The organism is Saccharopolyspora rectivirgula DSM 43747 (assembly GCF_000497205.1).
GTDB classification, from domain to species: domain Bacteria; phylum Actinomycetota; class Actinomycetes; order Mycobacteriales; family Pseudonocardiaceae; genus Saccharopolyspora; species Saccharopolyspora rectivirgula.
Window position 1 is genome coordinate 1 of record NZ_AYJW01000032.1, and the last position, 47,713, is coordinate 47,713.

42 protein-coding genes and 1 pseudogene are annotated in these 47,713 nt (G+C 68.0%); 26 read left to right on the forward strand and 17 right to left on the reverse strand.

Going from position 1 to position 47,713, the window contains the following annotated elements:
- Positions 1-343: 343 nt before the first annotated feature.
- The 3 genes from SREC43747_RS0110680 to SREC43747_RS0110690 form a co-directional block, all read right to left on the reverse strand.
- On the reverse strand, positions 344-1,222 hold the full coding sequence (locus tag SREC43747_RS0110680; RefSeq protein WP_029721236.1) for a spermidine synthase: 879 nt from the start codon (positions 1,220-1,222) through the stop codon (positions 344-346).
- A 232-nt stretch (positions 1,223-1,454) separates the two neighbouring features.
- The gene (locus SREC43747_RS0110685; protein ID WP_029721237.1) at positions 1,455-2,789 is read right to left on the reverse strand and encodes an MFS transporter; all 1,335 of its coding nucleotides are present in this window, start codon (positions 2,787-2,789) and stop codon (positions 1,455-1,457) included.
- Between the two features lie 112 nt (positions 2,790-2,901).
- Complete coding sequence (locus SREC43747_RS0110690) at positions 2,902-3,549, reverse strand: TetR/AcrR family transcriptional regulator (protein WP_029721238.1); 648 nt, start codon at positions 3,547-3,549, stop codon at positions 2,902-2,904.
- Between the two features lie 111 nt (positions 3,550-3,660).
- On the opposite strand from SREC43747_RS0110690, the gene SREC43747_RS0110695 reads away from it, so the two are divergent.
- Together SREC43747_RS0110695 and SREC43747_RS0110700 are read left to right on the forward strand one after the other, a co-directional pair.
- Complete coding sequence (locus SREC43747_RS0110695; RefSeq protein ID WP_029721279.1) at positions 3,661-4,548, forward strand: shikimate dehydrogenase; 888 nt, start codon at positions 3,661-3,663, stop codon at positions 4,546-4,548.
- Complete coding sequence (locus SREC43747_RS0110700; RefSeq protein ID WP_029721239.1) at positions 4,532-6,376, forward strand: bifunctional sugar phosphate isomerase/epimerase/4-hydroxyphenylpyruvate dioxygenase family protein; 1,845 nt, start codon at positions 4,532-4,534, stop codon at positions 6,374-6,376. Before SREC43747_RS0110695 ends, SREC43747_RS0110700 begins: the two co-directional genes overlap by 17 nt.
- Before the next feature lie 16 nt (positions 6,377-6,392).
- Here the strand turns inward: SREC43747_RS0110700 and SREC43747_RS0110705 are convergent, their stop codons facing one another.
- Positions 6,393-7,301: an NAD(P)-dependent oxidoreductase gene (locus SREC43747_RS0110705; RefSeq protein ID WP_269077832.1), complete on the reverse strand. Its 909-nt coding sequence runs from the start codon at positions 7,299-7,301 to the stop codon at positions 6,393-6,395.
- Between the two features lie 100 nt (positions 7,302-7,401).
- Between SREC43747_RS0110705 and SREC43747_RS0110710 the strand changes: the two genes are divergently transcribed.
- On the forward strand, positions 7,402-8,376 hold the full coding sequence (locus SREC43747_RS0110710) for an aldo/keto reductase (RefSeq protein ID WP_029721241.1): 975 nt from the start codon (positions 7,402-7,404) through the stop codon (positions 8,374-8,376).
- 30 nt (positions 8,377-8,406) lie between these two features.
- On the opposite strand, the gene SREC43747_RS0110715 is transcribed toward SREC43747_RS0110710, so the two are convergent.
- Positions 8,407-8,673: a DUF3040 domain-containing protein gene (locus SREC43747_RS0110715; protein ID WP_029721242.1), complete on the reverse strand. Its 267-nt coding sequence runs from the start codon at positions 8,671-8,673 to the stop codon at positions 8,407-8,409.
- A 179-nt stretch (positions 8,674-8,852) separates the two neighbouring features.
- Between SREC43747_RS0110715 and SREC43747_RS0110720 the strand changes: the two genes are divergently transcribed.
- Positions 8,853-9,209, forward strand: a complete 357-nt coding sequence (locus tag SREC43747_RS0110720; RefSeq protein WP_029721243.1) for an arsenate reductase family protein — start codon at positions 8,853-8,855, stop codon at positions 9,207-9,209.
- A 121-nt stretch (positions 9,210-9,330) separates the two neighbouring features.
- Here SREC43747_RS0110720 and SREC43747_RS0110725 read toward each other — a convergent pair whose 3' ends face one another.
- The gene (locus SREC43747_RS0110725; RefSeq protein WP_029721244.1) at positions 9,331-11,838 is read right to left on the reverse strand and encodes an ATP-dependent Clp protease ATP-binding subunit; all 2,508 of its coding nucleotides are present in this window, start codon (positions 11,836-11,838) and stop codon (positions 9,331-9,333) included.
- A gap of 217 nt (positions 11,839-12,055) precedes the next feature.
- On the opposite strand from SREC43747_RS0110725, the gene SREC43747_RS0110730 reads away from it, so the two are divergent.
- The 9 genes from SREC43747_RS0110730 (at position 12,056) to SREC43747_RS0110770 (ending at position 21,829) form a co-directional block, all read left to right on the forward strand.
- Entirely contained in the window at positions 12,056-12,676 is a 621-nt protein-coding gene (locus tag SREC43747_RS0110730; RefSeq protein ID WP_029721245.1) for a class I SAM-dependent methyltransferase, read from the forward strand.
- A 29-nt stretch (positions 12,677-12,705) separates the two neighbouring features.
- On the forward strand, positions 12,706-13,224 hold the full coding sequence (locus SREC43747_RS0110735; RefSeq protein ID WP_029721247.1) for an XdhC family protein: 519 nt from the start codon (positions 12,706-12,708) through the stop codon (positions 13,222-13,224).
- A gap of 97 nt (positions 13,225-13,321) precedes the next feature.
- Positions 13,322-14,866, forward strand: coding sequence for an acyl--CoA ligase family protein (locus SREC43747_RS0110740; RefSeq protein WP_029721248.1), 1,545 nt, complete (start codon positions 13,322-13,324; stop codon positions 14,864-14,866).
- A gap of 102 nt (positions 14,867-14,968) precedes the next feature.
- Complete coding sequence (locus tag SREC43747_RS0110745; RefSeq protein WP_029721249.1) at positions 14,969-16,183, forward strand: TetR/AcrR family transcriptional regulator; 1,215 nt, start codon at positions 14,969-14,971, stop codon at positions 16,181-16,183.
- A gap of 228 nt (positions 16,184-16,411) precedes the next feature.
- Positions 16,412-18,052, forward strand: a complete 1,641-nt coding sequence (locus tag SREC43747_RS0110750; protein WP_029721250.1) for an acyl-CoA carboxylase subunit beta — start codon at positions 16,412-16,414, stop codon at positions 18,050-18,052.
- A gap of 49 nt (positions 18,053-18,101) precedes the next feature.
- Complete coding sequence (locus SREC43747_RS0110755; RefSeq protein ID WP_029721251.1) at positions 18,102-18,362, forward strand: acyl-CoA carboxylase subunit epsilon; 261 nt, start codon at positions 18,102-18,104, stop codon at positions 18,360-18,362.
- Between the two features lie 62 nt (positions 18,363-18,424).
- Positions 18,425-20,188 carry an acetyl/propionyl/methylcrotonyl-CoA carboxylase subunit alpha gene (locus tag SREC43747_RS0110760; protein ID WP_029721252.1) on the forward strand — a complete coding sequence of 588 codons (1,764 nt, stop codon included), beginning with the start codon at positions 18,425-18,427 and terminating at the stop codon, positions 20,186-20,188.
- Positions 20,189-20,361: 173 nt separating this feature from the next.
- A complete protein-coding gene (locus tag SREC43747_RS0110765) occupies positions 20,362-21,384 on the forward strand; it encodes an MBL fold metallo-hydrolase (RefSeq protein WP_029721253.1) in 1,023 nt (340 codons plus the stop codon).
- Positions 21,385-21,550: 166 nt separating this feature from the next.
- Positions 21,551-21,829, forward strand: a complete 279-nt coding sequence (locus SREC43747_RS0110770; RefSeq protein WP_081722527.1) for a DUF3040 domain-containing protein — start codon at positions 21,551-21,553, stop codon at positions 21,827-21,829.
- A 16-nt stretch (positions 21,830-21,845) separates the two neighbouring features.
- Here the strand turns inward: SREC43747_RS0110770 and SREC43747_RS0110775 are convergent, their stop codons facing one another.
- The 3 genes from SREC43747_RS0110775 to SREC43747_RS0110785 form a co-directional block, all read right to left on the reverse strand.
- The gene (locus SREC43747_RS0110775) at positions 21,846-22,043 is read right to left on the reverse strand and encodes a DUF2795 domain-containing protein (protein ID WP_029721255.1); all 198 of its coding nucleotides are present in this window, start codon (positions 22,041-22,043) and stop codon (positions 21,846-21,848) included.
- 100 nt (positions 22,044-22,143) lie between these two features.
- Positions 22,144-23,970 (reverse strand): transketolase, encoded by a 1,827-nt coding sequence (locus tag SREC43747_RS0110780; RefSeq protein ID WP_029721256.1) that lies wholly within the window; start codon positions 23,968-23,970, stop codon positions 22,144-22,146.
- Positions 23,971-24,055: 85 nt separating this feature from the next.
- Positions 24,056-24,568: a hypothetical protein gene (locus SREC43747_RS0110785; RefSeq protein ID WP_029721257.1), complete on the reverse strand. Its 513-nt coding sequence runs from the start codon at positions 24,566-24,568 to the stop codon at positions 24,056-24,058.
- A gap of 751 nt (positions 24,569-25,319) precedes the next feature.
- On the opposite strand from SREC43747_RS0110785, the gene SREC43747_RS0110790 reads away from it, so the two are divergent.
- Positions 25,320-26,327 (forward strand): Acg family FMN-binding oxidoreductase, encoded by a 1,008-nt coding sequence (locus tag SREC43747_RS0110790; RefSeq protein ID WP_160173011.1) that lies wholly within the window; start codon positions 25,320-25,322, stop codon positions 26,325-26,327.
- A 37-nt stretch (positions 26,328-26,364) separates the two neighbouring features.
- Here the strand turns inward: SREC43747_RS0110790 and SREC43747_RS0110795 are convergent, their stop codons facing one another.
- The 3 genes from SREC43747_RS0110795 to pdhA are packed head-to-tail and all read right to left on the reverse strand — an operon-like array spanning position 26,365 to position 29,656.
- Entirely contained in the window at positions 26,365-27,585 is a 1,221-nt protein-coding gene (locus SREC43747_RS0110795; protein ID WP_029721259.1) for a dihydrolipoamide acetyltransferase family protein, read from the reverse strand.
- Positions 27,582-28,595, reverse strand: coding sequence for an alpha-ketoacid dehydrogenase subunit beta (locus SREC43747_RS0110800; RefSeq protein ID WP_029721260.1), 1,014 nt, complete (start codon positions 28,593-28,595; stop codon positions 27,582-27,584). Before SREC43747_RS0110800 ends, SREC43747_RS0110795 begins: the two co-directional genes overlap by 4 nt.
- Entirely contained in the window at positions 28,595-29,656 is a 1,062-nt protein-coding gene (pdhA, locus tag SREC43747_RS0110805; protein WP_201768678.1) for a pyruvate dehydrogenase (acetyl-transferring) E1 component subunit alpha, read from the reverse strand. The genes SREC43747_RS0110800 and pdhA overlap by 1 nt, the downstream gene beginning before the upstream one ends.
- Before the next feature lie 180 nt (positions 29,657-29,836).
- Between pdhA and SREC43747_RS0110810 the strand changes: the two genes are divergently transcribed.
- Positions 29,837-30,256 (forward strand): Lrp/AsnC family transcriptional regulator, encoded by a 420-nt coding sequence (locus SREC43747_RS0110810; protein WP_269077833.1) that lies wholly within the window; start codon positions 29,837-29,839, stop codon positions 30,254-30,256.
- Here the strand turns inward: SREC43747_RS0110810 and SREC43747_RS0110815 are convergent.
- Both SREC43747_RS0110815 and SREC43747_RS0110820 read right to left on the reverse strand, forming a co-directional pair.
- A complete protein-coding gene (locus SREC43747_RS0110815) occupies positions 30,217-31,056 on the reverse strand; it encodes an exodeoxyribonuclease III (protein WP_051387938.1) in 840 nt (279 codons plus the stop codon). The two genes, SREC43747_RS0110810 and SREC43747_RS0110815, sit on opposite strands and share 40 nt — an antisense overlap.
- A 131-nt stretch (positions 31,057-31,187) precedes the next feature.
- Positions 31,188-31,403 (reverse strand): DUF8847 domain-containing protein, encoded by a 216-nt coding sequence (locus SREC43747_RS0110820; RefSeq protein WP_029721264.1) that lies wholly within the window; start codon positions 31,401-31,403, stop codon positions 31,188-31,190.
- Between the two features lie 340 nt (positions 31,404-31,743).
- Here SREC43747_RS0110820 and SREC43747_RS0110825 point away from each other — a divergent pair, with 340 nt between their 5' ends.
- Genes SREC43747_RS0110825 through SREC43747_RS0110840 form a run of 4 tightly spaced genes read left to right on the forward strand, consistent with a single transcriptional unit; the run spans position 31,744 to position 35,731 of the window.
- Positions 31,744-32,118: a hypothetical protein gene (locus SREC43747_RS0110825; RefSeq protein WP_051387940.1), complete on the forward strand. Its 375-nt coding sequence runs from the start codon at positions 31,744-31,746 to the stop codon at positions 32,116-32,118.
- A 51-nt stretch (positions 32,119-32,169) separates the two neighbouring features.
- Complete coding sequence (locus SREC43747_RS0110830) at positions 32,170-32,658, forward strand: (2Fe-2S)-binding protein (RefSeq protein ID WP_029721266.1); 489 nt, start codon at positions 32,170-32,172, stop codon at positions 32,656-32,658.
- The gene (locus tag SREC43747_RS0110835; protein WP_029721267.1) at positions 32,655-33,644 is read left to right on the forward strand and encodes an FAD binding domain-containing protein; all 990 of its coding nucleotides are present in this window, start codon (positions 32,655-32,657) and stop codon (positions 33,642-33,644) included. Before SREC43747_RS0110830 ends, SREC43747_RS0110835 begins: the two co-directional genes overlap by 4 nt.
- Complete coding sequence (locus SREC43747_RS0110840) at positions 33,641-35,731, forward strand: xanthine dehydrogenase family protein molybdopterin-binding subunit (RefSeq protein WP_029721268.1); 2,091 nt, start codon at positions 33,641-33,643, stop codon at positions 35,729-35,731. Before SREC43747_RS0110835 ends, SREC43747_RS0110840 begins: the two co-directional genes overlap by 4 nt.
- Before the next feature lie 53 nt (positions 35,732-35,784).
- Here SREC43747_RS0110840 and SREC43747_RS0110845 read toward each other — a convergent pair whose 3' ends face one another.
- Positions 35,785-36,993, reverse strand: a complete 1,209-nt coding sequence (locus SREC43747_RS0110845) for an acetyl-CoA C-acetyltransferase (protein ID WP_029721269.1) — start codon at positions 36,991-36,993, stop codon at positions 35,785-35,787.
- A gap of 186 nt (positions 36,994-37,179) precedes the next feature.
- Between SREC43747_RS0110845 and SREC43747_RS0110850 the strand changes: the two genes are divergently transcribed.
- From SREC43747_RS0110850 to SREC43747_RS0110860, 3 genes are all read left to right on the forward strand, one after another.
- Positions 37,180-38,703: a 3-hydroxyacyl-CoA dehydrogenase gene (locus SREC43747_RS0110850; RefSeq protein ID WP_029721270.1), complete on the forward strand. Its 1,524-nt coding sequence runs from the start codon at positions 37,180-37,182 to the stop codon at positions 38,701-38,703.
- An 8-nt stretch (positions 38,704-38,711) separates the two neighbouring features.
- Positions 38,712-39,872 (forward strand): acyl-CoA dehydrogenase family protein, encoded by a 1,161-nt coding sequence (locus tag SREC43747_RS0110855; RefSeq protein ID WP_029721271.1) that lies wholly within the window; start codon positions 38,712-38,714, stop codon positions 39,870-39,872.
- 437 nt (positions 39,873-40,309) lie between these two features.
- Positions 40,310-41,086, forward strand: a complete 777-nt coding sequence (locus SREC43747_RS0110860) for a crotonase/enoyl-CoA hydratase family protein (protein WP_029721272.1) — start codon at positions 40,310-40,312, stop codon at positions 41,084-41,086.
- Positions 41,087-41,181: 95 nt separating this feature from the next.
- Here SREC43747_RS0110860 and SREC43747_RS0110865 read toward each other — a convergent pair whose 3' ends face one another.
- Positions 41,182-41,679, reverse strand: coding sequence for a MarR family winged helix-turn-helix transcriptional regulator (locus tag SREC43747_RS0110865; RefSeq protein WP_051387939.1), 498 nt, complete (start codon positions 41,677-41,679; stop codon positions 41,182-41,184).
- Positions 41,680-41,831: 152 nt separating this feature from the next.
- Between SREC43747_RS0110865 and wrbA the strand changes: the two genes are divergently transcribed.
- The gene (gene wrbA, locus SREC43747_RS0110870; RefSeq protein WP_029721274.1) at positions 41,832-42,452 is read left to right on the forward strand and encodes an NAD(P)H:quinone oxidoreductase; all 621 of its coding nucleotides are present in this window, start codon (positions 41,832-41,834) and stop codon (positions 42,450-42,452) included.
- Positions 42,453-42,512: 60 nt separating this feature from the next.
- A complete protein-coding gene (locus tag SREC43747_RS0110875) occupies positions 42,513-43,472 on the forward strand; it encodes a ring-cleaving dioxygenase (RefSeq protein WP_029721275.1) in 960 nt (319 codons plus the stop codon).
- 105 nt (positions 43,473-43,577) lie between these two features.
- Here SREC43747_RS0110875 and SREC43747_RS0110880 read toward each other — a convergent pair whose 3' ends face one another.
- Positions 43,578-44,228: a 4'-phosphopantetheinyl transferase family protein gene (locus tag SREC43747_RS0110880; RefSeq protein ID WP_236623136.1), complete on the reverse strand. Its 651-nt coding sequence runs from the start codon at positions 44,226-44,228 to the stop codon at positions 43,578-43,580.
- Positions 44,229-44,643: 415 nt separating this feature from the next.
- On the opposite strand from SREC43747_RS0110880, the gene SREC43747_RS0110885 reads away from it, so the two are divergent.
- Positions 44,644-45,876 (forward strand): glycosyltransferase family 87 protein, encoded by a 1,233-nt coding sequence (locus SREC43747_RS0110885; RefSeq protein WP_236623137.1) that lies wholly within the window; start codon positions 44,644-44,646, stop codon positions 45,874-45,876.
- Positions 45,877-46,373: 497 nt separating this feature from the next.
- A pseudogene (locus tag SREC43747_RS0110890) lies at positions 46,374-47,713 on the forward strand (glutamate synthase subunit alpha); the annotation flags it as partial.

Genomic DNA, 47,713 nt, shown 5'->3' on the forward strand with positions numbered 1-47,713 from the left:
CTCGCGGTCCTGTTCGGAGTCTCAGCGCTGGCACTGCTGGCCTTCGATTCCTGGGTGAACCGGCCGCGGAAGGACGACGCTCCCGTCTCGAGCGCTGGACGCAAGCGGGCGGCCGCGGACGCCCCGCGGCGGCGTCCTGCGCGGCAGCCCGCCGAACCGCGAGGGGAAGCGCGTGATCAGCGCGCTCCGCAGAGGCGGGGGAGGCCGACGAGCTCTGCCAACTCCCGCAGCCGCACGGCCGGTGCGCCGCGGCGTCCGGTCCAGTCCGCCCGCAGGCCGGGAGGGCAGCGGGGAGCCCGCCGCTGAGCGCTCGCCCCGCTCTCGTCGGTCGCGTCGCAGGAGTTCAGCTCTCCCGCAAGATCTTCGGCGGAATCGTGTTGCGCACCAGGGCGGGCTCGTCGATGGTGCGGGGAGCGTAGGGCAGCCCGGACAGCTTCTTGACCATCCGCTCCACCGGGTCCGGCACGGGATCGCGGCGGCCCAGCATGATCGTCCCCCACGGTTGTTCGTCGGAGCGGAAGTAGACCCGCGTGCCGAAGACCTCGCCGAACCGTCGCCACGGCCGCACGAAGCTCTCCACCGAATCCGGGGTCGGCAAGCTCAGGTACGGGCGGCTCACGTGGGTGCTCACCACCCCGCCGGGGTTGAGCAGCTCCTTGCAGTCGCGCAGGAACTGCTCCTCGTACAGCGCGTTCACCGGAACTTGCGGATCTTCCTGTTCTTCCGGAAGGTCCAGCACCACGACGTCGTAGCGGTCTTCGGTGCCGCGTGCCTCGCGGACGAAATCGAGACCGTCCATGTAGTGCAGTCGGATCCGGGAGTTGCCGCTCTCGGCGTCGCGAACTTCTTCCGGGGTGAAACCGTACGGGAGGTGCTCGGCGCAGATCCGCACGCAATCCGGATCGATGTCGACGTGGTCCACGTGCTGGACCCCCGCCTGCACGGCTATCTGCGAGACGGTTCCTTCGCTGCAGCCGATGACCAGCACCCGCTCGACTCGCTCGGCGAGCAGCATCGCGGGGATGAGCTCCGCTTCGTGGAAGGCCAGCTGGCCGATCTCAGCGCTTTGCGGGTTCTCGTCGCAGAACAGGGTCGTGCCCAGTCGGGTGCGGGCCACCAGCACCCGCTGGAACGGTGTCTCGCCTTCGTAGTGCACCTCGTGGAGGTGCCAGAGGTCGGCCACGTCGTCCCGGATGTGCTCACGGAGCCAGCGAGCGCTCATCTGTACCCCCGATCGGTCAGGCTTGCTTTCCTGCTGCAGCAGGAAAGATACCGGCCGAGTGGCCGGCAGCCGGTCGGGTGGGGAGTTGGGGTGGGTCGCCCGGTGCAGCGGGGTTCTCGGCACATGCGAGTCGTCCGCTGCGCCGGTTCCGAGAAGCGGAAGTCCTGGTCGGTGGAAGGGCTGTCGCCGGTCGTGGCGTCGGGCCGGGGCGCCGGCCCGACGCTCCAGCTCATCAGGCCGCCGCAGCGGTCGGGCCCGCGTCCGGGGCGGTCTTCCGGCCGAGCTGCCGCGTCGGCACCCGGTAGGTCTCCTTCCCAGTGGCCACCGCGATGACGTTCAGCAGGCACAGGGCCGCGGTGAACAGGGAAACGGCGATCCAGCCGGCTTCGGAGCTGCCGATGGCGGTGGCGATGGAGGGGGCGAAACCGGCGAGGGTGAAACCGATCTGCGTGCCGATCGCCATTCCCGACAGCCGCACCTTGGTGCTGAACATCTCCCCGTAGAAAGAGGGCCAGATCCCGTTGGGGGCGCTGTAGACCACGCCGAACAGCAGGATCCCGGTGAGGAAGATGAGCGGGTAGTTCCCCGTGGACAGCGACCACAGGTAGCCGAACATCAGCACCGCGCAGCCCAGGGAGCCGCTGATGAACACCGGCTTGCGGCCGATCCGGTCGGACAGGGCGGCGAACAGCGGGATGGCCAGCAGGGCCACGATGTTCGCCAGCACGCCGACCCACAGGATCGGAGTCCGCTCCAGACCGATGGTGTTCACCGCGTAGCTGAGCGCGTACACCGTGAAGATGGTGCTCACCGATGCGATCAGCGAGGCCGCGACCACGCGGAGCACGTCGCTCCAGTGGTCGCGGAACAGGTCCACGAGGGGAGTCTGCCTGCGCTCGTCCCCGGTGACGTCCTGCTTGAAGACCGGGGTTTCTTCCAGTCGGCTGCGGATGACGACGGCGACCACGACGACCACCGCGCTGAACCAGAAGGGCACTCGCCAACCCCAGGACATCAACTGCTCTTCGGGCAGCGCGGCCACCGGGAGGAAAGCGGCGGTGGCCAGGATCTGGCCGGCTTGGGTGCCGCTGAGGGTGAAGCTGGTGTAGTAGGCCCGCCGGTTCTCCGGGGCGTGCTCCAAGGACATCGAATTCGCTCCGGCCTGTTCACCTGCTGCGGAAAAGCCCTGCAGCAGGCGCAGGGCGACCAGCAGAGCAGGTGCGGCAACGCCGATCTGGTCGTAGGTCGGCAGGCAGCCGACCAGTGTGGTCACCGTGCCCATCAGCAGCACGGTCATCACCAGGACGCGTTTGCGGCCGAAGCGGTCTCCGATGTGGCCGAGGACGAACGCACCGACCGGCCTGGCCAGGTATCCGACCCCGAACGTCGCCAGGGCCAGCAGAGTTCCGGCTGCGGGCGAGGTGGCGGGGAAGAACAGCTCGTTGAAGACCAGGGCCGCTGCGGTGCCGTAGATGAAGAAGTCGTAGTACTCCAGCGCGCTCCCGATCCAGGCCGCGACGGCGGCTTTCTTCGGCTGCGCCGGTGTGGCGGGCGGGGTGTCCGTCACTGCAAACTCCAGGGTGTTCGTCACTGAACCCGTGGCACCAATGAACCACCTAGTTAGTCCCTAGAGGCTGTGTTGCCGTGGTCGCATCTGTCAAGGGCGAATTTCCGCCGGGTCATCGCTTCGTCAGATACGCCAGCAGCATGTCGCCGAGCATCTTCCGGTAGTGCTCCCGGTTCTCCGCGGCGAGCATGTCCCGGCCGAAGATGGCTTGGAACGTGTGCCGGTTGGCGGTGCGGAACACGCAGAACGAGCTGATCAGCATGTGCACGTCCAGCGCGTCCACGTCGTCGCGGAAGACTCCGGTCTGACGGCCGCGCTCGAGGATCCGGGTGAGCACGTCGAGCGCGGGACCGGCCAGTTCCGGCAGCATCGGCGACTTCCGCAGGTGCTCGGCGTGGTGGATGTTCTCGATGCTCACCAGGCGGAGGAAGTCGGGGTGCGACTCGTGGTGGTCGAAGGTCAGCTCGGCGAGCTTGCGCACGGCTTCGGTCGGTTCCAGCCGGTCGACGTCCAGGTCGCTCTCCATGCCGCGGATGACCGAGTAGGCCCGCTCCAGAACCGCCAGGTAGAGCTGCTCTTTGCCGCCGAAGTAGTAGTAGATCATCCGCTTGGTGGTGCTGGTGCGCGCGGCGATCTCGTCCACTCGGGCACCGGCGTACCCCTTGGCGGCGAATTCCTCGGTGGCGGCGTCGAGGATCTCGGCCCGGGTCCGGTCGGCGTCCCGCTGCTTTCCGGCGTTCTCGGATGCTGGTGCTGCCACTGGACTCCTTCGAGGTCGGTTCGCGGCCAACTGTAATCGGCGGGCTTTTGCGGAGGCCATCGGTTGCCTACTATTAACTCGCCAGTTCGTTCATTAATCGGAGCTGTCCACGTGCACACCCAGCGAAGCTTCCTCATCGGTCTGATCGGATCGGGCATCGGCCCTTCCCTGAGCCCGGCCCTGCACGAACGAGAAGCCGACGAACTCGGCTTGCGCTACCTCTACCGGCGGTGGGACCTGGACGAACTCGACCGTCCGGCCGAGGAGATCGGGGAACTGCTGCGCATCGCGCGCACCGCTGGCTACGACGGGCTCAACATCACCCACCCCTGCAAGCAATTGGTGATCGAGCATCTGGACGAGCTGTCCACCGACGCGGCGGCGCTCGGCGCGGTCAACACCGTGGTCTTCCGCGACGGCAAGGCCGTCGGGCACAACACCGACTGGTCCGGTTTCGCCCGCAGCTTCAGCAGAGGACTGCCCGGCGCCCCGCTGGACCGGGTGGTGCTGCTCGGTGCCGGTGGAGCTGGGGCAGCGGTCGGCTACGCGCTGCTCAACCTCGGGGTCGGAGTCCTGCAGATCTTGGACATCGATCGGCAACGGGCCGAGAACTTGGCCGGGAGCCTGCGCGAGCTCTTCGGCGCCGAGCGGGTCACCGCCGGGGGGATGGACGAATGCGGCGGAGCGCTGGACTGGGCGGACGGGCTGGTGCACGCAACACCCGTCGGAATGGCCGCCCACCCCGGCTGCCCCGTGCCGGCCGAGCTGCTGCGCCCGCAGCTGTGGGTGGCCGACGTGGTGTACCGGCCGCTGCGCACCGAACTGGTCAACGCGGCCGCCGAACGCGGCTGCCGCGTGCTGCACGGTGGCGGAATGGCCGTGTTCCAAGCCGTGGAGGCTTTCCAGCTGTTCACCGGCGTCGAACCCGACGCCGAACGGATGCTCGAGCATTTCGAGGTGCTCGTCGAGCAGGGAGGACCGCATGTCGCTGACGGGTGAACCCCGGCGCGTCATCGCCACGGTGTGCCTGTCCGGCACGTTGGAGGACAAGCTCGAGGCAGCCGCCGCGGCCGGTTTCGACGGGGTGGAGCTGTTCGAGAACGATCTGATCAACTCGGCCTTGTCGCCCGAGGAAATCCGGCAGTACTGCGCCGACTTGGGGCTGACCATCGACCTCTACCAACCGTTCCGAGACTTCGAAGCGGTGCCGCCGGACGTGCTGGCCGCGAACCTGCGACGGGCGGAGCGCAAGTTCGAGGTCATGGAGCGGCTCGGGGTGAGCACCATGCTCGTCTGCTCATCGGTGTCCGCGGACGCCGTCGACGACGACGAACTGGCCGCCGAGCAACTCCACCTGCTGGCGTCCCGCGCCGCCGACCGCGGCATGCGGATCGCCTACGAAGCGCTCGCCTGGGGGAAGTTCGTCAACACCTACCAGCACTCCTGGCGCATCGTCCGCAGCGCGGACCACCCCGCGCTGGGGCTCTGCCTGGACAGCTTCCACGTCATGTCCAGGCGGAGCGATCTGGCCCTGATCCGCACCATCCCCGGCGAAAAGCTGTTCTTCCTCCAGCTCGCCGACGCCCCGAAACTGGACATGGACGTGCTGCAGTGGAGCCGGCACCACCGGCTCTTCCCCGGACAGGGGGAGTTCGACCTGTCCACCTTCGTCGGGAACGTGCTCTCCACCGGTTACCAGGGGCCGCTGTCGCTGGAAGTCTTCAACGACGTGTTCCGGCAAGCCGACCCCCGACCGGCCGCCGTGGACGCCATGCGGTCCCTTCGGTTGCTGGAAGAACAGCTCGGGCTGCCGCCAGCCGGGCTGGCACCGGCCCCGGAACTGGGCGGTTACGCCTTCGCCGAGCTCGACGTCGACCGGGAAACCCGGCAGCGGATCGCTTCCGTGCTGTCCGGGATGGGATTCCGGCGCACCGCCGACCACCGCACCAAACCGGTGCAGCTGTGGCAGCAGGGCGAGGCCCGAATCCTGCTCAACGAGTCCACATCGGAGTCAACGGGGACCACCTCGTCCATCAGCGCGTTCGCGGTGGAAAGCGCCGATCCGGGACTGTCCGCGCAACGGGCCGAGGTGATGGGAGCGCCGGTGCTGCCCAGGGAACGCGGTCCCGAAGAGGCAGATCTGTCCTCCGTGTCCGCCCCGGACGGCACCGCGGTGTTCTTCTGCCGGACCGGGACCGGGGACAGCAACAGCTGGACCGCTGACTTCGCCGCGGTGGACGAGCCCGCCAGGCCGGGAACCGGGCTCACCGGAATCGACCACGTGGCGTTGACGCAGCCGTTCGACCACTTCGACGAAGCGGCCCTGTTCTACCGCTCGGTGGTCGGCCTGCGAGCGCAGCCGGTCACCGAGTACGCGGCGCCGTTCGGCATGGCGCGCAGCCGCGCGGTCGAAGACCCCTCGGGCTCGGTGCGCATCGTGCTGGACAGCACCCTGGTGCGGCGCGGGCAGTGGGCACCGGCCGTGCGGGATCCGCAGCACGTGGCGTTCCGCACCGACGATGCCGTGGCCACCGCTGAGCGGATGCGGGAGCGGGGCGTGCCGCTGTTGAGCATCCCGGACAACTACTACGACGACCTGGACGCCCGCATCGCCTTGCCCGCCGAGCTGCTGGCCAGCTTGCGCGCCAACGGGATCCTCTACGACCGCGACGAGCACGGGGAGTACCTGCACTTCTACACCAAGCTGCTCGGTTCCCGGGTGTTCTTCGAAGTCGTCCAACGCATCGACGGGTACTCCGGTTATGGCATCGGGAACGCGCCGGTGCGGATGGCCGCGCACCGCAGGCAGCGCAGAGCGGAGGGCTGAACCGGGCCGGGCAGTCCTATTGGGACTTCCCGGCCTCTCCCGTGGAAGCGAAGTAGACGGCTGCCATGTCCTTCGCGCCGTGCCCCAGGTGCACCGCCCGCTGCAGCCGGTTGCGGACCGCTTCGGCCGCGTCCAGCCGAACGTCCTCCCCGACCGCCGCGCTGATCAACTGAGCGTCCTTGCTGGCCGCGGACACCGAGAACGACGGTGCGTAGTCCTCGTTGAGGATCGCGGCGCCCTTGAGGTGGGCGTAGGGGGAGTCCACGCCGGTTCCCTCGATCGCCTCCAAGAACTGCTGCGGATCCGTTCCCAGTGCTCTGGCCAGGGCGATCGTTTCACCGACGGCGTTGTTCAGCGCCAGGACCCAGTTGTTGACGGCCAGCTTCAGCCGGGTCGCTGCTGCGCGTGCTGCGTCTTCGCCGAGCCACAGCGTCCGGTTGCCGAGCACGTCGAACAGCGGTTGGACCCGCGGTCGCACCGAATGCGGTCCGGCAGCGAGGACCACCAGATTGCCTTGTTCGGCCGGGCCTTTCGTGCCCAGCACCGGTGCGTCCACCACGGTCGCCCCGCCGGCGGCGGCGAGCACCTGGCCGATCCCGTCGACGCCGATGGTGCCCATCTGCACCCAGACTGCGTCGTCGGCCAGTTCGGCCGCTGCCGCGCTACCGGCGGCGACGGTCGACTCGGCGTCCAGCAGCATCGTGATCAGCACATCCGCTCCCCGCGCAGCTTCGCCCGGGCTGTCGGCGACTGCGGCCCCGCTCGCCTCCAGCTGCTGGGCTTTGGCCCGGGTCCGGTTCCAGACCCGCACCTGGTGTCCCGCTCCGAGCAGGCGCCGGGCCATCGGCGCTCCCATGGTCCCGGTGCCGAGGAAGGCAATGGTCGTCATCAACAACTCCTGTCCTGGACGCTGCGCGACAGCCACCACAATAATCGTTGATCACGACGAGTGTTGCGGATTCAGCTTCCCCTGCCGCCTTGGACGGTGTTTGGCGGGGTGGGCGGAACTGCGGTGTGATGGGGACATGCGGTACACGGTCTTGGGGAGAACGGGACTGGAAGTCTCCCGGATTGCTTTCGGAACCTGGCAGCTCGGCGGGGAGTGGGGGTCCTTCGACGAGAAGGCCGCCATGGACGCCATCCGGCACGCCCGTGAACTGGGGGTGAACTTCTTCGACACCGCGCAGGCGTACGGCTTCGGCAAGTCGGAGCAGATCCTGGGCAACGCGCTGCGCGAAGAGCTCAAGCACAACCGCGACCAGATCGTCATCGCCACCAAGGGCGGTATCAACCCGGGCAGCAGCAGGCCTCGCGATGCCAGCCGGAGCTGGCTGCGCAAGGGCGTGGAGGAGAGCCTGCGGGCGCTCGACTTGGACTACATCGACCTGTACCAGGTGCACTGGCCGGACCCGAACACCCCTGCGGAGGAGACCGCTTCAGCTCTCCAGGAGATGGTGGACGAGGGCAAGATCCGCCACGTCGGCGTCTCCAACTACGACGCCCGTCAGATGGCCGAATTCGAACGGATCCGGCCCGTGGAAACCCTGCAGCCGCCCTACCACCTGTTCCGCCGCGGCATCGAAGAGGAAATCCTGCCCTACGCCCGCGAGCACAACATCGGGGTCCTCGTCTACAGTCCGCTGGGCAGCGGGCTGCTGACCGGACGACTCACCCCCGACGTCCAGTTCGAGCCCTCCGATTGGCGAGCGCACGCCTCCGCCTTCCAGGGGGAGAAGCTGCGGCGCAACCTCGCAGTGGTGGACCGGCTGTCGGAGTTCGCCCGGGAAAGGGGGATGTCGGTCAGCCAACTGGCCATCGCTTGGGTGCTCGCCCAGCCCGGGGTGCACGTGGCCATCGTCGGTGCGCGCAGTTCGCGGAACATCGAGAACAGTCTCGCTGCTGCTGATTTGACACTCAGTTCGGAGGACCTGGCCGGGATCGAACGGATCGTCGCCGATGGGGTCCCCGTCGAAGGAGCCAGTCCAGAAGGGGTCGCCTGAGCGTCCAAGCAGGATCTTCGTGTCCCGGAACTATTCGGACTGGACCCGCCAGTTCCGGAACACGAAGATCATCACCGCCAGCACTCCGGCGAGGAAGAAACCCGCTCCTTCTCCCAACACCAGGCACAGCAGGGCCAGCAGGGCTGTTGCGATGACCAACACAAGTCGCGGATTCAAGCGCGCCCACGCCAGTCGCATGGAGTTCGCCCCGGAGAGTCGTTGGGCCAGTTTAGGATCGTCGCCAGCGAGTTGGTCTTCAATCTCCTTCAGGCGGCGTCGTTCGTCCTTTGGCAGCATTGCCACCTCCGCAGAAGGTCCCCTCGCGAGTCGAGTGTTGCAGGGGAGGCGGGCGAAGAGGAAAAGACTTAAGTCCCGAGCAACGCGAGCGCCGCAGGCCCGCCTAGCCTCAAGGTAACTCGCAGCGGAGGGGGCTGCTGTCGTCGGCAGCTGTCTCCGCGAGCAGCACAGGAGGCGAAGTGGAGATCTGGATCAACCCCCGCTGTTCGAAGTGCCGGTCCGCGCTTTCGATGCTGGACGAAGCCGGAGCCGAGTACACCGTCCGCCGGTACCTCGAGGAACCACCGACCGAGGAGGAGATCGAGCAGGTGCTCCGGCGGCTCGGCCTGGAGCCCTGGGACATCGCCCGGCTCAACGAGCCCGAGGCCAAGGAGCTCGGGTTGAAGAACTGGGAGCGGGACGAAGCGTCCAGGCAGAAGTGGATCGCGGCCCTCGCCGCTCACCCCAAGCTCATCCAGCGGCCGATCATCACCGCGGACGACGGGACGGCCGTGGTCGCCCGCACCCCGGAGGCGGTTCGCTCGGTGCTGGACTGATCGACGTCCGCCGTTCGGCGCGTTCTCGGTCGGCCCGAGCCGATCCGCCCCGGCAGGGACCGGGGCAGAGAAGAGGGGGAGGCCGCCCCCAGTGGGCAACCTCCCCCCTTCGACCGGAGGATCAGACCGCGATGCGGTCGACCACCTGGAAGTCCAGGTCGCCATCGCGGACCCCGACCTTCAACCGGGAACCGGCTTCCAGCCGGCCGTCCAGCAGCAGGTCGCTGATCCGGTCGTCGACGTGCCGTTCGATGGCCCTGCGCAGCGGACGGGCGCCGAACTCCGGCTGGTAGCCGCGTTCGGCCACCCAGTTCACGGCCTCCGGGCTGAACTGGACCTCGATGTCCTTCTCCCGCAACCGCTGCACCGTCTTCTCCAGCAGCATCCGGGTGATCGTGCGCAGCTCGTCCTCGGTCAGCCGCTGGAACACGATGACCTCGGTGATGCGGTTGAGGAACTCGGGCCGGAACTCGTCGCGGAGCCGCGCCATGACGCGCTCGGTGACCCCCGACTCGTTCTCGTCGGTCTTGAAGCCGATCGTGCCACCGCTGCTCGAGACGATCTCCGAGCCCAGGTTGCTGGTCATGATCAGCACCGTGTTGCTGAAGTCCACGGTCCGACCCTGACCGTCGGTCAGCCGCCCGTCGTCGAGCACCTGCAGCAACGTGTTGAACACGTCCGGGTGGGCCTTCTCGATCTCGTCGAGCAGCACCACCGAGTAGGGCTGCCGCCGGACGGCTTCGGTCAGCTCACCGGCCTCGCCGTGCCCGACGTAGCCAGGAGGTGCACCGACCAGGCGGCTGGCGGTGTGCCGCTCCTGGAACTCGCTCATGTCCTGCCGGATGATCCGCTTCTCGTCGCCGAACAGCGCTTCGGCCAGCGCCTTGGCCAGTTCGGTCTTGCCGACACCGGTGGGCCCGAGGAACAGGAAGCTGCCCAGCGGCCGGTTCGGGTCCGCCAGTCCGCTGCGGGAGCGGCGGACGGCGCGGGCGAGCGCGTGCACCGCGTCCTTCTGGCCGACGACCCTGCGGTGCAGCTCTTCCTCCAGCCGGCGCAGCCGTTCCCGCTCGGCTTCGGTCAGTCGGCTGACCGGGACGCCGGTGTTCCGGGAAACGACCTCGGCGATGTCGGTCTCGCCGACCTCGAGGACCCCGGCCGGCGCGGAGCCGGTGCTGCCGCCCAAACCGGCCAGCTCCTCGTGCGTGCTGTTGAGCTGGTCACGCAGCTTCGAGGCCCTCTCGTAGTCCTCGGCGGCCACCGCCTGGTCCTTCTCCTTCTCCAGCTGCTCGATCTGCTGGCGCAGTTCGGCAGCTCGCGAGTCCGGCATCGCGTTGAGCCGCTTGCGCGCACCGGCCTGGTCGATCAGGTCGATCGCCTTGTCCGGCAGGAACCGGTCGGTGATGTACTGGTCGGCCAGCCGGGCAGCGGCCTCGATCGCCTCGTCGGTGTAGCGCACCTTGTGGTGCTCCTCGAACCGCTCGCGCAGCCCGTTCAAGATCCGCACGGTGTCCGGAACGCTGGGTTCGGGCACCTGGACCGGTTGGAACCGGCGCTCCAGCGCGGGGTCCTTCTCGATGTGCTTGCGGTACTCGTCGAGCGTGGTCGCGCCGACCAGGTGCAGCTCCCCGCGGGCCAGCCGCGGCTTGAGCATGTTGCCGGCGTCCACCGAGCCCTCGGCGCCGCCCGCGCCGACCACCGTGTGCAGCTCGTCGATGAAGACGATCAGCTCGTCCTCGTGCTCGGCGATCTCGCCGATGACCTTGGTCATCCGCTCTTCGAAGTCACCCCGGTACCGGGTGCCCGCCAGCATGCCGGAGAGGTCCAGCTGCACCACGCGCTTGCCGGCCAGCGCGTCGGGGACCTTGCCGGAGGCGATGCGCTGAGCGAGGCCCTCGACGATGGCGGTCTTGCCGACACCGGCCTCGCCGACCAGGACCGGGTTGTTCTTGGTGCGGCGCGACAGCACCTCGATGGTCTGCTCGATCTCCTGGTCGCGGCCGATCACCGGGTCGAGCTGGCCTTCTCGGGCGGCCGCGGTGAGGTCGTGGCCGTACTGGTCCAGCGTCGGGGTGTTGCTGCCGGCCGTGGTCTGCCCGCTCTGCGGTCGCTGGGCAGCTGACCGCAGCTGGTCCGGCGAAGCCCCGACCGAGGACAGCAGCCGGCCGACTTCGGAGTCGACGTTGGCGGCCATGGCCAGCAGCACGTGGTCCGGGCCGATGTAGGTGGAGCCCAGTGCGCGGGCCACCTGGTGCGCGTCGGCCAGGACGGCGCGGGCAGCCGGGGTCAGGGTGACCGCTTGCTGCTCAGCGGGTTGGGAGCCGCTGGCCGGCGGCAGGTGTCCGTCGATCCGCTTGGCGAAGCCGTCCACGTCGACACCGGCCTGGCGCAGCATCTCCTGCGTCGGGCTGTGCTGGGTGGTGGCCCACAGCAGGTGCAGCGCGTCCAGCTCGGTGCGTCCCCGTTCCCGGGCGTGCTGGGCCGCTGCGATCAGCAGTTGCTGCGCTTGTTCGGTGAGCAAGTCAGTGATGTCGATCCTCCGTCCCCCGGGGCGGGCGCTGTCCGCCCCGAAGAAGCGCGCGAAGTACTCCTCGAAAGGCCCCGGGCCGATAGGTCCGAAGAAAGTCGCCATCAACTTCCCTCCTAGCGACCGTGGTTGCTGGCCATAGCCACTACATACTTGAGTCTTCCGCTATCAATCAACGTTAGTCGGGGAAAATTAATTCCGCGATTGACGATCAGTGACTCAGGACACAGGAAGATCGTCTTGCGGACCGGTCGACCGTGGGATTCCAGTTGGAGGAACGCCGGGTGCCGCCGGTGGGATCGAGAGGAAGCCGAGGGCGGTCATGGAAGATGTTCGGGCGCTGTTCGAGTCGGCCTACGCCAACGGAGGACCTCCGTGGGTGATCGGGGAACCGCAGCCGGTGGTGGTCGAGCTGGAACGGGCCGGGGAGATCTCCGGCGCGGTGCTGGACCCGGGGTGCGGTACCGGTGAGCACACGATCCACCTCGCGACGAAGGGGTACTCCGTGCTCGGCATCGACTTCTCCGCCCGGGCGATCGAGCTGGCCGAGCAGAACGCGCGGCGGCGCGGAGCCCAGGCGGACTTCCGGGTGGCGGACGTGTTCCAGCTGTCCGGGGAACGCTTCGACACGGTCATCGACAGCGCCCTCTTCCACGTCTTCGAACCGCCCGACCGCCGGCGCTACGTCCAGCACCTGGCCGAACTGTGCAACCCGGGGGCGGTGGTCCACGTGTTGGCGCTGGCCGACACGGAGCCGCAGCTGGGGCCCCGGGTCACCAGCACGGCGATCCGGGAGGCGTTCGCCGAGGGCTGGGAACTGGCCTACGTGCGGTCCAGCAGCTACCGCGCGATCGCGCGGGGTGAGAGCGCGGTGGCATTCGGGGTCACCTCCGGTTCCGTCGTGGCAGCCCCGGCCTGGTTGGCCAAGGCGGTTCGCCGCTGACGCGGGGCACGGCTGGCACACTGAGCGGCATGGCAGAAGATCCCGCGTGCGCTGTTGCCCACGGTTCCGCCCCCGGCCGGTCCGAAGGGCGTGCGCTGGCCGCCGTGTTCGCTTCTCCAGTGGCGGAGCGCTTGTTGCGCTACGCGCAGGACCTGGAATTCGACTGCTGTCTTGTCGAACCGGATGCTGCAAGGGCCCAACAAGCGCGCGCTGCCGGGTATTCCGTGTTCCAGGCGGTGCCCGAGCTGGACGCCAATACCGATGTGGTGGTGACCGATCACCACCGCCCGGAGCTGGGCGAGCTGCTTCGGGACGTGCTCGCCCAGGACGTCCGCTGGGTGGGCGTGATGGGGAACCCGCGGCACCCGGCTCCGCACGTGGCGGCGCTGCGCGACCTAGGGGTCCCCGAGGAGGAGATCAGCCGGGTGCACCGGCCGATCGGGCTGAACATCGGCTCGCGGACACCGGCCGAGATCGCCATCGCCACCCTGGCCGGACTGCTGGCCGACCGCAACGGGCGGCCGGGCGGTTTCGAATTCCAGGCGTGAAGGTCTCGCTTCGGCGCGGCTCGCTGGCTATATTGCGGAGCTCGTAACGGCACGACGGCGTTGCGTTACGAGCGCAGCCGGCGGGGAGGAGCAGCCGATGAGCATGGCTTTCCGCGAACTGGCCCCGGTGAACTTCCTCCAGCGAGCTGCTGCGGTGTTCGCCGAGCGGACCGCGGTGGTGGACGGCGATCTGCGCTACGACTACGCGGAGTTCTGGGACCGCGCTCAGCGGCTGGCCGGCGCGCTCGTCGAACGCGGTGTGCAGCCCGGTGATCGAGTGGCGGTGCTGGCGCCGAACACCCATCTGCTGCTGGAGGCGCACTACGGGGTTCCGCTGGCCGGGGCCGTGCTGGTCACGCTGAACACCCGACTGGCCGCGGCGGAGATCCAGTACATCCTGGAGCACTCCGGTGCTCGGCTGGTGCTCGTGGACGAGCAGCACCGGGAGCTGCTGGTCGAGGCCGCCGACGGGCAGCAGATCATCTCCTCCGTCAACTACGACCGGCTGGTGGCCGCGGCGCCCCGCCATCGGCGGGAAATCACCGACGAGCGCTCCCTGCTGTCCATCAACTACACCAGCGGCACGACTGGTCGTCCCAAAGGGGTGATGTACCACCACCGCGGGGCCTACCTGCAAGCCCTGGCGATGGCCTACCACGCGGCTCTCCGGCCCGGCTCGCGGTACCTGTGGACGCTGCCGATGTTCCACACCAACGGATGGTGCTTCCCCTGGGCGGTGACGGCCGCTGGAGCCACCCACCACTGCTTGCCCAAAGTGGACACCGAGGTGGTGTGGCGGATGCTCCGGCAGGACCGGATCAGCCACTTCTGCGCCGCTCCCACGGTGCTCGCGATGCTGGCCGAACACCCGGAGGCCAGCCGTCCGCTCGAGCACCAGGTGACTGCGTTCACCGGTGGTGCTCCTCCCTGGCCTGCTCTGCTGGAGCGGATGGAACGGCTGGGCGTCGAAGTCCGGCACCTCTACGGATTGACCGAGACCTTCGGCCCGGCCGTGGTGTGCGAGTGGCAGCCGGAGTGGGACGACCGCAGTCAGCGGCAACGAGCCCGGTTGATCGCGCGGCAAGGCATCGCCAACGTGGTCGCAGAGCCGTTGCGGGTGGTGGACCCGCAAGGGCAGGACGTCCCGGCGGACGGCCGCACCCAAGGGGAAATCCTGCTGCGCGGCAACAACGTCATGCTCGGTTACTACCGGGACGAAGCCGCCACCGCGGCGGCGGAGCTGGACGGCTGGTTCCGCACCGGAGATCTCGGGGTGCGACACCCGGACGGCTACGTCGAGCTGCGCGACCGGATCAAAGATGTGATCATCTCCGGTGGGGAGAACATCACGTCGGTCGAGGTGGAAAACGTCCTGACCGAGCACCCGGACGTGCTGGAGGCCGCTGTGGTCGGCGCGCCGCACCCCAAGTGGGGAGAGGTGCCGGTGGCTTACGTGGCGCTCCGGGAGGGCGCTCGGCTGGAAGCCGACGAGTTGACCGAGTTCGTCCGGGCACGGCTCGCCGGGTTCAAAGCGCCGCGGCGGGTGTTCTTCACCTCCCTGCCCAAGACCTCCACGGGGAAGCTGCAGAAGAACGTGCTCCGCGAGCGGGCGGCGCAGCTGCAGCTGCAGTTCGCCGACTGAACGGGAAACCCGTGGTCGATCGCTCGCCCGGGCAGCGCTGTCCGCGGCGGCAGCGCTCAGTATGCTGCGGGCGAGCAGGCGTGACAGGAGGCGGTGACACACATGGTGGCCAACACTGCCGGGCCGCCTGCGCGCAACACCCGGCCGCGAAACCGCCGTGCGCTGATCACCGCGGCCGCGGCCGCCCTGTTCTACCAGTTCGGTTACGCCCGGGTGAGCATGAGCGACATCGCCGGGGCAGTGGGAGTCGGTTCTTCGGCGCTGTACCGGCACTTCGCCGGCAAGCAGCAGTTGCTCAACCAGATAGTGCTGGACGAGCTGCAGCCGTTCCGGGAGATCGCCGCTGCGGTGTCCGAGTGCGATCTGGACCAGGTGGTGTCCGGGCTCGCCGCGGCAGCGTTCGAGCACCGGCAGCTCGGGGTGCTCTGGCAGCGCGAGGCCAGGCACCTGCCGGAGGAGCAGCGGGACGTGCTGCGGGCGAAGCTGCGGGAGGTGGCCAGCGGGCTCGCCCAGCTGGCCCGGGTCTTCCGCCCCGAACTGGGGCCGGAAGAGGCCAGGTTCCGGGCGTGGTGCATGTTCAGCGCGTTGACCAGCCCCTCGTACCACCAGGTCGAGTTGCCGCGCAAGCAGTTCGAGGAGCTGTTGCGGGCCATGGTGGTGGCGGTCGGGCAGCAGCCTCCGCACCGGTTCACCGAGCAGCCGGGGGAGCGGGGCGGGGAGTTCCGGGCCGAGCTGTTCGCCAGCCGCGCCTCCCGGCGCAGGCTGCTGCTGTCGGCGGCCACCCGGCTCTTCTCCGAGCGCGGTTACACCAGGGTCACCACGGAGGACGTGGGAGCGGCCGCGGGAATCGCCGGACCGAGCCTGTACAACTACTTCTCCAGCAAGCAGGAACTGCTCAGCGCGGTGGTCACGCGCGGCTCGGCTTGGCTCGAAGTGGAGCTGGAACGCATCCTGGCCACCATCGTGCCCGCTGACGAGGCGCTGCGGGAGCTGCTGCGCTCCTACATCGGTTTCGCCTTCGACCACGGCGGGTTCATCGACATCCTGGTCAGCGAGGTCATCCACCTGCCGGACGCCGAGCGGCACCGGGCCAGGCAGACCCAGCACGCGTACGTGGCCGAGTGGGTGGGACTGCTGTGCGAGGCCCGTCCGGAGCTGGACCCGCTGAGCTCCCGGGTGCTGGTGCAGGCCGCTTTGACGGTGGCCAACGACATGGCCCGCACCGGGGCGGTCCGGGACGTGGAGGCGCTGCTGCGGGTCGGCGCTGCGCTGATGCTGGAAAGCGATCCCGGCAAGCGCTATCGGCAATTCACTTAATTCTTGGATGTCCCTAACACGCAAACTGCGGGTTGGCGTATCTTGCCTATTGCGGCGTCACTTGACAATTGACGCCCGGTACCGGGGAGGCTAGCCTCCCCCTGCGACGAAGTCTGCCTGGGATCGCTCATCATCATCGGGGGTGCCGCACACCGGCGTTCGCGTCCCGGGCGGGGCTGCGTCATCGACTGGCGGACAGCCGAATCAGCAGAAGGACAGGTTGGTGGCATGAGCAGCGCGACGGAGCCGGTCGGTCAGCCTCCGGCGGAGGAGCCCGACATCCACACCACGGCGGGCAAGCTGGCGGATCTGTACCGGCGCAACCACGAGGCGGTGCACGCCGGCTCGGCGCGAGCGGTGGCCAAGCAGCACGAGAAGGGCAAGAAGACCGCTCGCGAACGTATCGACATGCTGCTGGACCCGGGATCCTTCGTGGAGCTCGACGAGCACGCGCGGCACCGGTCCACGAACTTCGGGATGGAGCAGAACCGTCCTTACGGCGACGGGGTCGTCACCGGGTACGGCACCATCGACGGCCGCCAGGTGTGCGTCTTCTCGCAGGACTTCACCGTCTTCGGCGGTTCGCTCGGCGAAGTCTTCGGGGAGAAGATCGTCAAGGTCATGGACCTGGCGCTGAAGACCGGTTGCCCCTTGATCGGCATCAACGACTCCGGCGGCGCCCGGATCCAGGAAGGCGTGGTCGCGCTCGGCCTGTACGCCGAGATTTTCAAGCGCAACACCCACGCTTCCGGAGTCATCCCGCAGATCTCCCTGATCATGGGGCCGTGCGCGGGTGGTGCGGTGTACTCGCCGGCCATCACCGACTTCACGGTCATGGTGGACAAGACCTCGCACATGTTCATCACCGGTCCGGACGTCATCAAGACCGTCACCGGTGAGGACGTGACCTTCGAAGAGCTCGGCGGTGCGCGCACCCACAACGAGCGCTCCGGCAACGCGCACTACTTGGCGGCCGACGAGGAAGACGCCATCACCTACGTCAAGGACCTGCTGTCCTACTTGCCCAGCAACAACCTGTCCGAACCACCGGTCTTCCCGGGCAGCGAGGCCGTCAACGGGTCGATCGCCGACTCGGTCACCGAGTCCGACAAGGAGCTGGACACCATAGTCCCGGACTCGCCGAACCAGCCCTACGACATGCGCGAGGTGATCACCCGGGTCGTGGACGACGGCGACTTCTTGGAGGTCAGCTCGCTGTTCGCGCCGAACATCATCGTCGGCTTCGGGCGCGTCGAGGGTCGTTCCGTCGGCGTGGTCGCCAACCAGCCCACCCAATTGGCCGGGACGTTGGACATCGACGCCAGCGAGAAGGCCGCCAGGTTCGTGCGCACCTGCGACGCGTTCAACATCCCGGTGCTGACCTTCGTGGACGTCCCCGGTTTCCTGCCCGGCACCGGCCAGGAGTGGAACGGCATCATCCGGCGCGGCGCCAAGCTGCTGTACGCCTACGCGGAGGCCACCGTCCCGCTGGTCACGGTCATCACCCGCAAGGCGTACGGCGGTGCTTACGACGTGATGGGTTCCAAGCACCTGGGGGCGGACGTCAACCTGGCCTGGCCGACGGCGCAGGTCGCGGTGATGGGTGCGCAGGGCGCGGTCAACATCCTCTACCGCCGCCAGCTGGCCAAGGCAGCCGAGGACGGCGAGGACGTCGAGGCGCTGCGGGCCAAGCTGCAGCAGGAGTACGAGGACACGCTGTGCAACCCGTACGTGGCAGCCGAGCGCGGATACGTGGACTCGGTGATCCCGCCGTCGCACACCCGCGGCCACATCGCCCGCGCGCTCCGCATGCTGAGCAACAAGCGCGCCAGCCTGCCCGCGAAGAAGCACGGCAACATCCCGCTGTGACAACGGTGAGTGCGGCTGCGAAGTGCCGCGCAGGCCGGAGGAGGCAACGATGAGCCAGGACTCGGACGAGGTGACCGGCACCGGTCGCCCGGCGCTGCGGATCGTTCGCGGCAATCCTGATGAGGCCGAGCTCGCCGCGGTGACCGCGGTGCTGACCGGGCTGGCCGCGGCCAGGAGCGCAGCTGCGCAGCAGTCCGAACAACCGATGTCCCTCTGGGGCGCTCCGGAAACCGCGCTGCGGTACCCGGCCGGCCGCCGGCCGTTGCGCCCCGGCCCGCACGCCTGGCGTGCTTCGAGCTTCCCAGCCTGAGAACAGATGCGTAAACCGTCCAGAACCGGCGTCGCGCCGGACAATAGAGGGAGTTGACCACTGTGGACGTGACGCCGATCAGCAAGGTACTGGTCGCCAATCGCGGTGAAATCGCGGTGCGGGTGATCCGCGCTTGCCGCGACGCGCGCATCGCCAGCGTGGCCGTGTACGCGGAACCGGACGCGAACGCGCCGTTCGTCCGGCTGGCCGATGAGGCGTTCGCCTTGGGTGGCAGCACTCCCGGCGAGAGCTACCTGAACATTCCGAAGATCATCGAGATCGCCGAGAAGTCCGGCGCGGACGCGGTGCACCCCGGCTACGGCTTCCTGTCGGAGAACGCGGACTTCGCCCAAGCGGTGCTGGACGCCGGGCTGATCTGGATCGGCCCCTCCCCGGAAGCGATCCGCGATCTGGGGGACAAGGTCACCGCGCGGCACATCGCGACCCGGGCGGGAGCGCCGCTGGTGCCCGGCACCAAGGACCCGGTGTCCGGAGCGGACGAGGTCGTGGCCTTCGCCGAGAAGCACGGCCTTCCGGTCGCGATCAAGGCAGCTTTCGGCGGTGGTGGGCGCGGCCTGAAGGTCGCCCGCACTCTCGAGGAGATCCCCGAGCTGTACGCCTCCGCGGTGCGCGAGGCGGAGAGCGCCTTCGGCCGGGGAGAGTGCTTCGTGGAGCGCTACCTGGACCGCCCCCGGCACGTGGAAGCCCAGGTGCTGGCCGACAAGCACGGCAACGTCATCGTCGCGGGCACCCGGGACTGCTCGCTGCAGCGGCGGCACCAGAAGCTGGTCGAGGAAGCACCGGCCCCGTTCTTGACCGAGGAGCAGCGCAAGACCATCCACGAAGCCGCCCGGTCGATCTGCCGGGAGGCCGGCTACTACGGGGCGGGCACCGTCGAGTTCCTGGTGGGCCAGGACGGCACCATCTCCTTCCTCGAGGTCAACACGCGGTTGCAGGTGGAGCACCCGGTCACCGAGGAGACCACCGGGCTGGACCTGGTGCGCGAGCAGTTCCGGATCGCCGCCGGGGAAGAGCTGCAGCTCACCGAAGACCCGGAGCCGCGGGGCCACTCCTTCGAATTCCGCATCAACGGTGAGGACGCCGGCCGCAACTTCCTGCCGACCCCGGGCACCATCACCCGCTTCGAGCCCCCGCAGGGACCGGGCGTCCGGGTGGATTCCGGCGTGGAGACCGGAACCGTGGTCGGCGGCCAGTTCGACTCGATGCTGGCGAAGCTGATCGTCACCGGTGCCGACCGGGAGCAGGCCTTGGAACGCGCTCGACGCGCGCTGGCCGAAATGGTGGTCGAGGGGATCGCCACCGTTCTGCCGTTCCACCGCACCGTCGTCGAGGACCCGGCGTTCACCGGTGCTGACGGATTCACCGTGCACACCAGGTGGATCGAGACCGAGTTCGAGAACAACATCGAACCCTTCTCCGGCGGGGCGGAGGCGGAGGAGCCGGAGCCCCGGCAGACCATCGTGGTCGAGGTCGGCGGCCGTCGGCTGGAGGTCAGCTTGCCGGCCGAATTCGCGGCGGCCAGCGCTGCCGCGCCGGCCAAGGCCAAGCCGCGCAAGCGGACGGCCGGCAAGAAGGCGGCTGCCCCTTCCGGCGACGCGGTGACCGCCCCGATGCAGGGCACCCTGGTCAAGGTGGCGGTCTCGGAAGGGGATCAGGTCAAGGCCGGGGACATGGTCGCCGTGCTGGAAGCGATGAAGATGGAGAACCCGGTCAACGCGCACAAGGACGGCACCGTCACCGGCTTGACCGTGAAGCAGGGTGACTCCGTGTCGCAAGGCGCGGTCATCTGCGAGTTGAAGGACTGAAGTCGCTGGTGCCGGGAGACGGGCCCCGCGAGGCGCGTCTCCCGGCACCGCCAACCGCTGGAAAGTGATGAAGACAACTTTCCGCCACTTGATCGCCGCCACACACTGACCGGTCGGTATGGAATGTGGTAGGCAGACGACGAACGTCGGCGCGGCAGCCCGGGAGGTGGCGGATGAGCGGTTCGCGACACGACTGGCTGGAGCCGGGAGCCCACCGAGTGGCTCCGGGAGTGCACCGCATTCCCCTACCGCTGCCGAACGACGGGTTGCGGGCGGTCAACGTCTACGCGATCGAGGACGGGGACCGGCTGGTGCTGATCGACGCCGGCTGGGCGTTGCCGGAATCCCGCGACCGACTCCGCTCCGGGCTCGCCCACATCGGCGCGGCGCTGTCCGACATCAGCCGCGTCCTGGTCACGCACGCGCACCGCGATCACTACACGCAAGCGGTCGCGTTGCGCCGCGAATTCGGCGTGCGGGTGTCCCTCGGCCGTGGCGAGCAGGCGAACATCCGGGGGCTGTGCCGACCGGACCGGGTGCCGCTCGCCAAGCAGGAGGAGCTGCTCGGGTTCTGCGGTGCCAAACCGGTGCGCGACGCACTGGTCGCCACGCGGGAACCGGTCAGCCGGCAGCACCTCTGGGAGGAACCGGACGACTGGATCGCCGCCCCGGGTGAGATCGAGCTGGTCGATCGACGTCTGCGGGCGGTGCCCACCCCCGGCCACACCCAAGGGCACCTGGTCTTCCTCGACCAGGAGAACGGGCTGCTGTTCGCCGGTGATCACGTGCTGCCGCACATCACTCCGTCGATCGGCTTCGAGCAGGAACCGGGGGACGCCCCGCTGCGGGACTACCTGAGCTCGCTGCAGCTGGTCCACCAGCTGCCGGACGCGAGGCTGCTGCCGGCGCACGGACCGGTCACCGACAGCGTTCACCAGCGGGTGGCGGAGCTGCTGGAGCACCACGAGAACCGGCTCGCCGAAACCGAGACCGCGGTCCGCGGTGGTGCGGCCACCGCGTACGAAGCTGCTCGCGCCTTGCCCTGGACGCGTCGTGGCCGCCCGTTCAGCGACTTGGACGTGTTCAACCAGATGCTGGCGGTGCTGGAGACGGCGGCCCACCTCGACGTGCTGGTGCTGCGGAACCGATTGCGCAAGGAGACGGCGGACGACGTGGTGCGCTACGTCCTGCCCTGATCGACGCCCAGCTGCAGGTGACTCTCAGTATCTGCCAATCACCGGGTTGTCGTGTTCTCGCGGGACGACTTCTGTGTGACCCTGGGGTTCCGCAGTCTGCATGCAGGGCAATCGCGTCGGGTACCTCGTGGGTGTCATTGCGGGACGTCAGTAGGAGCTCGCCATCATGCTTAGTCGCCCTGAACGGGAAAGACTGGCCGAGATCGAGGATGCGTTGACCGCCCAGGACCCCGGGCTGGCGGACAAGTTCGATCAGTTGAGCAGCGGGCCAGGGGTGAGCAGCCGCAAGAAGCTGCTGATCACCGTGCTGCTCGTGCTGAGTGGACTACTGGCTGTGGTCTTCCTGGCCGCTGACCTGGTTCCGGCTGGCGTGCTGCTGGGGTTGCTCACCGCAGCTGGAGCCGCGGTGAGCGTTCACCACTTCCGCCGGACTTCCCACCCCTAGGCGGGGCGAACGGTGGTCAAGCGGTCAGATGGGGGAGCGCCTGCAGCACGGTGTCCGGCTCGATGTAGATGGTGTTCGGGATGCTTTCGAGCCTGGTCAGGTACGGTTCGGGGGCGCCCAGCTGCGCGCACTGCCGGCAGATCTCCTGCTTCGTGGCCGGGTAGTTGATGTGGTAGAGGTACCTGAGCAGTTCTCCTCGGTCGGGTGCAGACATCGCTCGTCCACCGCCTCCTAACAGCTTCACCCGCTAGCGGGTACCCCCGTGCGCTCCAAACCACACTTACGGGTGGTGCCGTGCGACCGGTCGGCGGTCATCAGGCGGCGAGCTGGCGAGCCGCGTTGGCGATCGCCTCCGCGTCGATGCCGGCGTGGTGGAGCAGCTCCGCGGGCTTGCCGGAGGTGGGCATCCGGCGCACCGCCAGGGTTTTGACCGGGGCCTGCACCCCGGCGGAGGCCAAGCCGCTGAGCACTGCCTCGCCGAGACCGCCTTCCGGCCAGTGGTCTTCCGCGGTGACCAGGCCGCGGGTCTGCCTGGCCGCTTGGACCAGGGTTTCGGTGTCGATCGGTTTGATCGAGTACAGGTCGATCACGCGGGCTTGGATTCCCTCCGAAGCCAGTTCTCGAGCGGCCTTCAACGCTTCGTGCAGCGTTATGCCCGCCCCGACCAGGGTGATGTCCGAACCGTCCCGGACCACTCGGGAGCCGCCGATCGGGAACTCCTCGTCCGGACCGTATATGACGGGGGTGGCTCCCCGGTTCGTCCGTATGTAGCTGACGCCCTCCCGGTCGACCATGGCCTCCACCAGCCGGACGGTCTGGTTGGCATCGCTGGGGTACAGCACGGTGCTGCCGTGCACGGCGCGCAGGGAAGCCAGGTCTTCCAGGCCCATCTGCGAAGGCCCGTCCTCGCCGATGGCCACTCCGGCGTGCGAGCCCGCCAGACGGATGTCGGCTCGGCTGACCGCAGCCATCCGCACGAAGTCGTAGGCGCGGGAGAAGAACGCTGCGAACGTGGAGGCGAACGGCTTCCACCCGCGCACCTGCATGCCGATGGCGGCAGCCACCATTTGCTGCTCGCTGATGTACATCTCGAAGTAGCGGTCCGGGTGCGCTTCCCGGAACATCTCGGAGAACGTGGAGTTGGACACTTCCCCGTCGAGGGCGACCACGTCTCCCCGCTGGTCCCCCAGCATCCGCAGGGCCTGCCCGTAGGCTTTGCGGGTGGCGACCTCGCTGCCCACTTCGAAGGCGGGGCGTTCGCCACCGGTGGTCTGGAACCGGTGCGGTTGTCCTCGCTGGTCGGGACGGGAGACGGTCACCTGCAGGTCGCGCGGCCCGCCCAATTCCTTGATCGCCGATTCGGCGTCCGGCAGTGGTTTTCCGTGCTTGCCCAGCTGGTCTTCGACCTCGGCCACCCCGTAGCCCTTCTTGGTGGTGGCGAGCAGCATCACCGGTTGCTGGTTGTTGTTGGTCGCTTTCTGCAGAGCGTTTTCGATCTGTTCCGGATCGTGACCGTCGAGCTCCAGGGTGTGCCAGCCGGCCGCTTGAGCGCGCTTGGCGTACGAGTCCAGGTTCCAGCCGTGCATGGTTTCGGTGGTCTGGCCGAGCCGGTTCACGTCCACCAGGGCGATCAGGTTGCCCAGCTGCTCGTGCCCGGCGTGTTCGAGAGCTTCCCAGACCGACCCCTCGGCCATTTCGCTGTCCCCGCACAGCACCCACACCCGGTAGGGCAGCTGGTCCAGCCGGCGGGCAGCCAGGGCGATGCCCACGCCGATCGGCAGCCCTTGCCCCAGCGAACCAGTGGCGACATCGACCCACGGCAGCTCTGGGGTGGGGTGCCCTTCCAGGCGGCTGCCGAACTGGCGGTAGGTCAACAGCTCTTCGTCGCTGATGGCGCCAGCAGCCTTCAGGCAGGAGTACAGCAAGGGGGAGGCGTGCCCCTTGGAGAAGATCAGGTGGTCGTTGTGCGGGTCTGCCGGGTTGTCGAAGTCGTAGTGCAGATGTCCGTCCAGCAGGGCGGCCAGCAGGTCTGCCGCGGACATCGACGAGGTCGGGTGCCCCGACCCGGCTTTGCTGCTGCAGCGGATGGAGTCCACGCGCAGTTGCTGGGCCAGTTCCCGGCGGAAGCTCATGCGGTCCATGTTCCGGTTATGCCCACCCGCATGAACCCTGAAACCTGCAGCGCCCGCCGCTGGCGAGCTCTACAAAGGACGGACCGGCTCGAGATCAGTGCTTCGGGTCGGCCTTGCTGAGTCCCGAGAGCAGGCGCTGGATGACTTCCGGATCGATTTCGGCGGTCTCCTCGGCCGGGTGTTCGGGCGGGGCGCTGCGCTTCGGGGATCGGCGGGGAAGCGGTACCGAGGTCGCCGACACGCCTCCGGGCAGCTGCAGCTCGCACCAGACCAGCGTGCCTCCGCTCTGCAGCGTGGTCGACCCGCACCGGCCGTCCGCGAGGTTCGGCGAAAGCGCTGGGGCTTCGGTGCCTTGCTCGTCCTCGACTTCGATGATCAGGCTCTCGCCGCTCAGGCGCAGCCGGACCGTGATGAACCCGGGCTTGTCCGAGTCGGCGCTGTCCACTGCTGCGGTGACGAATTGAGCAGCCAGGTTGCTGGCTTCATCGATCAACGAAGTGAGCGACCACTCGGTGAGCGCAAACCGGACGAACATCTCGGTGCAGTTCACCGCGCTGGGCAACGCGATGAGGCGCAGGTCGTCTACTTGAGCGGTTTGGGCGTTCACCTGATCTTGTCCTCCGTCCGCATCTACTGCGAGTGCATCACCCGAGAGCCGTATCTTGCCAACTTCGCCGTCCGGACTCCTGGCCGGGGTCCCTCACCTTCGTCGTCTACTGTGGACTTGAAGGCGGGCTGGAATGCTGGCGCAGTGCGAGTTCGCCGGGGAGGAGCAGTGCATACCGAAAAAGTACGCCACCCGGTCCCACGGCGTACAGCCCGGAACGTATCGGTTCCACAACGGGAGAGTTCCAAGAGTATGATCAACTGGACCGGGGCTTCTGCCCGGCTCAGTGGCAGATCATGCCGTGCTCCTCGTCGAGGTGTGCTTGCTATGTGCCTGTTATCACTCGCCCGCGTTAACTCGACCGGCTGGGCGCGCTGCGCGCTGGGCCGATCCGCGAGACGCGCCGCCGGTTGAGCCTCCGATAAGCGATCGCGCATCCATCGCTCCGGGCTCCGCGCTCGAGGTTCGCAGCACCGGTTTTCGATTGATGAAGCTCACCCCGCCGGCCCGGAACGCGGCGGAACCGGTGGTGGTCGGCTCGGGCTGAGCTGCTCCGCGTCGGCGGGGACGACGCCGCGCCTACCTCCCGGAGAACCTGAATCCTCTTCTCGGTTAACTCCTCGGAACCGCCGGTTGAAACTTGCGGGAGGGATCCAGCGCTGCCCACCGGGAGTTGGGACTTTGGTCTCTGCAAGATCTTCCACCACCGCAGCACCGTGGAACCGGTAATCGCTGCGGAATGGAGGGCGAGTTGGACAGCGCTAGCCGAGGCGAGACCGGAGTGAAGCTCGAGACGAACGAGACCGCGGTGAGCGGGAACGAGTGGACTCCACGGGAAATGGTCTTGCTGGAGGAGGTCGTGCAGCGCGCTCCGTCCGTGCACAACACCAAACCGTGGCTGCTGCAGTTCTCCGGACGGTCGGTGGCGCTGCGCCTGGACCCCGCCAGCAGGCTCGAATACCAGGACCCGGAGGGACGTGATCTGCGGATCTCCTGCGGTGCAGCGGTCGCCAACCTCACCGTCGCGTTCCGCGGACTGGGATGGGCCCCGGAAGTCCGCTGGGCGGTCGACGCCGAAGACGGCAGTTACGTGGCCGTGGTGGAAGCGACCCACCGCCGCCCCCCGACCGTGCTGGACCGGGAGCGCTGGCGGGCGGTGTCCGAGCGGAGGAGCTACCGCAAGGCGTTCTCCGAAAGGCCGATTCCGCAGCTGGCCAAGACGGCGATCCTGGCCGCCTCCGTCATCCCCGCCACCTGGGTGGAAGGCGGTGAGGAGCGCAGCAAGTTGGCCAACATCCTCGTCCAAGCCGCGGAGGCCAACCAGGAGGACCACCACTACCAGGCCGAGCTGCAGGGCCACATCACCGGCGCGCTGAGCTTGGAAGGCATGCCGGAAGCCGTGCTCCCCCGAGACGGGATCTCTGCGCTGGGCATGGCCCGCCCGGTCACCCAGGTGCCGGCCGACGACGAACTGGCCGCTTGCTTGGAAACCGAAGAAGTGCTGATCTTCAGCACCCTCGACGACAGCCGCCGGGACCAGTTGCAGGCGGGCGAAGCGGTGGAACGGGTCTGGTTGGAAGCCACCAGGCTGGGGCTCGTCGGTTCGGTGACCACCCAGCCGCTGCGGCTGCCGGAGTTCCGGTACGGGCTGCGGCAGGCCTTGGGCATCCGGGGCATCCCGCAGCTGCTGATGCGGCTCGGGTACCCGGCCAGCAGCTCTCCTCGGACGCTGGCCCAGTGGTTGGACTCCGGACCCTGAGCCAGCGGCCCGCGCCGGCCGCTGGCCGATCGGGTTCTCACACCTCGGCGAGCAGCCGAACGGGATCTTCCAAGCAGTCGGCGACGTAGCGGAGGAACCCGCCGGCCGTGCCGCCATCGCAGACCCGGTGGTCGAAGGTGAGGGAGAGCTGGGTGACCTTGCGCAGCGCCAGCTCGCCCCGGTGGGCCCACGGCTTGTCGGTGATCCGCCCGATGCCCAGAATGGCCGCCTCGGGGTAGTTGATGATCGGAGTGGAACCATCCACACCGAACACCCCGTAGTTGTTCAGCGTGAAAGTCCCGCCGGTGAGCTCCTCCGGGCCCAGCTTCCCGGCGCGCGCTCGTTCGGTCAGCTCGGCCATTTCCGCGGACAGCTCGGCGGTGTTCTTCCGTCCCGCGTCGGACACCACGGGAACCAGCAGGCCTCGCTGGGTCTGCGCGGCGAAGCCGAGGTTTATCCGGTCGTACTGGACCACTTCGTTCCGTTCCACATCCACAGTGGAATTGAGCTCGGGGAACCGGTGCAGGCCGGCGACGCAGATGCGGGCGATGAGACCGAGCATCCCGACACCGCGCTCGCGCAAGCCCTCCCGAGCTTCCACCAACCGAGTGGCGTCCACGTCCACCCAGGTGCTCGCGTCCGGGATTTCCCGCCGGCTGCGGGAGAGCTTGCTGGCCACGGTGGCCCGCAGACCGCGCAGCGGCGTGCGCTTCTCGCCGTCCTGCACCGGTCCGGTGGAGTCGGTGCGCCGCATCGCCGCTTCGACGTCCTTGCGCAGGATCAGCCCACCGGGGCCGCTGCCGGACAACCCGGCCAGATCGATGCCGTGCTGCTGGGCCAACTTGCGCACGATCGGGGAGATCACCCGCGGCGGCCCGGAGCGCTCGGACACCTGCTCGACCCGCCGGGGGCGCCGGCGCGACCGGCGCGGCGCGGTGTGCCCGGTCCCGTAACCGACGAGCACGTTCCCCGAACCGGCGCGCTCCTCCTCCCGGTACTGCTCCTCTTGCGGGCTGGACACGGCGACCGTGATCAGCGGCGCTCCCACGGCGATCACATCACCGGGCTGGCCGTGCAGCTCGGTGACCACTCCGCCGTGCGGACAAGGAACCTCCACCGCTGCTTTGGCGGTTTCCACCTCGGCAACGGCCTGGTCCGGTTCGATCTCCTCGCCCGGGCTGACGCACCAGCGGACCAGTTCCGCCTCGATGAGGCCCTCGCCGAGATCGGGAAGCTTGAACACCTGGGACGTACTCATGCTGCGCCCTCTCCGAGCCAGGTGATGTCCGGTTCGTCGTTCCACTGCAGCCGGTCCAGCGCGTCGAGCACCCGATCGACGTTCGGCAGGTACGCGTGCTCCAGCTTCGGCGGCGGGTACGGCACGTCGAACCCGCTCACCCGCAACACCGGGGCGGCCAGCGAGTGGAAGCAGCGCTCCTGCACTCGAGCCGCGATTTCCGCGCCCACGCCAGCGAAACCGGCCGCTTCGCTGAGCACCACGCAGCGGCCCGTGCTGCTGACCGCAGCGGTGATCGTCTCGTCGTCCAGCGGAACCAGGCTGCGCAGGTCGACCACCTGAGCATCGATGTTCTCCGCAGCCGCGGCCTCGGCCGCTTCCAGGGCGAGCGGCACCGTGGGGCCGTACGCCAACAAGGTCACGTCCTTGCCCGGCCGGCGCACCACAGCTCGACCGATCGGCTCCCGCTCCACCGGAAGCGGCACTTCTTCCTTGGTCCAGTACAGCTTCTTCGGCTCCAGGAAGATCACCGGGTCCGGGTCGTCGATCGACGACCGCAGCAGCGAGTAGGCGTCCGCCGGAGTGGCGGGGGTGACCACTTTCAGCCCCGGGGTGTGCGCGTAGTAGGCCTCGCTGCAATCGCTGTGGTGCTCCACCGCACCGATCCCCCCGCCGAAGGGGATGCGCACGACCATCGGCAGCGTGACCGCGCCGCGGGTCCGGTTGCGCAGCTTGGCCACGTGCGAGGTGATCTGCTCGAACGCCGGGTAGGCGAAGGCGTCGAACTGCATCTCGATCACGGGGCGGAACCCGGCCATCGCCATGCCGACCGCGAAACCGGCGATGCCGGACTCGGCGAGCGGGGTGTCGAAACAGCGGTCCTCGCCGAACTCCTGCTGCACCCCGTCGGTGATCCGGAAGACGCCGCCGAGCTTTCCGACGTCCTCGCCGAAGACGAGGACGCTGTCGTCCTCGGCGAGCGCATCGCGCAGGGCTGCGTTCAACGCCTGGGCCATGCTCGTGGGTGCCATTACAGCTCCTCCTGTTCGGCACGAAGCTGCGCGCGCTGCTCGACCAGCTGTGCAGTTGGCGCGGAGTAGACGTGGTGGAAGATCTCCTCTGCGACGACCTCCGGCTCGGACTGCATTCGCTGCCGCACTCCCGCAGCGAATGCCTCGGCCTCCTCGGCGATCCGGGCGGCCGCCTCGTCGTCCAGCAAACCGCTGTCCCGCAGGTGCTTCTCCAGCCTGGCGATCGGGTCCCGCTGCTGCCAGCGCGCCACCTCTTCGGGCGACCGGTAGCGGGTCGCGTCGTCGGCGTTGGTGTGCGATTCCATCCGGTAGGTGTGCGCCTCCACCAGGAACGGCCCGTTGCCGCTCCGGGCGTGCTCCACGGCGGTGTCGAGCACCGCCAGCACCGCGGCGGCGTCGTTGCCGTCCACCTGTTCGCTGGGGATGCCGTAGCCGATGCCCTTCGCGGCCAGGCAAGGAGCCGCGGTCTGCCGGGACAGCGGCACGCTGATCGCGTAACCGTTGTTCTGCACGAAGAACACCACGGGGGCGCGGAAGACCGCGGCGAAGTTGAGCGCTTCGTGGAAGTCCCCCTCGCTGGTGGCGCCGTCGCCCAGCATCGTCAGGACGACCGTGTTGCGCCCCTTGCGGGCCTCGCCGTAGGCGAAACCCGTGGCGTGCAGCGTCTGCGTGGCCAGCGGGGTGCATTGCGCGGCGGTGCGGGCTCGGCGCACGTGGTAGCCGCAGTGCCAGTCCCCGCGCATCGAAGTCAGCACCTCGACCGGGTCGATGCCGCGGCTGACCAATGCCACCGAATCGCGGTAGGTGGGGAACAACCAGTCGTCCTCGGAAAGGCACATCGCCGCCCCGACCTGGCAGGCCTCTTGTCCTTTCGAAGACGGGTAGACCGCGAGCTTCCCCTGTTTGGTGAGCGTGGTCGCTTGGGCGTCGAAACTGCGTCCAACGACCATGGCTCGATACGCGGAGACCAGCCGTTGCGGCTCCGGCAGCGAGTACGCCGGGCTGGGATCTTCCAGCAGCTGCACCGGCTTTTCAGACGGAAGCAGTGTCGGTTCCGCCATGCCTGCTACCTCCTGAAGACGACTGGCTTGAAATACTCCGGCAACGCGCATATGTGATACAAGTCATCACCGATGAATAGGAACGAAGTGCCGAACAGGAGCGAGATGCGAAGCCAGCTGTCCGGAAAGCAGGTTCTTCGGAGCGCCCGTTCCGGACAAACGGCACCGGCACTGGACGAGGTGGATGCCCGCATCGTCGAAGAGCTGACCAAGGACGCCCGGCTGTCGGTGCGATCACTGGCAGAGCGGGTCAACATCTCCCGGACCAACGCGCACACCCGGCTGGAGCGGCTGCTCCGGGAGGGAGTGATAACGGGATTCCACGCCCGGGTTTCCCCGGACGCCATCGGCTTGCGGACGGCGGCGTTCATCGGGCTGACCATCGAGCAGGACACCTGGCGGGAGCTCTCCCGACGACTCGCCGCGATCGACAGCGTCGAACACGTCGCTCTGGTGGCCGGCGAGTTCGACATCCTGGTGCAGGTCCGGACCGAGGACAACAGGTCGCTGCGGAGCCTGGTCTTCGACCAGATCCAGTCCCTGCCCGGCGTGCGCAGCTGTCACACCTGGTTGATCTTCGACGAGTTCCCGGCCGGTTGACGCTGCGGGAAGACGTCCACCACGACCGGGGCGTGGTCGGAGGAGCCGCTGCCCGCGCGGGCCTCCCGATCGACGTAGGCATCGGACACCGCTGCGGTGAATTCCGCGTTCCCGAAAACCAGGTCGATGCGCATCCCCCTGTTCCGCGCGAAGCACGACGCCCGGTAATCCCAATACGTGAACGGGATGTCGTGGCGCAGCGCGCGTGGGTAGACCTCCTCCAGCCCCGTTCGCCGCAGTTCGGCGAGCTCGGCCCGCTCCGACTCGGTGACGTGGGTGCTGGAGGAGAACTCCGCGATGTCCCAAACATCGCGGTCGGTGGGAGCGATGTTGAAGTCCCCGGCCACGCAGAACGGTCGCGGGGTGCGCAGCTCGCCGGCCGCGGTCGTCCGCAGCGCGGCCAACCACCGGAGCTTGTAGGTGAACTGCGGGTGGTCCACGGCGCGGCCGTTGGGCACGTAGACCGACCAGATCCGCACCCCGGCGCAGGTGGCGCCGATGGCCCGCGGCTCAGTGGTCTCGAACAGAGCTCCTTCGGCGAGATACCCCGGTTCGTCCTGCAGCCCGCGCCGCACCTCGGCGAGACCGACCCGGGAGAGCAAGGCGACACCGTTCCACCGCCCCGCGGCGTGCACCGCTGCTTCGTACCCGTGCTGGCGGAACTCGGTGAACGGGAACGCCGCCGGTGCGCACTTGACCTCCTGCAGGCAGCACACGTCGGGGCGGACGTGCTCCAGCCAGCTCAGCACCCGCGGGAGCCGAGCGTTGACCGAGTTGACGTTCCAGGTGGCGATGCGCATGCCGGTGGGACTGGCACACCCCGGGTGGCACCGGCGACCACGCCGAGCGACCGCCCGGGACGAGCCCCGCGCAGGCCGGGCCGGCTGCGCGGGGCGCTCTTCCGCGCCGGTGCGACCCGGCCGTGGGTCGCTCAGCGGGACACCGCGACTTCTCCTGCGTAGGTGTAGCGCCAGACACCGTCATCCCGCATGTCCTGCCGGTCGTAACGGGCGTGGGGGGCGTGCCCGTCGTCAGCGGGAGGAAACGTGAACTGCTGGATCGGCAGATTGGTTTCCAGCACGGGGATGATGAACGACCGGCCGTCTTCCGGACCGCCGATGAGCTCGGCGCGCACATGCTGCTGCATCGAGTCCTCTCCCGTCGTTGACACCACCTCTTTTTCCATCGGACCAGCCCTGGACGGCTTTGGTTCCTCGCTTCACTCGAATGGCCCAGGAAATTGCCAGGTAAAGGGGACAAGCCGGCCCCGTTTCTTTAGGAAGAAAAACGAGTTCTTCGCCGGAAACCGCTGGTCCAGGCCACTGGTCCGACAGGCAGGCCTGCCGAGTTCTCGCGGTTCGATGTGGACCAGAACAGGCCTTCCGAGGCCACGCGAGCATAGCAAGGTGGAAGTGATCCACTCGGAGGTGGAGGTGATTAGCCGGGGACGCGTCGAGGGTAGCCAGCTGCCGGAGGAGGTGAGGAACATGTCCGATCCGCTGGACGCGACCACTCCTTCCGGCAACGAGACGTCTCCGGAAGCGGGCGCACCGGAAGATCCGGCCCAACTGCAGTCCGCCGAAAGCCTGGACGAGGACGAGATGGCCGTCGATCCGCTGGAGAGCGGCATCGACCCGCCCGAGCAGTGGTCGGCGGTCGCCGCTCGGCGCCCCACTCCCCGGGAACAGCGCGAAGGCGAAACCCTGGACGAGCAGCTGGCTGAGGAAGTGCCGGACGTTTCCGCGGAGAACCCCCGGGACAAGCCGGTTTCCAGCAGTGGGATGCACGAGCTGGACGACACCGTGGACGAACGCGCTGAAGCTGAGGCCGAAGATTTCGGAGAAATGCCCTCGACCGACTGACCGCTGGAAGACCACCGGGCGGCCGGAGCGCTGGAGCAGACGGGAGGCGCTGTGGAAGCGGAAATCACGCTGACCGTGGACGGCCAGCCGCACCGGGTTGCGGTGGACACCCGCACCACCGTGCTCGACGCCTTGCGCGAACGGCTGGGGATCACCAGTCCGAAGAAGGGGTGCGACCGAGGGCAGTGCGGGGCCTGCACCGTGCTGCTCGGCAACCGCAGGGTCAACAGCTGCTTGATGCTGGCGGTGGCGTTCGACGGAGCCGAGATCACCACTGCCGACGGGCTGGCCGAGGACGGCCAGCTGCACCCGGTGCAACGCGCCTTCATCGAACACGACGGTTTCCAGTGCGGTTACTGCACACCCGGGCAGATCGCCTCGGCGGTCGGCGTGATGGACGAGCTCGCCAGAGGTGCTCCACCCATGGCCACCGACAGTGACTTGGAAGCCGAGCTCCGGGAACGGATGAGCGGCAATCTCTGCCGGTGCGGTGCCTACGCCAACATCATTCCGGCGATCGCGGAGGCGATCCGGCGATGAAACCGTTCCAGTACCAGCGTGCTGGGGACGTGGCAGCTGCGGTCCGCGTGGTCGCCAACAACCCGAACGCTGCTTACCTGGCCGGTGGAACGAACCTCGTCGATCTGATGAAGCTGGAAGTCCAGTCTCCTGAGGTCATTGTGGACGTCAGAGAACTGACTTCGAACCGCATCGAACTCCTGGACGATGGTGCCGTCCGCATAGGAGCGTCGGTGACCAACACGGATCTCGGTTCCGACCCCCTGATCAGGGAACGGTATCCCGTCCTGTCCGAAGCGGTGTTGGCTGGAGCTTCTGGACAGCTGCGCAATTTGGCCACGGTGGGTGGAAATCTTCTGCAGAACACCAGGTGCGTTTACTTCCAGGATCCGTCCACGCCGTGCAACAAGCGCGAACCGGGAACCGGATGCGCAGCTTTGACGGGTTTTCAACGGCAGCACGCCATTCTCGGTGCCTCGGAACACTGCATCGCCACCCACCCGTCCGACATGGCGGTTGCGATGGTGGCGCTCGATGCGGTGGTGAGGGTGCAGGGCCTGGACGGTCAGCGGAGCATTCCACTCGTCGAACTGCACCGGTTGCCAGGAGACACCCCCCAGAAGAACACGGTTCTGGAACGAGGAGATTTGATCCTCTCCGTCGACTTGCCCCCGGTGCCGGCTGCGAGGTCCCGGTACCTCAAGGTGCGGGATCGCGCCTCCTTCGCCTTCGCGCTGTGCTCGACAGCCGCTGCCGTGACCATGAGAGATGACGTCATCGATGACATCCGCCTGGCTTTCGGCGGGGTGGCGCACAAACCGTGGCGGGCCGTGCAGGCGGAGGACGCCCTGCGCGGAGAACGGGCGACGGTCGATGCTTTCACCGCAGCGGTGGAAGCCGAGCTGGCCGGTGCCCGCGCAATGCCCGGAAACCAGTTCAAGATCCCCTTGCTGCGCAATCTCGTCGTCAGCACATTGGCCGAATTGACCGGGGTGACGCTGCCGTGACGACGCGGACCAAATTGATCGGTGCTTCGGTGGACCGCATCGAAGGAGAGGAGAAAGTGCGCGGCCTGGCCGCGTACACCGCCGAACACCCGGTCGGAGGACCGCTGTACCTGGCCCCGATCCAATCCCGCGTGGCCCGCGGACGAGTGACCGGATTGGACGTCGAGAGGGCGTTGAACGAGCCCGGCGTCGTCGTGGTCCTCAACCACCACAACGCGCTTCGGGTGGCGAGCGGGGAGGACGCGGAACTGGCCGTCCTGCAATCCCCGGAGGTCCACTTCCGCGGTCAACTGATCGGCGGAGTGGTGGCCAGCACTCCGGAAGCGGCGCAGCACGCGGCGCACCTGGTGGACGTCGAGTACCAGGTCGAGGAACACGACGTGGATCTGCACTCGGCGCGCAACGACCTGGTCAAGCCGGACCGCCTCAACGGAGGTCACGCCACCGACACCGCGGAAGGCGATGTCGAAGCGGCGCTGCTCACCTCGGCCACCACGATCGAGCACACCTACACCACGCCTCAAGAGCACAACAACCCGCTCGAACCGCACGCCACGATCGCCTGGTGGGAGGGCGATGAGCTCACCCTCTACGACTCCACCCAAGGGGTGCACTGGGTCCGGGACGGCCTCGCCCGGGTGCTGGGCCTGGACACCGAGCAGATCCACGTGATCAGCCCGCACGTCGGTGGCGGGTTCGGTTCCAAGGGCGCTACGCACGCGAACGTGGTCCTGACCGCGATGGCTGCTCGGCTGGTGGCGCCTCGACCGGTGAAGATGGTCCTGACTCGGGAGCAGATGTTCTCGGTGGTGGGTTATCGGACCGGAACCATCCAGCACGTGCGGCTCGGCGCTGATTCGACCGGTCGGCTCACCGCGATCTCCTTCGACGTCGTCGAACAGACCTCTCGGATCAAGGAGTTCGCCGAGCAGACGGGCGTTCCCAGCCGAACCATGTACGCCGCACCCAACCGCCGGACCACGCACCGGGTCGCTCCGCTCGACGTTCCGGTGCCCTCCTGGATGCGGGCCCCGGGGGAGTGCCCGGGCATGTTCGGCTTGGAAGTCGCGATGGACGAGATGGCCATCGCCTGCGGCCTGGACCCGGTGGAATTCCGGGTGCGCAACGAACCGGAGCGCGATCCGGACACCAAGAAGCCCTTCTCCAGCAGGCACCTGGTCGAATGCTTGCGGGAAGGAGCCCGCCGCTTCGGGTGGGCGGAACGGAATCCGCGGCCGCGAGCTCAGCGCTCCGGGGACTGGTGGGTGGGCACTGGAGTGGCGGCTTCCACGTACCCGGTCACCGGCGGACCGGGCACGTCGGCGATCATCCGAGCCCAGCCGGACGGTCGCTACCGCGTGTTGATCGGGGCGGCGGACATCGGTACCGGCACCTGGACGGCGCTGACCCAGATCGCCGCGGACGCTTTGGGCGTCGACCTGGAAGACGTGCAGTTGAGCATCGGTGACACGGACCTGCCGTGGGCTTCCGGAGCCGGAGGGTCCAGCGGAATCACCTGCTGGGGGTCCGCGATCGTGGACGCTGCGCGCAAACTGCGGGAGGAATTGCCGCCGGGGGCCGAAATTCCCATGGAGGGGGTGGAAGTGACCGGGAAGTTCCCGAAGAACCCGCACAAAGCGCAGTACGCCATGCGCAGCTTCGGGGCTCAGTTCGCCGAGGTGGCGGTGCACGCCCACACGGGTGAAGTGCGCGTGCCGCGGATGCTGGGCATTTTCGCCGTCGGCCAGGTGGTCAACGCCAAAACCGCGCGTTCCCAGCTGATCGGCGGGATGACGATGGGGATCTCGATGGCGCTGCACGAGCAGAGCGTCGTAGACCGCCGATTCGGGCACGTGGTCAACCACGACCTGGCCGAGTACCACATCCCCACGCACGCCGACATCGGGCAGTTGGAGGTCGACTGGATCGAGGAATCCGATCCGTACGTGAACCCCATGGGGACCAAGGGAATCGGTGAACTCGGAATCGTCGGCACGGCAGCAGCGATCTCCAATGCTGCTTACCACGCGACGGGGATCCGGGTGCGGGAGCTGCCGCTCACCCTGGACAAGTTCCTGCAGTGGTGATCGGGAGCCGCGGGGGTGGCGGGGCTTCCGCCCTGGCACCCCCGCGGAAGCGCTCAGACGCGTTCGAACACGGCGGCAAGCCCCTGGCCGCCACCGATGCACATCGTTTCCAAGCCGTACCGGGCGTCGCGGCGGTGCATTTCCCGAGCCATGGTCGCCAGGATGCGAGCGCCGGTAGCGCCGAGCGGATGTCCCAGCGAAATTCCGGACCCGTTGACGTTCAACCGCTCGAAGTCGGCTGGTTTGAACTCCCACTCCCGAGTGCAGGCCAGCACCTGGGCGGCGAAAGCCTCGTTGAGCTCGATCAGGTCCATGTCGGAGAGCTGCAGTTCAGCGCGCTGCAGTGCCTTGGCGGTCGCCGGCACCGGACCGATCCCCATGGTCTGCGGCGCAACACCGGCACGTGCCCAGGACACCAGCCGCACCAGGGGGCGCAGGCCGAGTTCGTCGGCCCGCTGCGGGGTGGTCACGATGCAGATCGCAGCGGCGTCGTTCTGGCCGCTGGCGTTGCCGGCCGTCACCGTTGCTTCTGGGTCTGATTTGGCCAGTACTGGTTTCAGCTTGGCCAGGTCTTCCAGAGTGGTCTCCGGCCGCGGATGCTCATCTTTGTCCACAATGGTGTCACCCTTGCGGGAAGGTACCGCGACCGGGACGATCTCGTCGTCGAACTTCCCGGCTTCGATGGCTGCCGCGGCGCGCTGCTGGGACTGCAGGGCGAGTTCGTCCTGCTCGTCGCGCGAGATCTGGTACTCGCGGCGAAGGTTCTCAGCGGTCTCGAGCATTCCTCCGGGAACGGGGTAGTTCTTCCCGCCGGCGGTCACTCGGCCCCGGGCCAGCGAGTCGTGCAGCTGGATGCCGCTGCCGCGAACTCCCCACCGCGCTTCGGTGGTGTACAGCGGGGCAGTGCTCATGCTTTCCACGCCGCCGGCGAGAACGACGTCGCTGACCCCGGTCTGCACCTGCATTGCTGCGTCCACAATGGCCTGCAAGCCGGAACCGCACCGGCGGTCGACCTGGTAGCCGCCGACCTCGATGGGCAATCCGGCGTCCAGCGCTGCGACCCGGCCGATGGCCGGTGCGTCGCTGTTCGGGTAGCAGTTGCCGAGGACGACTTCGTCGATCGCAGATCCCGGCAGGCTGGTGCGTTCCAGCAAGGCCCGAATCACGGTCGAGGCGAGGTCGACCGCGGGTACGTTCTTGAACGCTCCGCCGAACCGGCCGATCGGGGTCCGCAGCGGTTCGCAAATCACCGCTTCGCGCATTTGATCTCGCTCCTTTGCAGGTACACGGACTTCCAGTCCGCTGCTTCCGTTGTTAACACAGCCGTGGGAGGTCTGGGCCGCCGTCGATTATGTTGTTTTCCGTATCAGTGGGTGCTGAATTCTGTATTGGACGCTCTAGCTGCGAACGTGGGATGGTCCTGGACGGGAAAGCTAGGGAGGACGACCATGCAGTGGGCGCAGCAGGTCAGCACCATCCGGGTGGTCGGTACCGGCGTGATGGGGCGGGGAATCGCCCAGCTGGCCGCCACCGCGGGCCTGGACGTCGAACTCGCCGACGTCTCTCCAGAAGCGGTGTCGGCAGCAGTGGACCACGTGCAGCGGATGCTCGACAAGCTGGTCAGCAAGGGCAAGCTGACCGCCGAGCAGGCGCAGGGCGCGCGAGCCCGGCTGCACCCGGTGGACAGCCCCACCGCCCCGACGGACTGCGACCTGGTGATCGAGGCCGTTCGGGAGGACCTGCAGACCAAGCGGGAGCTGTTCAGCGAGCTGGAGAAGGTCTGCCCGCAGCGCACGGTGTTCGCCACCAACACCAGCTCACTGCCGGTCACCTCGATCGCAGCCGCCCTCGCCGACCCGAGCCGGTTGGCCGGGCTGCACTTCTTCAACCCGGTCCCGCTGATGCGGCTGGTGGAAGTCATCCCCGGCGTCCGCACAGCCGACTGGATCCCGGAAGCCCTGGCCGAGCTGGTGCGCCGGCTCGGGCACCAGCCGGTGCAGGCCACCGACACCCCGGGGTTCCTGGTCAACCACGCCGGCCGCGGGTTGGTGACGGAAGCGCTGCAGATCCTCGGGGAGGGGCTCGCCCAGCCGGCCGAGGTGGACCGCATCTGCCGGGACGTGCTCGGGCTGAAGATGGGGCCGTTCGAACTGCTGGACCTGACCGGCCTCGACGTTTCGCACCCGGTGCTGGAGAGCATCTGGTCCGGTTTCTACGCCGAGCCTCGGCTGCGTCCTTCCCCGGTCACCCGCAACCGCTTGGAGGCCGGGCTGCTCGGACGCAAATCGGGGGCGGGTTTCTACTCCTACACCGAGGACGGGAAGCAGGAACCGCCGCAGCCGCAGCCGCCCGCCGCGACCGGTCTCCCGGTCTGGTCGGACAGCGCTGAGCTGCTGGACCGGCTGGAGCGGGCCGGCGTCCCGGTGGAGCGAACCGAGCGGCCTTCGGAGCAGGCCGTCGTGGCGCTCACCGTCGCCGGCGAGTCCGCCGCCGATCAGGCCCTTTCCCGCGGACTCCCGGCCCAGCGCACCTGCGGGGTGGACGTTCTGGGGTGGGACAGCCGGTACACCGTGGGCGTGCACCCCGCGACCGAGCCGCAGGCCGCCCGGGAGCTCTGGGCGGCGCTGGCGGCCACCGGACGTCCGGTGAGCATCGTGCGGGACGCGCCGGGGCTGATCGCACCGCGGATCCTGGCCGCGATCGTCAACACCGCGTGCTTCATCGCGGAACAGCGGCTCGCCAGCCCGCAGGACATCGACACCGCGGTGCGGCTCGGCCTGGGCTACCCGCGGGGACCGCTGGAGTGGGGGCAGCAGTTCGGCCCCGATCGGCTGCTGGGAGTGCTGCGCGCGCTGTTCACGGCCACCGGTGATCCGCGCTACCGGCCGAGCAGGTGGCTCGCCGAACGAGCTGCTCTCGGCATCGAGCTGACCGAAGTCGGAACCACGCCAGAACAAGTGATCGGGAACTAGGTGCCGCTGTGGATTTGGAACTCAACGACACGCAGGTCGCGTTTCGCGACATGGCGGCCAAGTTTGTGGACTCCGAGATCGTGCCGCACGTGCGGGAGTGGGACCGCCGTGAGGAAGTCGATCTCGGCATCGTCAACAAGCTCGGCGAGCTCGGATTCCTGGGGTTGACCATCCCCGAGGAGTACGGCGGGGTGGAAGCCGACATGCTCAGCTACGCGCTGGTGATCGAGGAACTCGGCCGGGGTGATTCCTCGGTGCGGGGCATCGTGTCGGTTTCCCTCGGGCTGGTGGCCAAGTCGATCGCCACCCACGGCACGGAGGAGCAGAAGCAACGCTGGCTGCCGCTGCTCACCAGCGGTGACGGCTTGGGCTGCTTCGCCCTGACCGAGCCGGACGCCGGTTCGGACCCCGCGTCGCTGACCACCCGCGCGCAGCGGGACGGCGACGACTGGGTGATCACCGGGCAGAAGATGTTCATCACCAACGGCACCTGGGCCGATGTCGCGCTGGTGTTCGCCCGCACCAGCGACGACGGCGGGCGCGGCATCACCGCGTTCCTGGTGCCGACCGACTCCGCTGGCTTCACCGCCAACACCGTGCACGGCAAGCTCGGCTTGCGCGGGCAGGCCACCGCGGAACTGGTCCTCGACGGAGTCCGGGTGCCCGACAGCGCTCGGCTGGGCGAAGTGGGCAAGGGACTGGGGATCGCTCTCGGTGCGTTGACCAAGGGCAGGATCTCGGTGGCGGCCGGTGCGGTCGGAGTCGCCCAGGCCGCGTTGAGCGCGGCCACCCAGTACGCGGGGGAGCGGGTCCAGTTCGGCTCGCCGATCGCCTCCCGGCAGTTGGTCCAGGAACTGCTCGCGGAGTCCGCCGTCGAGGTCGAAGCCGCTCGACTGCTGACCTGGCGAGCTGCGCAGTTGGCCGAGCGCGGAGCGACGCGCCAGGAGCTGACCATGGCTTCGTCGATGGCCAAGTTCTACGCCAGCGAAACCGCGGTGCGGGTGGCCAACAACGCTCTGCAGGTCTTCGGTGGCTACGGGTACATCGACGAGTACCCGGTCGGGAAGTACTTGCGCGACGCCCGGGTGCTGACCCTGTACGAGGGCACCAGTCAGGTGCAGAAGCTCATCATCGGTCGCGGTTTGACCGGTGTGGACGCACTGAGCTGAGCTCGTCGGTGAAGCGCGCCCGCCCACCTGGTGCGGGCGCGCTTCGCGTTCTCCGCGGTGGTCGGGTTCGAGCGGGTGCGGGTGTTGCAGCCGGCACGGCTTTTGTCCGTGCCTCGGCCCGGGTGCCGAGGAACTGCGCGGGTTCGTTGGTCTGGAAGTTCCAAAACGGGTCGTGGCGGTGGATTCCGTTCCGCGGTCTCCGGTAGGAAAGACCTTGCGACGTGAGCTTCGGGGCTCACCGCGGGAAAAGGCGACATTCGACGGAGCACCGTGATCGCACGACGAAGCTGGCCGGCCGCTCGCACGGCGCCTGCTGGGGTGGCGCCGGCCGTTGCGCTGCGAGGCGGAGCGAGCAGCCGAAGTGCATCACGGAGCTGGCTGCGTTCGATGGTCGATCGGTTATCGCGGTTCGCGATCTGCTTCTGGAAGAGACGAGGATGCCGGACCAGTACGAGTCGATTCGCGTGGAAAAGCACGACCGCGTGACAACCGTCGTTCTCAACCGCCCGGAACGGCGCAACGCGGTTGACGGCCCCATGGCCGGGGAGCTCGCCAACGCGTTCAAGGAGTTCGAAGCCGACCGCGAGTCCGATGTCGCGGTGCTGTGGGGAGCAGGGGGCAACTTCTGCGCCGGCGCCGACCTGAAGGCGGTGGGCACGGAGCGGGGCAACGAAGTGGAACCGTCTGGCGACGGCCCCATGGGGCCGACCCGGTTGAAGCTGAGCAAGCCGGTGATCGCGGCAGTGGAGGGGTACGCGGTAGCAGGTGGCTTGGAGCTGGCCCTGTGGTGCGACTTGCGAGTGGCGGCGACCGACGCGGTCTTCGGTGTTTTCTGCCGGCGTTGGGGCGTGCCGCTGGTGGACGGTGGAACAGTGCGCTTGCCCCGGCTGATCGGCACGAGCCGCGCGATGGACATGATCCTCACCGGGCGGCCGGTCGATGCGTCCGAAGCCTTGTCGTTCGGCTTGGCCAATCGGGTTGTCGCTCCGGGAACAGCACGGGAGGAAGCGGAAGCCCTGGCTCGCCAGCTCACGGCATTCCCGCAGACCTGCCTGCGCAACGACAGGAGGTCGGTCTACCAGCAAGAGGGGCTTCCGGAGGAGCAGGCGTTGGAGTTCGAAACGCGCGTCGGGTTGGAATCGTTGCGGACCGATGCGGCTGCGGGTGCTGCTCGGTTCGCAGCGGGATTCGGCCGGCACGGCAGCTTCTCGTGAGCAACCGAAGTGCTGGTCGGCGGAAGAGCGCGCCCACGCACCTGGTGCGGGCGCGCTCTTCCGCGTTCACCGCGACGACCGGTTCGACGGGCGGATCATTCCCCGCCGTTGGCGGCGCGGAGGGTGCGCATCGCCTCGGCGAGCGCCGCGGAGGACTCCTGGCCCAGGGGTTTGAGCACGCTTTCCCGCAGGATTTCCGCGCAGGCCTTCTTGGAGCGCTTGGCGACGTCGAGGCCGTGCTCGGTCAGGACCGCGTAGGTCACTCGCCGGTCGGATTCGCACGGTTCCCGCCGGATGAGGTCGGCCTTGGCCAGCCGGTCGGCGACTTTGGTGAACCCCCCGCTGCTGAGCGCCGCTTCCCGGGCGAGCTTGGTCATCGGCATGCGATACCCCGGGGTGCGGACCAGGCGGAGCAGGATGTCGAACGACGCCGGGGCCAGGTCGAAGCGTTCGGCTATTTCCCCCATCAACCGGTTCTGAGTGGTGTGGTAGCCCTCGATGACCAACCCCCACCAAGTGACGATCTCGTCGTCGTTGATGTACGGGTCGTCGGCCAACTCGGCCGTGGTGCGGGCTACCCCTTCGCTGCTCACCACAACGCTCCTTCCCCTCGCTGGTACCAGTCTATAGTGTAAGCGAAGCCACTTCCTAAAAAGCATCTTGCCGAAAAGTGGTATTCGAGCTAACCTCTTTCTAGTAAGAGGATTGTTCCTTGAAGCCTCGTTCCCTGGAGGAAGTTCTGACCATGAGCGACCCCGTCAAGCTCAGCGTCATCTACTACTCGGCCACCGGCACGATCGCGGAGATCGCCAAGACCCTGGCTCAAGAGGCCGAGGCCGCTGGCGCCGAGGTCCGGCTCCGCCGCGTTGCCGAGCTGGCTCCCGAATCGGCGATCGACTCCAACCCGGCTTGGCGGGCCAATGTGGAAGCCACCAAGTCCATCCCCGAGGCCACTCCGGACGACGTGGTGTGGGCCGATGCCGTGGTGTTCGGTTCCCCGACCCGTTTCGGCAACGTTTCCTCGCAGCTGAAGCAGTTCCTCGACACGCTCGGCGGGCAGTGGGCCAACGGGGAGCTGGCCGACAAGGTCTACAGCGGGTTCACCTCCAGCTCCACCCAGCACGGTGGCCAGGAGGCCACCCTGCTCTCGCTGTACACCTCGTTCCACCACTTCGGCGGCATCGTCGTGGCCCCCGGGTTCACCGACCCCGCCAAGTTCGTGGACGGCAACCCCTACGGCACCAGCCACGCCGATGCCCAAGGGGAGAACAAGGTCGACGACGTGGCCCGCAAGTCCGCGGCCGTGCAGGCCCGGCGCGTGGTCACCATCGCCCAGCAGCTCAAGAACGGGCGGGCTGCTGCCTGAGTCGAATCCGAGGCGGCTGTGCAGGGCCACCCCCTGCACAGCCCGCGGGGAGGGGGAGCAATGAGCATCGCGACTTCCGGACTGCACCACGTCACCGCGATCGGTGGGGACCCGCAGCGCAACGTCGACTTCTACCTGCGCGCGCTCGGACTCCGGTTGGTGAAGACGACCGTCAACTTCGACGACCCGGGCACCTACCACCTCTACTACGGAGACGAGAGCGGAAGCCCCGGCACGTTGCTCACCTTCTTCCCGTGGCGGGGAGCCCCCGCAGGTCGCCGGGGCACTGGCCAGGCGACCACCACGGCTTTCTCGGTGCCCGAGGGGTCGTTGGGCTGGTGGCAGAAGCACCTGGCCGATCACGGCGCGCAGACCGGTGAGATCCGCACCCGGGACGGGGAGGAAGTCCTGCCCCTGCAAGATCCGGACGGGCTCGCCCTGGAACTCGTCGCGCACCCGCAACCGGATCCCCGGAACCCGTGGGACAACGAGCTGGTCCCCGGCGAGCACGCCATCCGCGGCCTGCACTCGGTCACGCTCTCGGTCACCGGTGAAGAAGCCACCGCGGGAATGCTGACCAGGCTCGGCCTGCGGCTGGAAGCGGAGCAGGGCAACAGGTTCCGGTTCGCAGCCGGCGAAGGCGGCCCCGGAGCGCTGGTGGACGTGCTGGTCACCCCGGGGGAGCCGCGGGGGTTGGTCGCCTCCGGGACCGTGCACCACGTGGCCTGGCGAGCCCCGGACGAGCAAGCCCAACTGCAGTGGCGCGGCGAACTCGTCGAAGCGGGCGTCGACGTCACCGAAGTTCGGGACCGGCAGTACTTCCGCTCCATCTACTTCCGGGAACCCGGCGGGACACTGCTGGAGATCGCCACCGACGGGCCCGGCTTCACCTACGACGAGCCGCTGCTGGAACTCGGTCGCGCGCTCAAACTGCCCCCGTGGCTGGAGCCGGACCGGGAGCAGATCGCCGCTGCGCTGCCCGAGCTGGGCCTGCCCGAGGAGAACAACCCCGGTCGATGACGGAGAACTGGCGCTGCTGGTCACGAACCGGGCCGGTCCGCTCCCCAGCGACCACCCCCGCGGGGCCGGCTTCGGGTGCCGCGCCCCGCTCCGCTGCGGAACGGATCAGCGCGCCTGCCACACCGCGGTGACCACCAACCCGCTGGACACCAGCCAGCGGCCGGTGAACCCGGTTGCGCGGGCGTTCGCCTTGTGCACCCGAGCGGTGAAGCTCCCCGCCGGATCCAACTCGATACTGGCCTCGGAGAAGTCCAGCCATTCCCGGGTGAGCGGATACCACGCCTTGTAGACGGCTTCTTTGCAGCTGAACAGGACACGCGGCCAGTGCAGCGCGGTGCCCAGAGCGGCCAACCCGCGCTGCTCGTCGGGCAACGCCACGACGTCGAGAACTCCTTCGGGAAGCGGTTCGTGCGGCTCGGCGTCGATGCCGAGCGCGCTGACCTGGCTCGCCCATGCCACGGCGGCAGCCCGGTAGCCGGGGCAGTGCGTGATGCTGCCGCGCACCCCGGCCGGCCAACGAACCGCACCGCGCTCGTCCCGCAGCAGCGGAGCCGGTGCGATGCCCAGCTGTTGCAGAGCAGCGCGTGCGCACCAGCGCCCGGTGGTGAATTCCCTCCGGCGCTTCTCCACCGCTCTTGCGACGTAGGCCTCCTCTTCGGGGAACAGCGCTGCGTCCGGTGGGTCGGCGAAGACCTCGGTGCAGCGAACTGCTGCTGGAGCGATCTGCCGCAACAGACCCGGAGATCCGGAAAGCACCAGGTCAGCGTAACGGTTGTGCCGGCGAGCCGGACGGACGTGGTCCGCGCAGCGCCTTCCGCTGTTCCGCTCCGAGGAGAACGGCGGAAATGTCGGGAAAACTTCCGGCAACCGATCTGTCACACGGGGATTCCGTCTCGTTCGGGCAATTCCGGTGCGCAGTGGCGAGAACACCGGGCGTGTTGCCCGCGTTCGGCGCCCAACCGGTGTTGTGACTCCGATCTCCGGTTCCCCAGGTGCCCGGTGCGCACGTCGCGTTCACCGCGTCCGGATAAGGTTGGTACCAGCTAGATCAAACGGGGGTTCGCGCTGCGTGGGGCGCGCGTCCGGCGCTGCGGTGAACGCGCAAGCCAGCAAGCGCACGATCGAGAGGACCCAGTTGGCGACAGTTGAGTTCAAGTCCGGCCATGCTGTCTTGAACCTGGGGAGTCTGCCGGACCGTGTTCGCGGTTGTGTTGTCCGCCACTACCGTCGCATCATCGCGGCCGCGCTGCCCGCGGTCGTGCTCTCCATGGCTTGGATGATGTGGACGGGCAAAGCGGGCCTGAACCACCGGATCTCGGTCGACTACCAGGTTTACCGGTGGGCGGTGCACACCTGGCTGTCCGGCGGAGATCTCACGAGCAGCGCTCCAACGGTGGGCCAAGGGCTCGTGTTGCCCTGGGTGTACCCGCCGTTCGCCCTGCTGCCGCTGTCGGTGTTCGCCCTCCTGCCGTTCGCGGCCGGATTGTTGCTGCTCTACTTGGTGGATCTCGCCGCGCTCGGTGCTTGCCTGTACCTGGTGACCCGGCACTTGTGGCCGGTGGTAGGGAAGCGGGGCGCGGCGGCGGTGGCGTTGTCCTTGCTCCCGTTCACCTTGTTCCTGGAGCCGGTGTATTCGAATTTCGGGCTGGGCCAGGTCAACATCGCCTTGATGGGGCTCGTCGCGCTGGACTGCCTGGTGCCGCATCCGCGCTGGCCACGGGGGATGCTGGTCGGGGTGGCAGCGGCGATCAAGTTGACCCCGGCCGCGTTCCTGCTGTTCTTCCTCGCCAGGCGCGACTACCGGGCAGCCGCGATCGCCGTGCTGACCGCCATTGGTGGAACGGCTCTGGGATTCGTGCTCGACTTCGCCGCTTCGGTCGACTACTGGTTCGGCAGTGGACCGGCCCACGGGGTGAGCGGCTCCGCCTACCACACCAACCAGGCGATCATGGGCGCGCTCGCCCGCTTCCAAATGTCCGATGCGGCGACCAATTCGCTGTGGCTGCTGCTGGGGGCGCTGTGCGTGGCCGCGGTCGTTGTTTGCCTGCGGCGGGTTGAGCCGGCGCTGGCCGTGGTGTCCAACGGGCTCCTCGCCTTGTTGGTCTCGCCGACCTCGTGGTCGGATCACTGGGTGTGGTGCGTTCCCGGGCTGCTGGTCATGCTCGGGTACGCGGTGCGGTTGCGCAGCCCCGGCTGGTTGCTGGCAGCGGTGGTGACGACGGTGGCCGTGGTGATGGCCCCGTTCCGGAGCTTCCCCAGCGGTCCTCCGTGGACTGCTTGGCAGCACCTCTTCGGCAATGCTTACCTGCTGTTGGGGCTCGCTTTCACCGCCCTGCTGCTGCGGTACGTCTTGGTCAATTCGAAGCGGGGCGGGGAGCTCGCCGGAGAAGTGGTGCAGAACTGATATTCCCGGCAAAGCCGGAGATGCCCTTCGCGAGGCCGGTCGCTTGTGCCGCAGCGGGAGCTGTTGGGCGCGGGCGGCCGGCATTTCGTCTTCTCGGTGAAGATCAGGCCAATGCAGTGATGCGCATCACATCAGATCCGGGCTGAATCGAATTTGCTCTGGTTGATCCGCGAATTCTCGGTGCGCAATACGAGCGTGAACAATACCACTGGCATTCGTCCGCGAGGTTAGAGTTGAGTTACTGTTGTTCGCCAGATTCCTCGAGGTAGAACGAGGAATGGCACAAACGTCCCAGTTCATGGCGAGCGGCAACTTCCGCTCAACAAAGGGGTTACTTGGCGGTAGCCTCACGGCCTCTGGGAATGTAAAGTGCCCGAAACTGACCAAGAGTGCAACGGCGCATCCTTTTGTCAGTGCCCTCCAAAAGGTTTTTGCGGGGGCCCCCGGGAGTAGCAGTTGCACCAAGGCGGGCCCCCGGCCTGACGACGGGAGGTCCGATGCCCCGATCTCATGGATCGACAAACCGGGCGCAGCGTGGCGCCTCTGCCCAGGGGTTGTACGACCCCACCTATGAGCACGACGCATGCGGCGTTGCTTTCGTGGCTGACCTGAAAGGTCGGCGCACCCACGACCTCGTGGAAAAAGCTCTGACCGCGCTGCGGAACTTGGAGCACCGCGGCGCGAAAGGGGCGGACCCGGAAACGGGGGACGGAGTCGGTCTGCTGACCCAGGTGCCCGACGAGTTCTTCCGCTCCGTGGTCCCCTTCGAACTGCCCGCGCGGGGCGAATACGCGGTGGGCACTGCGTTCCTGCCGGCTGACGAAGACGCAGCGGCAGAAGCGGTGCGCGTCATCGAGCGCATCGTCGCGGAAGAAGGTTTGCGGCTGCTCGGTTGGCGAGAACTGCCGGTGATCCCGGACCATTCCGGTACTTCCGCCCGGAAGACGATGCCGGCCTTCAAGCAGCTGTTCATCGGACGCGGGGACGACGACGCATCCGGCGCAGACGTGCTCGCCTTCGAGCGGCAGGCCTTCTGCGTGCGCAAGCGGGCCGAGCACGAAGCCGACGTGTACTTCCCGAGCCTTTCGGCTCGCACGATCGTCTACAAGGGAATGCTCACCGAAGAGCAGCTGCCCTTGTTCTACCCGGATCTGAAGGACGAGCGCTTCACCAGCGCCATCGGGTTGGTGCACTCGCGCTTCTCCACCAACACCTTCCCGGCCTGGCCGCTGGCGCACCCGTACCGGTTCATCGCGCACAACGGGGAGATCAACACCCTCAAGGGGAACCGCAACTGGATGCGGGCCCGGGAGAGCATGCTCGCCACCGGGCTGATCCCCGGCGACCTGGAGCGGCTCTACCCGATCGCCACGCCGGACGCCAGCGACTCCGCCACCTTCGACGAGGTGCTGGAGCTGCTGCACCTCGGTGGGCGTTCGCTGCCGCACGCCGTGCTGATGATGATCCCCGAAGCGTGGGAGAACCACGCGGAGATGAGCCCCGAACGGCGGGCTTTCTACGAGTTCCACAGCTACCTGATGGAGCCGTGGGACGGCCCGGCGCTGGTGGCGTTCACCGATGGCACCCAGATCGGCGCCGTGCTCGACCGCAACGGTCTGCGTCCGGGACGCTACTGGATCACCGAAGACGGGCTCGTCGTGCTGGCCAGTGAAGTCGGCGTGCTCGAAATGGACCAGAGCAGGGTCATCCGCAAAGGACGGTTGCAGCCGGGCCGGATGTTCCTGGTCGACACCGAAGCCGGACGCGTCATCGAAGACGACGAGATCAAGGGACAGCTGGCTGCCGAGCACCCGTACCAGGAGTGGCTGGACAAGGG

Bases quoted from the DNA above. Each gene is read 5' to 3' on its own strand.
- SREC43747_RS0110680 (WP_029721236.1), bottom strand. From the start codon at position 1,222: ATGAGCGCTCGCTGGCTCCGTGAGCACATCCGGGACGACGTGGCCGAC.
- SREC43747_RS0110700 (WP_029721239.1), top strand. From the start codon at position 4,532: ATGTCGCTGACGGGTGAACCCCGGCGCGTCATCGCCACGGTGTGCCTG.
- SREC43747_RS0110710 (WP_029721241.1), top strand. From the start codon at position 7,402: ATGCGGTACACGGTCTTGGGGAGAACGGGACTGGAAGTCTCCCGGATT.
- SREC43747_RS0110715 (WP_029721242.1), bottom strand. From the start codon at position 8,673: ATGCTGCCAAAGGACGAACGACGCCGCCTGAAGGAGATTGAAGACCAA.
- SREC43747_RS0110725 (WP_029721244.1), bottom strand. From the start codon at position 11,838: ATGGCGACTTTCTTCGGACCTATCGGCCCGGGGCCTTTCGAGGAGTAC.
- SREC43747_RS0110730 (WP_029721245.1), top strand. From the start codon at position 12,056: ATGGAAGATGTTCGGGCGCTGTTCGAGTCGGCCTACGCCAACGGAGGA.
- SREC43747_RS0110735 (WP_029721247.1), top strand. From the start codon at position 12,706: ATGGCAGAAGATCCCGCGTGCGCTGTTGCCCACGGTTCCGCCCCCGGC.
- SREC43747_RS0110740 (WP_029721248.1), top strand. From the start codon at position 13,322: ATGAGCATGGCTTTCCGCGAACTGGCCCCGGTGAACTTCCTCCAGCGA.
- SREC43747_RS0110745 (WP_029721249.1), top strand. From the start codon at position 14,969: ATGGTGGCCAACACTGCCGGGCCGCCTGCGCGCAACACCCGGCCGCGA.
- SREC43747_RS0110750 (WP_029721250.1), top strand. From the start codon at position 16,412: ATGAGCAGCGCGACGGAGCCGGTCGGTCAGCCTCCGGCGGAGGAGCCC.
- SREC43747_RS0110755 (WP_029721251.1), top strand. From the start codon at position 18,102: ATGAGCCAGGACTCGGACGAGGTGACCGGCACCGGTCGCCCGGCGCTG.
- SREC43747_RS0110765 (WP_029721253.1), top strand. From the start codon at position 20,362: ATGAGCGGTTCGCGACACGACTGGCTGGAGCCGGGAGCCCACCGAGTG.
- SREC43747_RS0110770 (WP_081722527.1), top strand. From the start codon at position 21,551: ATGCTTAGTCGCCCTGAACGGGAAAGACTGGCCGAGATCGAGGATGCG.
- SREC43747_RS0110775 (WP_029721255.1), bottom strand. From the start codon at position 22,043: ATGTCTGCACCCGACCGAGGAGAACTGCTCAGGTACCTCTACCACATC.
- SREC43747_RS0110780 (WP_029721256.1), bottom strand. From the start codon at position 23,970: ATGGACCGCATGAGCTTCCGCCGGGAACTGGCCCAGCAACTGCGCGTG.
- SREC43747_RS0110795 (WP_029721259.1), bottom strand. From the start codon at position 27,585: ATGAGTACGTCCCAGGTGTTCAAGCTTCCCGATCTCGGCGAGGGCCTC.
- SREC43747_RS0110800 (WP_029721260.1), bottom strand. From the start codon at position 28,595: ATGGCACCCACGAGCATGGCCCAGGCGTTGAACGCAGCCCTGCGCGAT.
- pdhA (WP_201768678.1), bottom strand. From the start codon at position 29,656: ATGGCGGAACCGACACTGCTTCCGTCTGAAAAGCCGGTGCAGCTGCTG.
- SREC43747_RS0110815 (WP_051387938.1), bottom strand. From the start codon at position 31,056: ATGCGCATCGCCACCTGGAACGTCAACTCGGTCAACGCTCGGCTCCCG.
- SREC43747_RS0110820 (WP_029721264.1), bottom strand. From the start codon at position 31,403: ATGCAGCAGCATGTGCGCGCCGAGCTCATCGGCGGTCCGGAAGACGGC.
- SREC43747_RS0110825 (WP_051387940.1), top strand. From the start codon at position 31,744: ATGTCCGATCCGCTGGACGCGACCACTCCTTCCGGCAACGAGACGTCT.
- SREC43747_RS0110835 (WP_029721267.1), top strand. From the start codon at position 32,655: ATGAAACCGTTCCAGTACCAGCGTGCTGGGGACGTGGCAGCTGCGGTC.
- SREC43747_RS0110845 (WP_029721269.1), bottom strand. From the start codon at position 36,993: ATGCGCGAAGCGGTGATTTGCGAACCGCTGCGGACCCCGATCGGCCGG.
- SREC43747_RS0110850 (WP_029721270.1), top strand. From the start codon at position 37,180: ATGCAGTGGGCGCAGCAGGTCAGCACCATCCGGGTGGTCGGTACCGGC.
- SREC43747_RS0110860 (WP_029721272.1), top strand. From the start codon at position 40,310: ATGCCGGACCAGTACGAGTCGATTCGCGTGGAAAAGCACGACCGCGTG.
- wrbA (WP_029721274.1), top strand. From the start codon at position 41,832: ATGAGCGACCCCGTCAAGCTCAGCGTCATCTACTACTCGGCCACCGGC.
- SREC43747_RS0110875 (WP_029721275.1), top strand. From the start codon at position 42,513: ATGAGCATCGCGACTTCCGGACTGCACCACGTCACCGCGATCGGTGGG.